At 51.1% G+C, this 55,467-nt stretch carries 71 protein-coding genes and 1 other annotated feature (1 of these 72 only partly in view); of the genes, 3 read left to right on the top strand and 68 right to left on the bottom strand.

What is annotated here, in order from left to right:
• Positions 1-270: 270 nt before the first annotated feature.
• Both PKO01S_RS15710 and PKO01S_RS15715 read right to left on the bottom strand, forming a co-directional pair.
• Positions 271-492 carry a hypothetical protein gene (locus tag PKO01S_RS15710; protein WP_127532394.1) on the bottom strand — a complete coding sequence of 74 codons (222 nt, stop codon included), beginning with the start codon at positions 490-492 and terminating at the stop codon, positions 271-273.
• 118 nt (positions 493-610) lie between these two features.
• Complete coding sequence (locus PKO01S_RS15715) at positions 611-1,228, bottom strand: stage II sporulation protein M (RefSeq protein ID WP_127532395.1); 618 nt, start codon at positions 1,226-1,228, stop codon at positions 611-613.
• 105 nt (positions 1,229-1,333) lie between these two features.
• Here PKO01S_RS15715 and pdaB point away from each other — a divergent pair, with 105 nt between their 5' ends.
• A complete protein-coding gene (pdaB, locus tag PKO01S_RS15720; RefSeq protein ID WP_127532396.1) occupies positions 1,334-2,146 on the top strand; it encodes a polysaccharide deacetylase family sporulation protein PdaB in 813 nt (270 codons plus the stop codon).
• 38 nt (positions 2,147-2,184) lie between these two features.
• Here pdaB and PKO01S_RS15725 read toward each other — a convergent pair whose 3' ends face one another.
• A complete protein-coding gene (locus tag PKO01S_RS15725; RefSeq protein ID WP_127532397.1) occupies positions 2,185-2,817 on the bottom strand; it encodes a KinB-signaling pathway activation protein in 633 nt (210 codons plus the stop codon).
• Positions 2,818-3,042: 225 nt separating this feature from the next.
• Between PKO01S_RS15725 and gerD the strand changes: the two genes are divergently transcribed.
• Entirely contained in the window at positions 3,043-3,747 is a 705-nt protein-coding gene (gene gerD, locus PKO01S_RS15730; RefSeq protein WP_127532398.1) for a spore germination lipoprotein GerD, read from the top strand.
• 73 nt (positions 3,748-3,820) lie between these two features.
• Here the strand turns inward: gerD and PKO01S_RS15735 are convergent, their stop codons facing one another.
• From PKO01S_RS15735 to PKO01S_RS16060, 65 genes are all read right to left on the bottom strand, one after another.
• Positions 3,821-4,900: an Mrp/NBP35 family ATP-binding protein gene (locus tag PKO01S_RS15735; RefSeq protein WP_127532399.1), complete on the bottom strand. Its 1,080-nt coding sequence runs from the start codon at positions 4,898-4,900 to the stop codon at positions 3,821-3,823.
• A 101-nt stretch (positions 4,901-5,001) separates the two neighbouring features.
• Entirely contained in the window at positions 5,002-5,790 is a 789-nt protein-coding gene (gene cwlD / locus PKO01S_RS15740) for an N-acetylmuramoyl-L-alanine amidase CwlD (protein ID WP_127532400.1), read from the bottom strand.
• A 319-nt stretch (positions 5,791-6,109) separates the two neighbouring features.
• Positions 6,110-6,805: a phosphoadenylyl-sulfate reductase gene (locus tag PKO01S_RS15745; protein ID WP_127532401.1), complete on the bottom strand. Its 696-nt coding sequence runs from the start codon at positions 6,803-6,805 to the stop codon at positions 6,110-6,112.
• Between the two features lie 207 nt (positions 6,806-7,012).
• On the bottom strand, positions 7,013-7,405 hold the full coding sequence (gene rpsI, locus PKO01S_RS15750; protein WP_127532402.1) for a 30S ribosomal protein S9: 393 nt from the start codon (positions 7,403-7,405) through the stop codon (positions 7,013-7,015).
• An 18-nt stretch (positions 7,406-7,423) separates the two neighbouring features.
• Positions 7,424-7,861 carry a 50S ribosomal protein L13 gene (gene rplM, locus PKO01S_RS15755; protein ID WP_127532403.1) on the bottom strand — a complete coding sequence of 146 codons (438 nt, stop codon included), beginning with the start codon at positions 7,859-7,861 and terminating at the stop codon, positions 7,424-7,426.
• A 231-nt stretch (positions 7,862-8,092) separates the two neighbouring features.
• Positions 8,093-8,875 carry a tRNA pseudouridine(38-40) synthase TruA gene (gene truA / locus PKO01S_RS15760; RefSeq protein ID WP_246070594.1) on the bottom strand — a complete coding sequence of 261 codons (783 nt, stop codon included), beginning with the start codon at positions 8,873-8,875 and terminating at the stop codon, positions 8,093-8,095.
• Positions 8,876-9,983: 1,108 nt separating this feature from the next.
• A complete protein-coding gene (gene rplQ, locus PKO01S_RS15765; RefSeq protein ID WP_042171395.1) occupies positions 9,984-10,349 on the bottom strand; it encodes a 50S ribosomal protein L17 in 366 nt (121 codons plus the stop codon).
• Between the two features lie 42 nt (positions 10,350-10,391).
• On the bottom strand, positions 10,392-11,336 hold the full coding sequence (locus PKO01S_RS15770; protein WP_127532405.1) for a DNA-directed RNA polymerase subunit alpha: 945 nt from the start codon (positions 11,334-11,336) through the stop codon (positions 10,392-10,394).
• A 128-nt stretch (positions 11,337-11,464) separates the two neighbouring features.
• On the bottom strand, positions 11,465-11,860 hold the full coding sequence (gene rpsK / locus PKO01S_RS15775; RefSeq protein WP_127532406.1) for a 30S ribosomal protein S11: 396 nt from the start codon (positions 11,858-11,860) through the stop codon (positions 11,465-11,467).
• Between the two features lie 19 nt (positions 11,861-11,879).
• On the bottom strand, positions 11,880-12,248 hold the full coding sequence (rpsM, locus tag PKO01S_RS15780; RefSeq protein ID WP_127532407.1) for a 30S ribosomal protein S13: 369 nt from the start codon (positions 12,246-12,248) through the stop codon (positions 11,880-11,882).
• Between the two features lie 22 nt (positions 12,249-12,270).
• The gene (rpmJ, locus tag PKO01S_RS15785) at positions 12,271-12,384 is read right to left on the bottom strand and encodes a 50S ribosomal protein L36 (protein WP_003333770.1); all 114 of its coding nucleotides are present in this window, start codon (positions 12,382-12,384) and stop codon (positions 12,271-12,273) included.
• A gap of 41 nt (positions 12,385-12,425) precedes the next feature.
• Positions 12,426-12,641, bottom strand: a complete 216-nt coding sequence (infA, locus tag PKO01S_RS15790; RefSeq protein ID WP_015847200.1) for a translation initiation factor IF-1 — start codon at positions 12,639-12,641, stop codon at positions 12,426-12,428.
• 2 nt (positions 12,642-12,643) lie between these two features.
• Positions 12,644-12,931, bottom strand: coding sequence for a hypothetical protein (locus PKO01S_RS15795; protein ID WP_407669656.1), 288 nt, complete (start codon positions 12,929-12,931; stop codon positions 12,644-12,646).
• The gene (gene map, locus PKO01S_RS15800; protein WP_127532409.1) at positions 12,931-13,692 is read right to left on the bottom strand and encodes a type I methionyl aminopeptidase; all 762 of its coding nucleotides are present in this window, start codon (positions 13,690-13,692) and stop codon (positions 12,931-12,933) included. Before map ends, PKO01S_RS15795 begins: the two co-directional genes overlap by 1 nt.
• On the bottom strand, positions 13,692-14,342 hold the full coding sequence (locus PKO01S_RS15805; protein ID WP_127532410.1) for an adenylate kinase: 651 nt from the start codon (positions 14,340-14,342) through the stop codon (positions 13,692-13,694). Before PKO01S_RS15805 ends, map begins: the two co-directional genes overlap by 1 nt.
• Positions 14,343-14,423: 81 nt before the next feature.
• Entirely contained in the window at positions 14,424-15,722 is a 1,299-nt protein-coding gene (secY, locus tag PKO01S_RS15810) for a preprotein translocase subunit SecY (protein ID WP_127532411.1), read from the bottom strand.
• A complete protein-coding gene (gene rplO, locus PKO01S_RS15815) occupies positions 15,722-16,162 on the bottom strand; it encodes a 50S ribosomal protein L15 (protein ID WP_127532412.1) in 441 nt (146 codons plus the stop codon). Before rplO ends, secY begins: the two co-directional genes overlap by 1 nt.
• 50 nt (positions 16,163-16,212) lie before the next feature.
• On the bottom strand, positions 16,213-16,392 hold the full coding sequence (gene rpmD / locus PKO01S_RS15820) for a 50S ribosomal protein L30 (protein WP_006037928.1): 180 nt from the start codon (positions 16,390-16,392) through the stop codon (positions 16,213-16,215).
• A gap of 13 nt (positions 16,393-16,405) precedes the next feature.
• Positions 16,406-16,903 (bottom strand): 30S ribosomal protein S5, encoded by a 498-nt coding sequence (gene rpsE, locus PKO01S_RS15825; RefSeq protein WP_127532413.1) that lies wholly within the window; start codon positions 16,901-16,903, stop codon positions 16,406-16,408.
• 30 nt (positions 16,904-16,933) lie between these two features.
• A complete protein-coding gene (gene rplR, locus PKO01S_RS15830) occupies positions 16,934-17,299 on the bottom strand; it encodes a 50S ribosomal protein L18 (protein ID WP_127532414.1) in 366 nt (121 codons plus the stop codon).
• A gap of 63 nt (positions 17,300-17,362) precedes the next feature.
• Positions 17,363-17,905 (bottom strand): 50S ribosomal protein L6, encoded by a 543-nt coding sequence (gene rplF / locus PKO01S_RS15835; RefSeq protein ID WP_127532415.1) that lies wholly within the window; start codon positions 17,903-17,905, stop codon positions 17,363-17,365.
• A 29-nt stretch (positions 17,906-17,934) separates the two neighbouring features.
• Entirely contained in the window at positions 17,935-18,333 is a 399-nt protein-coding gene (gene rpsH / locus PKO01S_RS15840) for a 30S ribosomal protein S8 (protein WP_127532416.1), read from the bottom strand.
• A gap of 32 nt (positions 18,334-18,365) precedes the next feature.
• Positions 18,366-18,551 carry a type Z 30S ribosomal protein S14 gene (locus tag PKO01S_RS15845; protein ID WP_013312154.1) on the bottom strand — a complete coding sequence of 62 codons (186 nt, stop codon included), beginning with the start codon at positions 18,549-18,551 and terminating at the stop codon, positions 18,366-18,368.
• 21 nt (positions 18,552-18,572) lie between these two features.
• Entirely contained in the window at positions 18,573-19,115 is a 543-nt protein-coding gene (gene rplE, locus PKO01S_RS15850; RefSeq protein WP_127532417.1) for a 50S ribosomal protein L5, read from the bottom strand.
• Positions 19,116-19,148: 33 nt separating this feature from the next.
• Positions 19,149-19,502 carry a 50S ribosomal protein L24 gene (gene rplX / locus PKO01S_RS15855; RefSeq protein ID WP_127532418.1) on the bottom strand — a complete coding sequence of 118 codons (354 nt, stop codon included), beginning with the start codon at positions 19,500-19,502 and terminating at the stop codon, positions 19,149-19,151.
• A gap of 67 nt (positions 19,503-19,569) precedes the next feature.
• Entirely contained in the window at positions 19,570-19,938 is a 369-nt protein-coding gene (rplN, locus tag PKO01S_RS15860; protein ID WP_127532419.1) for a 50S ribosomal protein L14, read from the bottom strand.
• A 49-nt stretch (positions 19,939-19,987) separates the two neighbouring features.
• Entirely contained in the window at positions 19,988-20,251 is a 264-nt protein-coding gene (rpsQ, locus tag PKO01S_RS15865) for a 30S ribosomal protein S17 (RefSeq protein ID WP_110046871.1), read from the bottom strand.
• A gap of 49 nt (positions 20,252-20,300) precedes the next feature.
• The gene (gene rpmC, locus PKO01S_RS15870) at positions 20,301-20,501 is read right to left on the bottom strand and encodes a 50S ribosomal protein L29 (RefSeq protein WP_127532420.1); all 201 of its coding nucleotides are present in this window, start codon (positions 20,499-20,501) and stop codon (positions 20,301-20,303) included.
• A complete protein-coding gene (gene rplP, locus PKO01S_RS15875; RefSeq protein ID WP_110046870.1) occupies positions 20,491-20,925 on the bottom strand; it encodes a 50S ribosomal protein L16 in 435 nt (144 codons plus the stop codon). Before rplP ends, rpmC begins: the two co-directional genes overlap by 11 nt.
• Positions 20,926-20,927: 2 nt before the next feature.
• Positions 20,928-21,593, bottom strand: coding sequence for a 30S ribosomal protein S3 (rpsC, locus tag PKO01S_RS15880; RefSeq protein ID WP_127532421.1), 666 nt, complete (start codon positions 21,591-21,593; stop codon positions 20,928-20,930).
• A 13-nt stretch (positions 21,594-21,606) separates the two neighbouring features.
• Positions 21,607-21,942 carry a 50S ribosomal protein L22 gene (gene rplV, locus PKO01S_RS15885; RefSeq protein ID WP_127532422.1) on the bottom strand — a complete coding sequence of 112 codons (336 nt, stop codon included), beginning with the start codon at positions 21,940-21,942 and terminating at the stop codon, positions 21,607-21,609.
• A gap of 39 nt (positions 21,943-21,981) precedes the next feature.
• Complete coding sequence (gene rpsS / locus PKO01S_RS15890; RefSeq protein WP_127532423.1) at positions 21,982-22,263, bottom strand: 30S ribosomal protein S19; 282 nt, start codon at positions 22,261-22,263, stop codon at positions 21,982-21,984.
• Between the two features lie 68 nt (positions 22,264-22,331).
• The gene (rplB, locus tag PKO01S_RS15895; RefSeq protein WP_127532424.1) at positions 22,332-23,162 is read right to left on the bottom strand and encodes a 50S ribosomal protein L2; all 831 of its coding nucleotides are present in this window, start codon (positions 23,160-23,162) and stop codon (positions 22,332-22,334) included.
• 24 nt (positions 23,163-23,186) lie between these two features.
• Positions 23,187-23,480: a 50S ribosomal protein L23 gene (rplW, locus tag PKO01S_RS15900; protein ID WP_127532425.1), complete on the bottom strand. Its 294-nt coding sequence runs from the start codon at positions 23,478-23,480 to the stop codon at positions 23,187-23,189.
• On the bottom strand, positions 23,480-24,103 hold the full coding sequence (gene rplD / locus PKO01S_RS15905; RefSeq protein WP_127532426.1) for a 50S ribosomal protein L4: 624 nt from the start codon (positions 24,101-24,103) through the stop codon (positions 23,480-23,482). Before rplD ends, rplW begins: the two co-directional genes overlap by 1 nt.
• Before the next feature lie 28 nt (positions 24,104-24,131).
• On the bottom strand, positions 24,132-24,755 hold the full coding sequence (gene rplC, locus PKO01S_RS15910) for a 50S ribosomal protein L3 (protein WP_127532427.1): 624 nt from the start codon (positions 24,753-24,755) through the stop codon (positions 24,132-24,134).
• 40 nt (positions 24,756-24,795) lie between these two features.
• Positions 24,796-25,104, bottom strand: coding sequence for a 30S ribosomal protein S10 (gene rpsJ / locus PKO01S_RS15915; RefSeq protein ID WP_006037947.1), 309 nt, complete (start codon positions 25,102-25,104; stop codon positions 24,796-24,798).
• A 260-nt stretch (positions 25,105-25,364) separates the two neighbouring features.
• Positions 25,365-26,159, bottom strand: coding sequence for an ABC transporter ATP-binding protein (locus PKO01S_RS15920; RefSeq protein WP_127532428.1), 795 nt, complete (start codon positions 26,157-26,159; stop codon positions 25,365-25,367).
• Positions 26,156-27,082: an ABC transporter permease gene (locus PKO01S_RS15925; protein ID WP_127532429.1), complete on the bottom strand. Its 927-nt coding sequence runs from the start codon at positions 27,080-27,082 to the stop codon at positions 26,156-26,158. Before PKO01S_RS15925 ends, PKO01S_RS15920 begins: the two co-directional genes overlap by 4 nt.
• A gap of 73 nt (positions 27,083-27,155) precedes the next feature.
• On the bottom strand, positions 27,156-28,196 hold the full coding sequence (locus PKO01S_RS15930) for an ABC transporter substrate-binding protein (protein WP_127532430.1): 1,041 nt from the start codon (positions 28,194-28,196) through the stop codon (positions 27,156-27,158).
• A gap of 268 nt (positions 28,197-28,464) precedes the next feature.
• The gene (gene tuf / locus PKO01S_RS15935; protein WP_127532431.1) at positions 28,465-29,655 is read right to left on the bottom strand and encodes an elongation factor Tu; all 1,191 of its coding nucleotides are present in this window, start codon (positions 29,653-29,655) and stop codon (positions 28,465-28,467) included.
• A gap of 135 nt (positions 29,656-29,790) precedes the next feature.
• Positions 29,791-31,866: an elongation factor G gene (gene fusA / locus PKO01S_RS15940; protein ID WP_127532432.1), complete on the bottom strand. Its 2,076-nt coding sequence runs from the start codon at positions 31,864-31,866 to the stop codon at positions 29,791-29,793.
• 35 nt (positions 31,867-31,901) lie between these two features.
• A complete protein-coding gene (gene rpsG / locus PKO01S_RS15945) occupies positions 31,902-32,372 on the bottom strand; it encodes a 30S ribosomal protein S7 (protein ID WP_006037953.1) in 471 nt (156 codons plus the stop codon).
• Between the two features lie 67 nt (positions 32,373-32,439).
• Positions 32,440-32,859 (bottom strand): 30S ribosomal protein S12, encoded by a 420-nt coding sequence (gene rpsL / locus PKO01S_RS15950; protein WP_006037954.1) that lies wholly within the window; start codon positions 32,857-32,859, stop codon positions 32,440-32,442.
• A 143-nt stretch (positions 32,860-33,002) separates the two neighbouring features.
• Positions 33,003-33,242, bottom strand: coding sequence for a ribosomal L7Ae/L30e/S12e/Gadd45 family protein (locus tag PKO01S_RS15955; protein ID WP_127532433.1), 240 nt, complete (start codon positions 33,240-33,242; stop codon positions 33,003-33,005).
• A gap of 236 nt (positions 33,243-33,478) precedes the next feature.
• On the bottom strand, positions 33,479-37,105 hold the full coding sequence (gene rpoC / locus PKO01S_RS15960; protein WP_127532434.1) for a DNA-directed RNA polymerase subunit beta': 3,627 nt from the start codon (positions 37,103-37,105) through the stop codon (positions 33,479-33,481).
• Positions 37,106-37,133: 28 nt separating this feature from the next.
• Positions 37,134-40,682 carry a DNA-directed RNA polymerase subunit beta gene (gene rpoB, locus PKO01S_RS15965; RefSeq protein WP_127532435.1) on the bottom strand — a complete coding sequence of 1,183 codons (3,549 nt, stop codon included), beginning with the start codon at positions 40,680-40,682 and terminating at the stop codon, positions 37,134-37,136.
• 546 nt (positions 40,683-41,228) lie between these two features.
• A complete protein-coding gene (locus tag PKO01S_RS15970; RefSeq protein WP_127532436.1) occupies positions 41,229-41,843 on the bottom strand; it encodes a class I SAM-dependent methyltransferase in 615 nt (204 codons plus the stop codon).
• 93 nt (positions 41,844-41,936) lie between these two features.
• Positions 41,937-42,299, bottom strand: a complete 363-nt coding sequence (rplL, locus tag PKO01S_RS15975) for a 50S ribosomal protein L7/L12 (RefSeq protein ID WP_127532437.1) — start codon at positions 42,297-42,299, stop codon at positions 41,937-41,939.
• A 75-nt stretch (positions 42,300-42,374) separates the two neighbouring features.
• A complete protein-coding gene (rplJ, locus tag PKO01S_RS15980; protein WP_127532438.1) occupies positions 42,375-42,878 on the bottom strand; it encodes a 50S ribosomal protein L10 in 504 nt (167 codons plus the stop codon).
• A 54-nt stretch (positions 42,879-42,932) separates the two neighbouring features.
• Positions 42,933-43,085 (bottom strand) — a sequence feature (ribosomal protein L10 leader region).
• Between the two features lie 11 nt (positions 43,086-43,096).
• A complete protein-coding gene (gene rplA / locus PKO01S_RS15985) occupies positions 43,097-43,789 on the bottom strand; it encodes a 50S ribosomal protein L1 (protein WP_127532439.1) in 693 nt (230 codons plus the stop codon).
• 131 nt (positions 43,790-43,920) lie between these two features.
• Positions 43,921-44,346, bottom strand: a complete 426-nt coding sequence (gene rplK, locus PKO01S_RS15990; protein ID WP_110046849.1) for a 50S ribosomal protein L11 — start codon at positions 44,344-44,346, stop codon at positions 43,921-43,923.
• Positions 44,347-44,384: 38 nt separating this feature from the next.
• The gene (gene nusG, locus PKO01S_RS15995; RefSeq protein ID WP_127532440.1) at positions 44,385-44,918 is read right to left on the bottom strand and encodes a transcription termination/antitermination protein NusG; all 534 of its coding nucleotides are present in this window, start codon (positions 44,916-44,918) and stop codon (positions 44,385-44,387) included.
• Positions 44,919-44,941: 23 nt separating this feature from the next.
• Complete coding sequence (gene secE / locus PKO01S_RS16000; RefSeq protein ID WP_127532441.1) at positions 44,942-45,151, bottom strand: preprotein translocase subunit SecE; 210 nt, start codon at positions 45,149-45,151, stop codon at positions 44,942-44,944.
• Positions 45,152-45,169: 18 nt separating this feature from the next.
• Positions 45,170-45,319, bottom strand: coding sequence for a 50S ribosomal protein L33 (gene rpmG / locus PKO01S_RS16005; RefSeq protein ID WP_127532442.1), 150 nt, complete (start codon positions 45,317-45,319; stop codon positions 45,170-45,172).
• Between the two features lie 471 nt (positions 45,320-45,790).
• The gene (gene sigH / locus PKO01S_RS16010; protein ID WP_127532443.1) at positions 45,791-46,441 is read right to left on the bottom strand and encodes an RNA polymerase sporulation sigma factor SigH; all 651 of its coding nucleotides are present in this window, start codon (positions 46,439-46,441) and stop codon (positions 45,791-45,793) included.
• 210 nt (positions 46,442-46,651) lie between these two features.
• Positions 46,652-47,182 (bottom strand): NYN domain-containing protein, encoded by a 531-nt coding sequence (locus PKO01S_RS16015; RefSeq protein WP_127532444.1) that lies wholly within the window; start codon positions 47,180-47,182, stop codon positions 46,652-46,654.
• A gap of 2 nt (positions 47,183-47,184) precedes the next feature.
• A complete protein-coding gene (gene rlmB, locus PKO01S_RS16020; RefSeq protein ID WP_407669657.1) occupies positions 47,185-48,033 on the bottom strand; it encodes a 23S rRNA (guanosine(2251)-2'-O)-methyltransferase RlmB in 849 nt (282 codons plus the stop codon).
• A complete protein-coding gene (locus PKO01S_RS16025; RefSeq protein ID WP_174818580.1) occupies positions 48,030-48,491 on the bottom strand; it encodes a Mini-ribonuclease 3 in 462 nt (153 codons plus the stop codon). Before PKO01S_RS16025 ends, rlmB begins: the two co-directional genes overlap by 4 nt.
• Positions 48,488-49,915 carry a cysteine--tRNA ligase gene (cysS, locus tag PKO01S_RS16030; RefSeq protein ID WP_127532445.1) on the bottom strand — a complete coding sequence of 476 codons (1,428 nt, stop codon included), beginning with the start codon at positions 49,913-49,915 and terminating at the stop codon, positions 48,488-48,490. Before cysS ends, PKO01S_RS16025 begins: the two co-directional genes overlap by 4 nt.
• Positions 49,912-50,601, bottom strand: a complete 690-nt coding sequence (gene cysE, locus PKO01S_RS16035; protein WP_127532446.1) for a serine O-acetyltransferase — start codon at positions 50,599-50,601, stop codon at positions 49,912-49,914. Before cysE ends, cysS begins: the two co-directional genes overlap by 4 nt.
• Positions 50,602-51,241: 640 nt before the next feature.
• Positions 51,242-52,705: a glutamate--tRNA ligase gene (gltX, locus tag PKO01S_RS16045; RefSeq protein WP_127532447.1), complete on the bottom strand. Its 1,464-nt coding sequence runs from the start codon at positions 52,703-52,705 to the stop codon at positions 51,242-51,244.
• Between the two features lie 37 nt (positions 52,706-52,742).
• On the bottom strand, positions 52,743-53,231 hold the full coding sequence (ispF, locus tag PKO01S_RS16050) for a 2-C-methyl-D-erythritol 2,4-cyclodiphosphate synthase (protein WP_127532448.1): 489 nt from the start codon (positions 53,229-53,231) through the stop codon (positions 52,743-52,745).
• Positions 53,232-53,245: 14 nt separating this feature from the next.
• The gene (ispD, locus tag PKO01S_RS16055; protein WP_127532449.1) at positions 53,246-53,959 is read right to left on the bottom strand and encodes a 2-C-methyl-D-erythritol 4-phosphate cytidylyltransferase; all 714 of its coding nucleotides are present in this window, start codon (positions 53,957-53,959) and stop codon (positions 53,246-53,248) included.
• Between the two features lie 48 nt (positions 53,960-54,007).
• Complete coding sequence (locus tag PKO01S_RS16060) at positions 54,008-55,102, bottom strand: PIN/TRAM domain-containing protein (RefSeq protein WP_127532450.1); 1,095 nt, start codon at positions 55,100-55,102, stop codon at positions 54,008-54,010.
• Positions 55,103-55,243: 141 nt separating this feature from the next.
• Between PKO01S_RS16060 and PKO01S_RS16065 the strand changes: the two genes are divergently transcribed.
• Positions 55,244-55,467, top strand: partial view of a nucleoside triphosphate pyrophosphohydrolase family protein gene (locus tag PKO01S_RS16065; protein WP_127532451.1) — the 5' portion only. The gene runs 172 nt beyond the window's last position; the window shows 224 of its 396 coding nt (coding positions 1-224); its start codon is at positions 55,244-55,246; its stop codon lies off the right edge, out of view.

Raw genomic sequence — 55,467 nt, forward strand, 5'->3', positions numbered from 1 at the left:
CGACAACGTTTAACATCTTATCACATGATGTTCAGTTGCGCAAGCATTATTTTTGAATCATTTCTTTCCACATTGTGAATACTTTGATTCACTTTTTCGCTTGCCGGCGTCGTTCATCTTGGCCGGAATTAGAATATACCATAGCTTGTCCACAGTGTGCAACCCTTTTTTTTTGAAAAACTTGAACCACACTATCCACAACGTACAGATTACCTTTCTATGCATAGTTATTACGGGCCGCGCAAGCAGACAGCAGCCCGCGGTTATGCGTTAACGGTAATTGCGCATATTCAATGCATAGCGCGATAATTCCTTCGGCGTTGCGATTCTTGCAAACATCCGAAAGATAATTTTATATCGTTTCGCAATCGCCTGCTTGATGTCTTCGTCAAGCCGGGAGTCATGAAGATCAAGCATCATTTCATCCAGTTCTTTACGGAGGACGTAGTCGAATTCTTTGCATTCTTTCTCATTGAACAAAATCCCGAGCATAACCGTAGTCGGCCTCCTTAAAGTGTGCGTTAACGGGTTAAAGAAAAAAGCGTCCCGCTTCATTCGCGTCGGACGCTTTCTTCCGCTTTATTGTTATGCTCAAAAATTGGAAATTTTATTACTTGCCTATCACTATGGGTGTGATGATGCTTTCGATTAACGAGGCTGCAAGCAACAGAACAGCAACGCCAATCACGATCGGCACGGTAGCTCTGACATATTGGCCCGCTTCATGAGACAGCTTCTCGTCTTTTGCAAAAATTTGTCCAATGAACCGGAAAGCATAAGAGCCGGACTTCAAACCGTATGCCGCCGCAATTATCAGCACGGGAATCTCGATGATTCCGTGAGGCAGTATTCCTCTAACAACGATCTCGAATGCTTCGGCTCCGCCATATGTTACCGCATAATTATGTATCAGATAGCCGATAATCAGGCCGTTGAGCACCATAAAAAACACAGGAAACAGACCGAAGATGAAGCCTAAATAGATGACCAAAGCCGCTTTAATCGCATTGTTGAAAAAAATAACCAAAAACATCATCAGCGTCGGATTGGAAGTATCGTTGACTGCTTTTGCAATTTCGCGAATCCCTTCGATCTGACTGTTCATATAAGCGTCTAAGCCTGGAGTCGAAGTTCCCGCAACGATCCCTGCTAAGAACAATACGAGACTTACAGCAATATAAGAGCCCATCGTTCGAAATTGACCGAGCCATACTGTGCGTCGAAACATAGATCGTATCCTTTCTGTTTTCTTGTTTTTTGATGAATATCCGCTGCGTGTACGAGCATAGATTGTACTAGAACAAGCCCTTTAATGAGAGGAGCGCCTGACCCAATGAATAGATTTTATGTGTTGAACGGCAAACGATTGAAGCGTTATCTGCTAACCTCCGTGGCCGTCATTTTCTCCATCGGTGTCATCTATGCAGAGCGAGACAATATTACGGTATTCGCACCTCAGACGCCAGCGGCCATCTACAGCATCCCGACCGAGAAGAAAGTCGTCGCTCTTACTTTCGACATCAGTTGGGGGGACAAGCGTGCCGAGCCGATTCTCGAAATATTGAAAGAGAAGAATGTTAAAAATGTGACGTTCTTCCTCTCCTCGCCATGGAGCCAATCGCATCCTGAAATCGTCAAAAAGATCGTAGATGCCGGATACGAGATCGGCAGTCACGGCCACAAGCACGACAACTACAGCAAGTATAGCGACGAGGAGATTCGGACGCAAATTACGACCGCGCATACGATTCTGTCCGGTCTCACTGGCAAATCGCCGAATTTGATTCGGCTGCCGAACGGAGATTTTGACAAGCGTGTATTGCGTATCGCCGAAGAACTGAATTACAAGGTCATCCAATGGGATACGGATTCACAGGACTGGATGAACATCGGCACCGACAAAATCGTCGACCGGGTCGTGAACCGCGCTCATCCGGGCGACATCATTCTTATGCATGCAAGCGACTCCGTCAAACAAACACATGAGGCACTCCCTGTCATCATCGATCAGCTTCGCGCCAAAGGCTACGAGTTCGTCACCGTTACCCAAATGATCGGCCAGACGGAAGTACAAGGCAACACGGTCAATTCGAAACCGTTCAACGATCCGTCTGCCCGTATGGAAGCAACTGCCTTAGGATTATAGAACGCAAAAACAAGGGCGATCCCATCGCCCTTGTCCGATTACGAAGCCGGTTTCGCGATTGTTGCGGAATCGGCTTCTTCCTTATTGCCGCCCAATATCTTATGCAGCATCATAATGAGATACGTATTACAAATAAATAATGGCGTCACCATAAATATAACGGACACCGAGTTCGTCTCGCCGCTAATGCTCGGCCAACCTTCCAGCACTGTAACAACGAACATAAAAAATACGGTCGGCACGAATGCGCTCTTGTTCGTTTGTCTGGTCTTGACGCTGGCAACGATAAGCGAACCGACCGCCAGTACGAGCGGCAAAACCCAGTACAGCCAATCACCCAGCTTGTCCTTATAACCGTATAGCATGTAGCCAAGTGCAGCGACCGCGAACACGGACGTGTAGCCCTGCAGCGTCGTCCACATAAACTTTTGCCGAGTTATGCCTAGTGCAATGTAATTAAGCGTCAAATAAGCGAAGAAGCCCATCATGGCAAAGACACCGATCATAAGGCCGCTGATGGCCATCATTAGTGCATTGTAACCGGTCTCTTCCGCTTTCAAAAAGCCGTACGACTGGTCCGTGAATTGAAGTGCCAGCCCCAGCACAAGGCATGCTAGCCCTCCAATTGCCATACTGCTCCAGAATAAGAAAAACAGTTTGCGTAGTGTCATGCTTAAGTCTCATCCTCCCACAGCGTCACAGAAAACGTCGATTGCGCTGCAATGACGTCATACTGCCCTTTATTTTACCATGTCCGCAATAAAAAGCTAACCTCCTCTAATGATAATCACGTGAACATTGTGCATACTAACGTCAATAACCTTTATGGGCTCGCGACTGGCAGCATTGACACTTTCGCCGAGCCGTGTGACGTGATGGAAGGAGACTGACGGATCATGGTCATCCGATGGCGATCGATACGATTAGGAGCGGCTATGGCTGCCATTATCGCGCTGACGGCATGCGGCGCCGAGCCAGCGCCTCAGAGCGAGCCAATTAGCTACAAAGACATGAAATCGATGGTAATCGACATTCTCAAAACCGAGGATGCACAGAAGGCGCTGCAGGAATCTGCGAACCAAATAACCGGCAGTTCCGGCTTCAGCTCTAAGCTGTTGACCGTGCAGGATCAGGAGCAGGTTCGAATGGCGGTCAAAGAAGTTCTCGTATCGCCGGATTACGATAAAGTCATCAAGCAGTTGATGACGGATCCGCGGTTCGCAGGGGAATTCGCCAAGACGGTCAATTCGCAGAACAAGCAGATTCATAAAGATTTGCTCAAGGATCCCTCTTATCAGAAAGATTTGATTCAGGTCATGAAGTCGCCTGAGGTCGATAAAATGATCCTGGAAGTTCTGCAGGGTCCGCAATACCGTAAGACAGTCATGTCGCTCATGCAGGATGCGATGCAAAATCCGCTGTTCCGGCTTGAAGTGCTCGATTTGCTTAAGAAAGCGGTGCAAGAGGAACTGAAACCGTCTCCCGATTCGTCTTCTGATAAGAAGAAAGAAGAAGGCGGCGATAGCGGCGGCGATGGCGAATCATCCAAGCAATCCGACAGCGGTGACAGCGGCGGCGACGAGGAAAACTCCCCAATTTAACACTCATCCTCACAAAAAACACCCAGTCACACACCTTCATGAAAGAAGGCGTGACTGGGTGTATTGCTGTACCTTAATACTTCGAGATAACACGGCCCGCAAGATCTGCGTAGAGCTGTCCGGTCTCACTATCCGCTTTGTAAACCGACGGGGAGAAGTCCGGCTCGGACACATGATTGTCCGGTGCGCCAAGCGGAATTTGGGCAAGCAGCTCCGCATTCAGCTGCTCAGCGAGGCGTGCGCCGCCTCCTCTGCCGAATATATACTCTTTCTCGCCGCTATGACGGTTGTAGAAGTACGACATATTCTCCACGACACCAATAATGTTGTGCTCCGTCTTAAGCGCCATCGCTCCTGCGCGCGCTGCTACGAATGCGGCTGTCGCATGCGGCGTCGTTACGATAATTTCTTGGCTTTGCGGCATGATCTGGTGCACGTCCAGCGCAATGTCGCCTGTTCCCGGCGGCAGATCGAGCAGCATGTAATCCAGTTCGCCCCACTCGACTTCGGCGAAGAAGTTGCGAAGCATTTTGCCAAGCATCGGTCCACGCCATACGACTGGGCTGTTATCCTCTACGAAGAAGCCCATCGACATCACTTTCACGCCGAACCGTTCAATCGGAATAATACGCTCATTCACTACTTGCGGTCTTTCTTCGATCCCCATCATATCGGGAACGCTGAAGCCGTAAATGTCGGCATCGATTAACCCGACCCGCTTACCTGCGCGCGCCAGTGCGACCGCCAGATTGACCGTAACGGTCGATTTGCCGACACCGCCCTTGCCGCTCGCAATAGCGATAAACTTCGTGCCGCTTTCCGGAGAGAGCAGCGTCGTCGGTTCGATCAACCCTCCGTGCCCCTTCACCGGAGCGCCTTGCTCGCCTTTCGCGCCTGCTGCAGCCGTCTGAGGCTGTTCAGTTGCGGATTCCGTGCGGAAACGCAAATGGACGGACTGAACATCTTCCGAGGCAAGCGCGCTGCGCAGTGCTTCCTCTAATACCGGTTGGTCGTCGCCTGTCGCAATCAATACCGTCATCGATACGCCGCTCTCCTTCACGACGACATCACGGAACTGCGCAGCCTTCCCGGCTGTCCCTTGCTCATCCGCTGCCTTGCGGACAATATCGATCACCTGTTCTCGGGTTAGCATCGTTCTCACTCCACCTTCTCGGCTATATACGTTATCGGAAATGGTGTCCGACTATTAGTGCTCTCCCTGCTATTATAACATAGTCAGTTGAGATGTTCGATTCACGGGGCTGGGACTGGGGCAGCGGGGGTGACGGTTCCGATCTTCTCGCCGGCGCTGAAGCGAAGAATGCCCTGATAAATCGCAGCGGCTATAGAGCGCTGATAGTTCCCGTCCGACAATCTGCGCGCTTCATCCGGATTGGATAAAAACCCGACTTCCACGAGCGCTAGCGGAACATCTGTAATTTGCTTCATTAAGTACACTTCATTCTTAATTACCGAAGCAATTCGGCTCGTGTTCTCGAGCTTGCTCCGAATCTCGTCTTGTATAAGCGCCGCGATCTGCCCGTTGTTCGTATTGCTCGGATAATAAAAGGTCTGAGCTCCGAACCACTTTGGTGATGGAATGCTATTCATGTGAACACTAATGACGATATCCGGCTTGGCTTGTTTAATGAGCTCTACCCTCTTGACCAAGTCTTCCGTTTTCCGCCTTGCTGTCGCCTTGGTATCTTTGCCTGCCAAGTCATAATCTCCCTCACGGGTCATAATAACGATCGCGCCTGCCTGCTGCAAATAATCGCGCAAATAAAAAGCAATCGCTAAGTTCAAATCCTTCTCGATATCTCCCTGCTTGCTGACGGCTCCCCCGTCAATTCCGCCGTGGCCTGCGTCTATCGCAACTGTCTTGCCTGACAATGGAAGCGACCAGGTTGACATTGTCCGCGTTGACGGCAAATCACCCACGATTAACGCTGCTGCCGCAATTATAATAAACGCACCGATTGCGATTCGCAGCGCTCCCTTGTAGTTGAGCCAGACGACAATCCGGTTCCGATACCGCCGCATAAAAAACCACCTCGTCCCAAACGATTGGTAAGCCGGGCTTTGCATAGAAAGCCTGTACTCTACCATCCTTATGGGACGAGGCGTTCGATTATGACAACCGTTATTCGTGATTAGCCGTTAACTGACTGACGACCGAACGGTAGTCAGCTTCTTTCATGATGCCGGTGAGCGGCGAGAATGCGTCAACGCCAATCATGATCGCCCCGTTCCCCCTCATATCCATTAGGCCTCTTGGAGGCTATATATGCAACTCAGCCGCCCGAAGCATCTTGTTCGACGCTTGGACGGCTGAATGGCATAGCTGGCGTATTGGTCCAACTTATTTGTGCAAGCCGCACTCCGTTTTGTCATTGCCCGACCAGCGTCCTGCACGAGGATCTTCACCAGGCATAACTTGACGCGTGCAATGCTCGCAACCGATCGACGGGTAGTGGTTGTCATGCAACGGGTTGTAAGGAACGTTATTCTCACGGATGTAGTTCCATACGTCTTCGTTCGTCCAGCTTGCAAGCGGGTTGAATTTCATAAGACCGAATTTATAGTCATACTCGACTTTCTTCGAGTTTGCACGCGTAGGCGCTTGGTCGCGGCGAATACCGGTGATCCAGCACTCATACTTGCTGAGGATCTGCGTCAGCGGTTGAACCTTGCGGATATTGCAGCATTGGTTCGGGTCGCTTTTCCACAGTTCTTCTCCGTATTGTTCCGCTTGTTCTTCCGGCGTAATCGCTGGTTTCACTTGTACATAACGGATATTCGGATAACGCGCTGCAAGAACATCACGGGTTTCAAGCGTTTCTTTGAAGTGGAAATCCGTATCCAGATAGAAAATATCGATATTCGGATTAACCTTCTGAATCATATCGACGAGCACTACGTCTTCAGCGCCGAAGCTGCATGCGAACGTAATGTTCGGGAACGTCTCAATCGCATATTGGATAATCGCCTCAGGGGTTGCGTTTTCGAGCTCTTCGGCCTTCTTGGCAGCAAGTGCTTCTTTTTCAAACAGGTTCATATTCAAGACCTCCATACAGTAATAATCCAAGTAAAAGGCTATGCATTAACTTGATTATACTTTCTTAATGCTCATTTGTTCAATGCATTAATTTGTTTTCCTTGCATAGAAGGGCTTGGAATTCCGTGTATTGCCGGCAGCAAATGCCCCATATGCAAAAATGCCCCTTCCGTGCACGGAGTGCAGAGAAGAGGCATTGATGAACGATTAACGTTTCGAGAATTGCGGAGCGCGACGTGCAGCTTTGAGACCGTATTTTTTACGTTCTTTCATGCGTGGGTCACGCGTCAGGAATCCTGCACGTTTCAGCGATGGACGGAACTCAGGGTCTGCTTTCAGCAGAGCGCGGGAGATACCGTGGCGGATAGCGCCGGCTTGACCGGAGATGCCGCCGCCGTTAGCGATGACGATAACGTCGTACTTCGTCGTCGTGTCCGTCAGCGTAAGCGGTTGTTTTACGATCAGTTTCAACGTTTCCAGACCGAAATATTCGTTCAGGTCGCGTTTGTTAATAGTGATTCGTCCTTCACCCGGCACGAGACGAACGCGTGCTACGGAGTGTTTACGACGACCGGTTCCATAGTATTGAACTTGTGCCATGAAACTGTCCTCCTTTTATTAACCGCGAAGCTCGTACACTTCAGGGTTTTGTGCTTGATGCGGATGGTTTGGACCTGCATATACGTTAAGTTTCGTTCTCAGCTTGTCGCCGAGACGGTTCTTAGGAAGCATGCCGTTAATAGCTGCTTCGATAACGCGCTCAGGGTGCTTATTCAGCATTTCTTGAGCGGAGATCACTCTCAGACCGCCTGGATACATCGAGTGACGGTAGTAGTTTTTGTTTTGGAGCTTTTTGCCCGTAAGGTGCACTTTCTCAGCGTTGATGATGACAACGAAGTCACCCGTATCAACGTGAGGCGTAAATTGTGGTTTGTGTTTGCCGCGGATCAGCGCAGCAGCTTCGCTGGCCAGACGGCCCAGCGTTTTGCCTTCCGCGTCGATTACATACCATTTGCGATCGACTTCGTTAGGCTTTGCCATAAAGGTTGTACGCATGGGTGTTCCTCCTTAAATTGATTCAGCAATCCATTTATAATGAAACGTTCGGTTGCGTTTCAAGCATTTAATTTCTTAGTCAAATGTTACGTCAGTTAGAGCAGTTGGCTGTACATTTCTAATCGGGGCTGTGGGATAGCCATTAAAAATGCACAAGTTATATACTACTATAAATAATGGGCTTTAGCAAGAGGTTTAACTTGTTAAATGCAGTTAAATTACATGATGCCATTAACCGTTCAGCCCATTAAACGCACTGCCTTCCGGCGAGAGCTCCAATCGGCATTCCTCGGGCGGATATTCGACGCTCCACAGCATCAAGCCGTGCGCCATAGCTGTAGGCCCCGAGCACGCCCGTTCCTTGGCTGCGAGCATAGCAGGTATATCTTGCGGCGACATTTTGCCTTCTCCAACCCACATCATCGTCCCCGCTATAATACGAACCATATTATATAGGAAGCCACTTCCTGTCACGAACAAGTGCAGCAGTTGATCTTCTTCTTCAATACGCGTCTCAAAAATGGTGCGAACATGACTCGGCTGCGTCGATTGAATCGACGTGAACGTGGTAAAATCGTGTTCACCGACCAAATGCGCAAACGCTTCACGCATCGCCGCCACATCAAGACGAGTCGGGTGATGGAAGGCATAATGGCGCCCGAACACGTCCGGGAACTTGCGACGGTCGATCGTATAGCGGTACGTCTTGCGCTTAGCGGAATGACGTGCGTGGAATGCTTCAGGCGCTTCCCACGCCTCCAAGACGACGATATTATCCGGCAGACGCGTATTGATCGCAAGCGCCCAACGTTCCGCCGGAATACGCGATTCCGTATGAAAGTTGAACACCTGGCCACGGGCATGAACCCCTGCATCCGTACGGCCAGAGCCGATGATGCGCAGTTCTTCGCCTGTCAGCGTCTTAATCGCCGCTTCAACGATGTCTTGGATCGTATTGCCGCTCGGCTGCGACTGAAAGCCGCTGTACGCCGTTCCGTCGTAGCTGACTACCATAACTATGTTTCGACTCACCATGCTACCTCCCTCTCCAGGAAGGCACCAAAGGGCTTACGCCCTCTGGACACCCAACCTTGATAACCATAGGGCTTCGCCCTCTGGACACCCTTCTTCGACGACCATAGGGCACGCCCTCTGGACTCCCTTTTCTCGACGACCATAGGACACGCCCTCTGGACTCCCTTTTCGACACCCTCCTAAATCCTCCCTCTGCCAGAGGGAGGACCCCAGATGAGCTCCCGCCCCTCTGGACTCCCGGAAGTCTCACCTAGCCACTACCAACGTGTACTCGCTTAACGTCCTTTCGGACACGCTCTCTTACGGTTCTCCTAAGATACAGTCGAACGTCCGCTAACGATCCGTCACTTCGATACTCATAGGTGCCTTAAGCCGCTTTCGTCCCTCGGGACACGCTCCACGTTAGTGTTCTCCCCTTAAGCGCGCACGCGCGCTTAAAGAGCGTTAGTGCATATAGGTCGGGTCTGTCGAGCTGGTATAAAACTATCCACAGAACAGATGCGTTTCAAGCCTATCAGCCGCTAACGCTGCTGAAATCCACAGCCCTCATGAAACGCTATCCCCAAATCCACACGGTTCCCCACAGTTTCCACAACGATAATGCTTGCCGAACGACTTGTAACCGTTGTCCACAAGTGGACAACTCGCTTTCGTTCAGCTAATTCACTTGTGGATTGAAGGTTTTACATGGTTTATAGCCTGTGAATAGTCTGAAAACAGGGCCGAAGAATGGCCCGAAAATGCCGGCTCATGTATGGGAGCCGGCTTCTTCGGTTATATCCAATGGAACGCGTGAGGTGCGTGGAGAGCAGCGACAGGTTCGCGAGTTAACGTCCGACTTTTGAAGTGATGTTCCCTACCTATTCGAGATAGTTCAAAGGAATATCACTTCAACGGGAGGCGCGTGCCTGTTGCATGCTCGGAGTGCACGGGCGGAGCCGTCTATACGCTTTTACATCAATGCACGAGCTGCAAGTTAAGCTACTTCGTGCATCTCCGCTCGCAACGCACCCACGCGTTCCAATTCACGCCAAGAAAAAAAGGTGGCCGCGAAGGTCCACCCTTTCTCATCCGATCATCCGGTCGATTACGCGCGATCTACCAGTTCCAGATACACCATTGGTGCTGAATCACCGCGGCGCGGTCCCAGTTTCAGAATCCGCGTGTATCCGCCCGCACGTTCCGAGTAACGGGTGGCCAGTTCGGAGAACAGCTTCTGGATTGCGTCTTGTTCGCCGTCGATCGTTTCGCGACGAACGAAAGCTGCCACTTGGCGACGAGCGTGAAGATCACCTTTTTTCGCTTTCGTGATGAGCTTTTCAGCAATCGAGCGAACTTCTTTCGCTTTTGCTTCCGTCGTTTGGATGCGCTCATACAGGAACAGATCCGTTACGAGGTCGCGGAAAAGCGCCTTACGTGCGCTCGCGTCACGGCCCAACTTTTGGTATGCCATCGATTTCTCCTCCTTCTGCAAGATTGCCTTTTACGATGCTCTCTATTCTTCCATGCGGAGGCCCAAACCGAGTTCTTCAAGCTTCTCTTGTACTTCCTCCAAAGACTTGCGACCAAGGTTACGCACCTTCATCATGTCTTCTTCAGTTTTCGTAATCAGCTCTTGCACGGTATTGATGCCTGCACGTTTCAAGCAGTTGTAAGAACGAACGGAAAGATCCAGTTCCTCGATCGTCATCTCGAGTACTTTTTCTTTCTTATCTTCTTCTTTCTCGACCATGATTTCCGCGTCTTTGGCTTCATCGGTCAATCCGACGAACAGGTCCAAATGCTCGGTCAAAATTTTAGCGCCGAGGCTTACTGCCTCTTCCGGTCGAATACTTCCATCAGTCCAAACTTCTAAGGTGAGCTTGTCATAGTTGGTTACTTGGCCGACACGAGTATTTTCTACGCTGTAATTGACACGGGTAATGGGCGTGTAAATCGAATCAATGGGAATTACGCCAATCGGTTGATCTTCTTTCTTATTCCGATCCGCAGGGACGTACCCGCGTCCCCTGTTGGCGAATACCCGCATATGGAGCCGCGCACCGGAGGCTAAGGTCGCGATATGAAGATCGGGATTCAAAATCTCAACATCGCTGTCCGCGCGAATGTCGCCCGCCGTTACGTTCCCTTCACCTTCTGCGTCGATTTCCAGCACCTTTTCTTCATCGGAGTGGATCTTCAACGACAGGCCTTTCAGGTTCAATATGATCTCGGTTACGTCCTCGATCACTCCGGGTACCGTAGAAAATTCATGTAGCACACCATCGATTTGTACCGAGGTGACAGCTGCACCTGGCAGCGACGAGAGCAGAATTCGGCGAAGCGAATTGCCCAGCGTCGTGCCATATCCGCGTTCCAGCGGCTCGACAACAAAACGTCCGTATGTGCCGTTATCATTGAGCTCTACGGTTTCGATTTTCGGTTTTTCGATCTCAATCACTAGTAGTACCCTCCTTCAAAACGTCGCTCCGTTCACCGTACGTATTCAGTCGAATCTTGTAGTATGCCAAACCTTCACAACCATTATTCACAAGTTGCTGTAATTTGATACCACAGCACGAATCTGAATTATACGCGGCGACGTTTAGGTGGACGGCAACCGTTGTGCGGAACAGGCGTTACGTCTTTAATCAGGTTAACTTCAAGACCAGCTGCTTGCAGGGAACGGATTGCCGCTTCGCGGCCAGCACCTGGACCTTTAACCATAACCTCGACAACTTTCATGCCATGCTCCATTGCAGCTTTAGCAGCCGTCTCAGCAGCCATTTGTGCTGCGAAAGGCGTGCTTTTACGGGAACCTTTGAAGCCCAGGTTACCGGAGCTTGCCCAAGAGATTGCGTTGCCGTGCGGATCCGTGATCGTTACGATCGTGTTGTTGAACGTCGAGCGGATGTGCGCTACGCCGGTATCAACGTTTTTACGGTCGCGGCGTTTCGTACGTACGACTTTTTTTGGTTTAGCCATTGTGTGTTATCCTCCCTTCTTATTTCTTCTTGTTCGCTACAGTCCGACGAGGACCTTTGCGCGTACGAGCATTCGTTTTCGTACGTTGACCGCGAACTGGCAGTCCACGACGATGGCGAACACCACGGTAGCATCCGATTTCGATCAGACGTTTAATGTTAAGCGAAATTTCACGACGGAGGTCGCCTTCCACTTTAACCGATTTGTCGATCGTCTCACGCAGACGGCTTACTTCGTCTTCCGTGAGATCACGAACGCGAGTTTGAGCGTTTACGTCAGTCGCTGCAAGAATCTTCTTAGCCGTTGTTTGGCCGATACCGAAGATATATTGAAGCGCGATCTCAACGCGTTTGTCACGCGGCAAGTCAACACCAGCAATACGTGCCATATGCCTTGTTTCCCTCCTTTAACTAGCCTTGTTTTTGTTTGTGTTTAGGATTTTCACAAATCACCATAACGTTGCCTTTGCGACGAATGACTTTGCATTTCTCGCAGATAGGCTTAACCGAAGGTCTGACCTTCATTGTGATTACCTCCCGAATCCTTCGGCGCAAGCACGAAAGGCTTACTTCCGATAGGTAATGCGTCCTCTAGATAAATCATAAGGCGACAACTGGATGACCACTTTATCTCCAGTAAGAATCCGGATAAAGTGCATACGCAGCTTACCGGAAACATGAGCTAAAATTTGATGTCCATTCTCCAGTTCAACCTTGAACATTGCGTTAGGTAGCGGTTCGATTACCGTACCTTCGACTTCAATGACGTCTTCCTTAGCCACCGTCATTCTCCTTTCGCTTGCACGAACTTCTCAATCGCGTAGCGCAGCTTAGCATTCGTCACCCGGCCGGTCTCTTTCATGCTGTTCTGAACTTCGGTGCTGACGACCGACTGCAGCTCAAGGTGCGCGATGTTCTTCTTCTTCGGCCGATCGAATCTCTTCTTGTCGCCATCGGCGATCAATACGAAGCGATCGTCGACGATACCGATAATGACCGCATAACCGCCCTCATCCTTGCCTCGAAGCACGAATGCGATCTGACCGATCTGCGGCAATGCATCCACGTGCATCAACCCGCCTCAGCGTCCGATTGGGTTAGTATCTCATAACCATCTTCCGTTACGGCGACTGTATGCTCGAAATGCGCACACCACGAGCCGTCGACCGTGACGACCGTCCAGTTGTCTTCTAACGTTCGTACATACCGTTCACCGATGTTGACCATCGGTTCGATGCAGAGTACCATGCCCGGCTTAAGCCGCGGTCCCCGATCCGGTATGCCATAGTTCGGAATTTGCGGTTCTTCATGAAGTTTTGCGCCGATGCCATGACCGACATACTCACGAACAACCGAGAACCCCGCGTTCTCAACAACTTTCTGTACGGCATGCGATATCGTGAAAAGTCGAACATCCGGCTTAATCAGTTCAAGGCCTGCGTATAGAGATTGTTCCGCCACATCGAGCAGCCGTTGCGCTTCTGCAGAGATTGTGCCCACGCCGTACGTCCATGCGGAGTCGCCATGGTAACCCTGATACTGCGCACCGATGTCGATGCTGATGATGTCTCCATCCGCCAGCTTCTGATTGCCCGGAATACCATGCACCAGCTGATCGTTGACAGAAGTGCATATGCTGCCAGGAAATTGATTGTAACCTTTAAAAGATGGAACGGCGCCACGACTTCGAATATACGTCTCGGCAATCTGATCCAGTTCATGGGTCGTAATGCCGGGCCGTATCGATTGCTTTAGCAGCCGATGCGTGTCGGCGACAATCCGCCCTGCTTCCCTCATCAGACGAAGCTCCGCTTCCGACTTGCAAACGATCATTAGCGTGAACCCCGCAGAACAGAAGCAATCTCAGCGGTTACAACATCAATATCCTGTTCCCCGTCGACTTCGCGAAGCAGCGATTTGCCTTCGTAATACGCAAGCAGTGGTGCAGTTTTCGAGCTGTACTCGTCCAGACGTGTTCCGACACTTTCTTCGTTATCGTCCGAGCGCTGATACAGTTCGCCTCCGCACTTATCGCAGACGCCTTCTTGTTTCGGCGGGTTATTCAAGACGTGATACGTGGATCCGCACGATTTGCAGATGCGGCGGCCCGTAAGACGAGCAAGCAGCAATCCGCGGTCGACCTTCAAGTTAATGACATGGTCGATCGAACGGCCCATCTCCGCTAGCATTGCATCAAGCGCTTCGGCTTGTTGCAGAGTGCGGGGGAAACCATCGAGCAGAAAACCTTTAGAGCAGTCATCCAGCATCAGCCGGTCGCGAACGATTCCGTTCGTAATCTCGTCCGGAACGAGCTTGCCTTGGTCAACGTACTCTTTTGCTTTTTGTCCGAGCGGCGTTCCTTGTTTCATTGCGAGACGGAAAGCATCACCTGTCGAAATATGCGGTACCGCGAATTGATCGACAATACGTTCTGCTTGCGTCCCTTTGCCGGCTCCTGGAGGTCCCATGAATAGAATGTTCATTCCGTGTTCCTCGCTTTAAGCACAATAGGTTCGTTCGGGATCCGTATGCGCATGCGCCCGGAACCCGATAAGAACCTATCCTTATTTATTGATAAACCCTTTGTAGTGGCGTTTGATCAACTGGCTCTCGATTTGTTTCATCGTGTCAAGTGCGACGCCGATTACGATCAGGAGCGAAGTACCGCCCAAACGAACACCTTGTGGCAAGTCAGCCGCTTTGCCGAATGCAACCGGAAGCAGCGAGATGAGCGAGAGGAAGATCGCACCCGCCAGTGTGAGGCGAGTCATTACCTTCGTAATGTACGATGCAGTAGGTTTACCTGGGCGAATGCCTGGGATATAACCACCGTTCTTCTTCATCTGATCCGCCATTTGAACCGGATTGATTTGAACAAAGGTATAGAAGAATGTGAAGCCGATAATCAAGATGACATACAGAACCATGCCAAGCGGCATGTCGTAGTTCAAGTTCTTGATAATCCAATCCGCCCAGTTCGATGTCGAGAAGAACTGTGCGAGTGTAACAGGGAACATGAGCAACGAAATCGCGAAGATTACCGGAATAACACCTGCGCCGTTAACCTTCAGCGGAATGTGCGTCGACTGTCCGCCATACATTTTCCGACCAACAACGCGTTTAGCGTATTGAACCGGAATTTTACGGATGCCTTGCTGAACGAAGATGGCGCCCACGATTACCGCGATAACAACCACTACGATCAGTACGACCTTCAGAATGTTCCAGAAGAGCATATCTCCAGGGTTTTCGAATTCCGAAGCGTAAATGTCGCGAATATGTCCAGGGATAGCTGCTACGATACCCGCGAAGATCAGAACCGAGATACCGTTGCCGATACCGCGTTCCGTAATTTGCTCACCGAGCCACATCAAGAAAGCCGTACCGGCAGTCAAGACGATTGCGATCATAGCGTATGTCGTAAACGACGCATCAATGACCATTTCGTAAGCATATTTACGGTTAAAGCCTACAGCCGTACCAAAACCTTGGACCAAACCAAGGATGATCGTGCCGTAACGGGTAATTTGCGCAAGTTTACGTTTGCCGTTCTCGCCTTCCTTTGCCCACTCCGTAAACTTTGGAATGACGTCCATCGACAAGAGCTGTACGATGATCGAGGAAGTGATGTAAGGCATGATCCCGATCGCGAAGATCGAGAAGTGGAACAATGCGCCGCCCGAGAATGTGTTAAGCAAGCCAAACAGGTCTTGACCTGCACCGACTTCCTTGAACACATCCGTGTTAATATTCGGAACCGGGATAAACGAACCGATTCGGTAAACAAGCAAGATGAAAAGGGTAAACAGGATCTTCTTGCGAAGGTCTTCCACTCTCCAAATGTTGGACACCGTCTTGAACATTAGATCACCTCGGTTTTACCGCCGGCAGCCTGGATTTTCTCTACCGCAGATTGAGAGAATTTGTTAGCTTTAACAGTCAGTTGAACCTTGATTTCGCCGTTACCGAGAACTTTAATGCCGCTCTGTGGGTTCTTGACGATTCCCTTCTCCAGAAGGAATTCTGGAGTAACTTCTGTTCCTGCTGCAAAGCTATTCAATTCTTCAATGTTGACAATCGCGTATTCCTTACGGAATGGATTGTTGAAGCCGCGTTTCGGAAGACGACGGTACAATGGGTTTTGACCGCCCTCGAAGCCAGGACGAACGCCGCCACCGGAGCGAGCGTTTTGACCTTTATGACCACGAGCAGCCGTTTTGCCGTTACCGGAACCGATACCGCGACCGACACGCTTGCGCTCTTTACGGGAACCTTCCGCTGGTTGGAGCTCATGCAGTTTCATCGTTCGTAGCACCTCCTTAATTGGTTTGCCTATGTGAAACTTTCGGGAAGTTAAACTTCTTCGACTTTAACGAGGTGGTTAACTGCGTTAACCATACCGCGAATCGCCGGACTGTCGTTCAGGACAACCGATTGGTGAAGCTTGCGCAGACCGAACGATTCAACCGTAGCACGTTGCTTTTCGTTGCGACCAATCAGACTGCGAACAAGCGTAATTTGCAATTTCGCCATCGTGTTTTCCTCCTTAACCCAGAAGCTCTTGTACGGTTTTACCGCGAAGCTTCGCCACGTCCTCAGCGCGTTTCAGGCGGGAAAGGCCTTCAAGCGTCGCATTAACCATGTTCATGGAATTCGAGGAACCGAGCGACTTCGTCAGGATATCGCCAACGCCAGCAAGTTCGAGAACTGCACGAACTGGGCCGCCTGCGATAACACCGGTACCTTGGGAAGCAGGCTTCAGAAGAACTTCGCCAGCACCGAAGTGACCGATGACTTGATGCGGGATCGTCGTTCCCACGAGTGGAACGTGAACCAGATTCTTCTTCGCGTCTTCAATACCTTTGCGAATTGCATCTGGAACTTCGGCAGCTTTACCGATACCAGCGCCTACATAGCCTTTGCCGTCGCCGACAACAACCAGTGCGCTGAAGCTGAACCGACGTCCGCCTTTAACTACTTTGGATACACGGTTGATGTGAACAACCTTCTCTGTCAGTTCTAACGTATTCGGATCTACACGCAAGTCGTTTTACCTCCTTATTGAAAATTTATATTAGAATTCGAGCCCTGCTTCACGAGCTGCGTCAGCCAGTGCTTGAATTCGTCCATGGTACAGGTAGCCGCCGCGATCGAAAACGACTTCAGATACGCCTTTCGCTTTAGCGCGAGCTGCGATCAATTCGCCGACTTTCTTAGCTGCTTCAACGTTGCCGCCGTTGCCGACTTCCGTCAGTTCTTTGTCCATCGTGGATGCTGCAGCGATCGTTACGCCGTTGATGTCATCGATCAGCTGTGCATACATATGTTTAGAAGAACGGAATACGGACAGACGCGGACGCGCCGTCGTACCGCTGATTTTCTTACGTACACGCAGATGACGTTTAACGCGAGCTTTGTTTTTATCGCCCTTCGTAATCATTCGGAATACACTCCTTTCCGTTTGCCTTATGAAGCTATCGGGATAAGCCGGGTATTAAGCGGCTTATTTTTTCTTACCTGCTTTACCCTCTTTGCGGAGGATACGTTCGCCTTCGTACTTGATACCTTTGCCTTTGTATGGCTCTGGCTCGCGTACTGCGCGGATCTTCGCTGCCGTTGCGCCGACAAGTTCTTTGTCGATGCCGCGAACGATGATTTTCGTCTGGGATGGCAGTTCGAACTCGATGCCATTGTCCGGAGCGATCTCAACCGGGTGGGAGTAACCTACGCTAAGAACGACTTTTTCGCCAGTCTTATTCGCACGGTAACCTACGCCGACAAGCTCAAGCGTTTTTGCAAAACCATCCGTTACGCCGCTTACCATGTTCGAAATGACGCTGCGCGTCGTTCCGTGCAGGGAGCGGTGCAATTTGTTATCAGAAGGACGTTCAACCACGATCTCGCTCTCTGCAACATTGATCTTCATGTCTTTGTGCAGTGCGCGGGACAGCGTGCCTTTAGGTCCTTTTACAGTAATGACGCTGTCGTTCAGGCTGATGCTAACACCAGCTGGAACAGCGATTGGTTTGCGACCAATACGGGACATTCGTTACACCTCCAATCGTTGACGAGTTATTACCAAACGTAGCAGACGACTTCGCCGCCGGCTTTCGATTGACGAGCTTCTTTATCGGTCATAATCCCTTTGGACGTGGAAATGATGGCGATACCGAGACCACCAAGTACACGTGGGATTTCATTCGATTTCGTGTAAACACGAAGACCTGGTTTGCTAATGCGTTTCAGACCCGTGATTACGCGCTCGTTGTTCGATCCGTATTTCAGGAAAACACGGATGATCCCTTGCTTGTTATCTTCGATATATTCTGCATCGCGGATGAAGCCCTCGCGTTTCAAAATCTCAGCGATTTGCTTCTTCACTTTCGAAGCAGGCATTTCCACGGTCTCGTGACGAACGACATTCGCGTTGCGAATACGTGTCAGCATATCTGCGATCGGATCAGACATAACCATTTATGTGAACCTCCTTCCCGAACTAAGACTGATTACCAGCTTGCTTTTTTGACGCCAGGAATCTGGCCTTTGTATGCTAACTCACGGAAACAAATCCGGCAAATTTTAAACTTTTGCAATACGGAGTGCGGACGACCGCAGCGCTCGCAGCGCGTGTAAGCACGCACTTTGAACTTCGGGGTGCGCTGCTGTTTCACTTTCATCGAAGTTTTTGCCACTTGGTAAACACCTCCCGTGGATTACTTCGTGAACGGCATGCCCAGTTGGGTGAGCAGCTCACGAGATTCTTCGTCCGTTTTGGCCGTCGTAACGATAACGATGTCCATACCGCGAACTTTATCAACTTTATCGTACTCGATCTCCGGGAAGATCACTTGTTCTTTCAGGCCCAGCGTGTAGTTACCGCGTCCGTCGAATGCTTTCGACGAAACACCGCGGAAGTCACGAACACGCGGAAGCGTGATGTTGAACAGCTTGTCGAGGAAGTAATACATACGCTCGCCGCGCAGCGTTACTTTCGCACCGATTGGCATGTTCTCACGAAGCTTGAAGCCTGCGATAGACTTCTTAGCGCGCGTGATTACTGGCTTTTGACCAGCGATCAGTTGAAGCTCTGCAACTGCAGTGTCCAGAACTTTCGAGTTAGCAACCGCTTCGCCGACACCCATGTTGATGACGACTTTCTCGATTTTCGGCACTTGCATTACCGTCGTATAGTTAAACTTCTGCATCAGAGCAGGCGTAATTTCGTTCAGGTAACGATCTTTCATTCTTGCAGCCATGATTCAGTGGACCTCCTTTCCGTCTTGGATCAATTAGTCGATCTCAACGCCGGACCGTTTTGCAATCCGGACTTTTTTGCCGTTGTCGAGCACTTTGTAACCGATACGCGTCACTTTACCGCTCTTCGGATCAACGTGCATAACGTTCGATACGTGAATCGGAGCTTCTTGCTCGATGATGCCGCCTTGCGGATTCGCTTGGGACGGACGAGCGTGCTTCTTCACGATGTTTACGCCTTCGATCAGTACGCGGTTTTCACGAGGATAAGCTGCGATTACGCGGCCTTTTTTACCTTTGTCTTTACCGCTGATGACGATGACGTTATCGTCTTTTTTCACATGAAGCTTGTTGTTATGCGATTCAAGAACTTTTTTGAGACGTGGCATGAGTACACCTCCTGCATGCTTGATCACTTACTTATATTTCACCCTGGCGCATCGCGCTGTGAGGGTATTAGATAACTTCTGGTGCGAGCGAGACGATTTTCATGAAGTCTTTGTCGCGAAGTTCGCGAGCAACAGGTCCGAAGATACGCGTGCCACGTGGGCTCTTGTCTTCCTTCACGATTACCGCTGCGTTCTCGTCGAATGCGATGTAAGAACCGTCTTTACGACGAACCGAACGTTTCGTACGAACGATAACGGCTTTAACTACGTCGCCTTTTTTGACAACGCCGCCTGGTGTTGCTTGTTTGACGGAGCAGATGATCAGATCGCCAATGTGTCCAACGCGACGTCCCGTGCCGCCAAGCACGCGAATGCACATCAGTTCTTTAGCGCCGGAGTTGTCAGCGACAGCCAAACGCGTAAATGGTTGAATCATTTGTACGTCCTCCTTTCGGAAAAATGCTCTTTACACTATAGACCGTATCTTAGAGGACAATCGCTTCTTCAACGATTTCTACGAGTCTGAAGCGTTTGTCTTTGGAAAGCGGACGAGTCTCCATGATTTTCACGACGTCGCCGATTTTCGCCTGGTTGTTCTCGTCATGCGCTTTGAATTTCTTCGTGTACTTAATGCGTTTATGGTACAGATCGTGTTTTTTGTACGTTTCGACAGCAACTACGATCGTTTTGTCCATTTTGTCGCTAACTACTTTGCCGATTTGAACTTTGCGGGCATTGCGTTCGCTCATGTTCTGCCTCCTTCCTTAAGCCATTGTCGGCTTATCCGCAGTGTGAATATTAACCGCTGATTCCGAGTTCTCTTTCACGCAAAACGGTTTTGGCACGAGCTATTTCCTTCCGCACATCACGAATGCGAGTCGGATTATCCAGTTGACCCGTTGCCAGTTGGAAACGAAGGTTGAACAGTTCTTCTTTGAAGCCTGCAACTTTTTGTTCAAGCTCAGCAGAGGTTAGGTTGCGAAATTCACTAGCTTTCATTTGCTTCACCACCCACTTCTTCGCGTTTCACGAACTTCGTTTTAACTGGGAGTTTGTGAGCAGCGAGGCGCATTGCTTCACGTGCGATTTCTTCCGGAACGCCGGCAAGTTCGAACATGATTTTACCTGGTTTGACAACCGCTACCCATTTCTCTACGTTACCTTTACCGCTACCCATCCGTACTTCGAGCGGCTTTTGCGTGATTGGCTTATGTGGGAAGATCTTGATCCACACTTTACCACCCCGTTTGATGTAACGGGTCATCGCAATACGAGCAGCCTCGATTTGACGGTTAGTAATCCATGAAGGTTCAAGAGCTTGAAGGCCGTATTCGCCGAAAGCGACTTCCGTTCCGCCTTTTGCTTTGCCTCTCATGTTACCGCGTTGTTGCTTACGGTGTTTGACGCGTTTTGGTACCAACATGTTTAGTTGCCTCCTTCCGTAGCAGCTTTCTTCTTAGCAGTTGGAAGGACTTCACCGCGATAGATCCACACTTTTACGCCGATGCGGCCGTAAGTCGTGTGTGCTTCAGCTGTGCCGTAGTCGATGTCTGCGCGCAGCGTATGAAGCGGAACCGTACCTTCGCTGTAACCTTCCGTACGTGCGATCTCAGCGCCGCCAAGGCGACCGCTAACCGACGTTTTGATACCTTTAGCGCCCGAACGCATCGTGCGTTGGATCGCTTGTTTCAGTGCACGGCGGAACGAAGTCCGGCGCTCAAGCTGTTGTGCGATGCTTTCCGCTACGAGGATAGCGTCGAGATCAGCTTGTTTGATTTCCGTGATGTTAATATGCACTTTTTTGCCGTTCGTGATTTTAGCGAGTTGGTTGCGGAGGTTTTCAACTTCCGAACCGCCTTTGCCGATAACCATGCCTGGTTTCGCCGTGTTGATCGTTACGTTGACGCGGTTAGCGGCACGCTCGATCTCAATGCGGGAAACGGCTGCGTCTTTCAGCTTGTTCTTCAGGTATTCACGAATTTTAACGTCTTCGATAAGAAGATCGCCGAAATCTTTACCTGCAAACCACTTGGATTCCCAGTCACGAATGATCCCGATACGGAGACCGACTGGATTTACCTTTTGACCCACACGTTTTCCCTCCTTATTTCTCAGATACGATCAAAGTGATATGGCTCGTACGTTTGTTGATACGGCTTGCGCGACCCATTGCGCGCGGACGGAACCGCTTCAACGTAGGACCTTGGTTCACGTATACTTGCTCGATTACCAGCTTGTTAACGTCCAACTGGTAGTTATGCTCCGCATTTGCGATAGCGGAGTTCAGAAGCTTCTCCACGATTGGGGAAGCGGACTTTGGCGTGTGACGCAAAATCGCGATCGCCTCACCAACCTTCTTGCCGCGAATCAAATCAACGACCAGTTGGGCTTTACGAGGTGCGATACGAACGAAATTAGCTTGCGCTTTCGCTTGTGCCATGGATGAACCTCCTCTCGTAACATAGAGTCACACCGTTAATTAACGGCGACCCGTTTTCTTATCGTCACCGTCGTGGCCTTTGTACGTACGCGTTGGAGCGAACTCGCCGAACTTGTGTCCGACCATGTCCTCCGTTACGTATACTGGCACGTGTTTGCGACCGTCATATACAGCCAGCGTGTGGCCGATGAATTGCGGGAAAATAGTCGAGCGACGGGACCACGTCTTGATCACGACTTTCTTGTTCGCTGCGTTCAGCTCTTCAACTTTCTTGAGCAGGTAACCGTCGATGAACGGACCTTTCTTCAAACTGCGACCCATGGATGATCCTCCCTTCACTTAACGTGCGCGTGACGGTTACCCGTCACGCAGATCTTATCAAGCACTCATTACTTCGTACGACGACGAATAATGTATTGGCTCGATGCTTTCTTTTTCTTGCGGGTTTTGAAGCCCAGCGTTGGTTTGCCCCAAGGGGACATTGGCGATTTGCGACCGATTGGAGCGCGACCTTCGCCACCACCGTGCGGGTGATCGTTCGGGTTCATGACGACGCCGCGAACTTCTGGACGCTTGCCGAGCCAACGGGAACGGCCAGCTTTACCAATTTTCACGAGCTCATGATCTTCGTTGCCTACGGTACCAACCGTAGCACGGCACTTCTTGAGAATACGGCGCGTTTCGCCGGACGTCAGACGAATAACAGCGTACTCGTCTTCTTTACCGAGCAATTGAGCTTCCGTACCTGCTGCACGCACGAGCTGACCGCCTTTACCAGGCTTCATCTCGATGTTGTGGATAATGGTACCGACCGGAATGTTCTCAAGCGGCAACGAGTTACCGATTTTGATATCCGCTTCTGGACCGGACATGATTTGGTCGCCAACTTTCAGACCTTTAGGCGCGATGATGTAGCGTTTCTCGCCGTCTGCATAGTTGATCAGTGCGATGTTCGACGTACGGTTTGGATCGTACTCGATCGTCGCTACGCGGCCAACGATACCATCCTTAGTACGTTTGAAGTCGATGATACGGTATTTACGTTTGTGTCCGCCGCCGTGGTGACGAACCGTAATTTTACCTTGGTTGTTGCGGCCTGCTTTCTTCGAAAGCGGAGCAAGCAACGATTTCTCCGGCACGTTAGTCGTGATCTCTTCGAACGTCGAGACAGACATAGCGCGACGAGCCGGGGATGTCGGTTTATACTTCTTAACTGGCACTTGGTTTCCCTCCTATCTTCAAGTTTATACAGAAGCCTCGAAGAACTCGAGTTCTTTGCTTTCGGCGCTCAGTTGAACGATCGCCTTTTTCCACTCAGACGTATATCCGTTATGACGGCCATAACGCTTCGGTTTAGCCGGTACGCGCATCGTGTTCACGCTGTCGACCTTCACTTTGAAGATTTGCTCGACTGCGCTTTTGATTTCCGTTTTATTAGCACGGATGTCAACTTCAAAGACATAACGCTTGTTAGCCATGAAGTCGCTGGTGCGTTCCGTAATAACCGGGCGCTTGATAATATCGCGTGGGTTCTTCATTACGCAAGCACCTCCTGAACTTTCTCTACGGCTTCTTTCGTGATGATCAGTTTGTCGTATTGCAGTACGTCAAGCACGTTAATGCCTTCAGCTGCAACGAACTTCACACCTGGAATGTTACGCGCCGACAACGCTACGTTGTCTTCGTAGTTAGCCGTAACTACGAGCGCTTTGCGAGCCACCTTCAAGTTGTTCAGGATAGCTGCGAATTCCTTCGTTTTCGGCGTTGCCAACGTCAGTTGATCCAGAACAACGATCTCGTTGCCGATCACTTTCGTGGACAGAGCCGATCTGATCGCCAGACGGCGAACTTTTCTTGGAAGCTTGAATGCGTAGCTGCGTGGAGTCGGTCCGAATACCGTACCACCGCCAACCCATTGTGGAGCGCGGATCGAACCTTGACGAGCGCGACCAGTGCCTTTTTGTTTCCAAGGTTTGCGGCCGCCGCCGCGAACTTCCGAACGTCCTTTAGTCTTATGCGTACCACGGCGCTCTGCAGCTTGTTGCAGAAGCACTGCGCTGTGCAGTACGTGCGAGTTCGGCTGGATGCCGAATACGCTGTCCGCGAGCTCAACTTCGCCTACTTGCGAGCCGCTCACGTTGTAAAGAGCTACTTTAGGCATAGCTAGTTCCTCCTTTCTTTAGAAACGATTATTTCTTCACCGTCAATTTGACTTTAACGAGTGCATTCTTAGGACCTGGGATCGAACCTTTAACCAAGATTACGTTGCGCTCTGCATCAACGCGTACAACTTCGAGGTTTTGGATCGTAACCGTCTCAGAACCCATATGGCCTGGAAGGTGTTTACCTTTTGGTACGCGGTTCGCTTGGATGGAACCCATCGAACCTGGACCACGGTGGTAACGCGAGCCGTGAGACATAGGACCCGTGCTTTGTCCCCAACGTTTAATCGTACCTTGGAAACCTTTACCCTTCGAAATACCCGTTACGTCAACAAATTCGCCTTCCGTGAACAGGTCAGCCTTAACGACTTGGCCAACTTCATATTCGCCGAGGTTGATACCGCGAATTTCACGAATGTAGCGCTTAGGAGCCGTATTGGCTTTTTTCGCGTGGCCGATTGCCGGCTTCGTTGCGTTCTTTTCTTTCTTATCCGAGAAACCAAGTTGAACAGCTTCGTAGCCGTCGTTTTCTTGGTCTTTCTTTTGCAGGACGACGTTCGGGCCAGCTTCGATTACCGTTACAGGAATTACGTTGCCTTCAGCCGTAAACACTTGCGTCATGCCGAGTTTTTTACCTAAGATACCCTTCATGTTGACACCTCTTTTCCTTTGTTACTCTATCGTTTGGGTCTTACAGTTTGATTTCGATATCTACACCGGATGGCAGGTCGAGTCGCATCAGTGCATCAACCGTTTGCGGCGTTGGGTTTACAATGTCGATCAGACGCTTGTGCGTGCGCATTTCGAATTGTTCCCGGGAATCCTTGTACTTGTGTACCGCGCGGAGAACGGTGATGATTTGCTTTTCCGTAGGAAGCGGAATCGGACCGGATACACCTGCACCGGATCGCTTTGCTGTTTCCACGATTTTCTCAGCGGATTGGTCAAGAATTCTATGATCGTATGCTTTCAAGCGAATACGAATCTTTTGCTTTGCCATATAAGTCCCTCCTTCTATCGCCCAATTTTTATCGGACATACTCCGTGAGAAAACCCGCTCACTTGCCCCATGGCAAAGGGGCCGGGTGTGTCGGCAACCTCTCACATCATCGCAACGTCACAGAACAACAATCAATATTATATCGAAACATTCGGGCGAATGCAACAGAAAGTTATTCATTACGTCATTTCCATTTAATTAAAAATGTCGTCGTTTAACCAGCGTACAATTAAACAACGACATTCATAAATTAATTCGGATTATCCAAGCACGACACGGTCGTCTGCCAGCTTGCGGCCGCTGATCCGTTCGAACTCGCCAAGCAGCTTCTCAACCGTCAGCTCTTTCTTTTGCTTTGCATCTACATCTAATATAATGCGTCCTTTGTCCATCATAATAAGACGATTGCCAAGCTTGATCGCTTGCTCCATGTTGTGCGTCACCATGAGCGTCGTCAGATTCATCTCGCGGACAAGTGTTTCGGTCAATTGCGTAATCAGTTCAGCCCTTGCCGGGTCGAGTGCAGCGGTATGTTCGTCGAGCAGCAAAATTTGCGGCTTTGTGAATGTCGCCATAAGCAGGCTGAGCGCCTGGCGTTCGCCGCCGGACAACATTCCGACCTTAGCGCGCAGCCGGTTCTCTAAGCCAATGCCGAGCTTGCGCAGCTGCTGCTTGAACAACTCTTTTCTTGCCCGGGTAACGCCGAATTGAAACATCCGGGATTGACCGCGCTTATAGGCCATCGCCATATTTTCCTCAATGGACATATTCGGCGCTGTGCCTGCCATCGGATCTTGGAACACGCGGCCGATCCACTTGGCACGGCGATGCTCGGAGAGCTGTGTAATTGTGCCTCCGTCGATGCTGACTTCTCCCGTATCGGGCTTCATAACGCCGGATATAATATTCATTAGCGTAGACTTACCGGCACCGTTGCTGCCGATTACCGTGACGAAATCGCCCGGATTCAGCTTCAGATCAATGCCGATCAACGCGATTTTCTCATCTACCGTACCAGGGTTAAACAGCTTGGATACTTTCGAAATTTCAATCATTGCGGTGCCCCTCCTTTCGTCAGCGCAGGGCCGGACGATTGGGACAGCAATTGCGCCGAGCGTTTGCGCGCATTTGCCTTCTGCTTCATATGTTTCCTTACAGACGGGAACACGAGCGCAATAATAACGATGAGCGCTGTAATCAGCTTCAAATCGGATGTATCTAACCATTCAATGCGAAGCGCAATAGCTACAATAACACGATATAGAATCGAACCAAGCACAACGGCAAGTGTAGCGCGGATAACACTCTTTGCACCGAACACTGCCTCGCCGATTATGACGGATGCGAGTCCGATGACGATCATTCCGATACCCATCGAAATGTCGGCAAAGCCGCTTTGCTGAGCAATCAATGCACCCGATAGTGCGACAAGGCCATTCGATAGGCTAATGCCGATAATTTTCGTTATATCGGTATTGGCACCGAAGCTGCGGATCATTCTTGCATTATCGCCCGTTGCACGTAAACTTAATCCCTGATCCGTATGCAAATATACATCAAGCAGAACTTTAATTGCAATAACGATTACTGGCATAATAGCCAATACCGCAACACCTGTAAAAATCGTTTCTTCCTTAATAAGAGAAATGTTCGGTCTTCCCATAATGCGCAAGTTGATCGAATACAACGCAATCATCATCAGAATACCAGATAACAGGCCATTGATCTTCCCCTTCGTATGCAGCAGCCCCGTACAAGCACCGGCAGCCATACCGCCTGCGAATGCTGCAATGCTCGCCACCCATGGCGAAGAGCCATGCGTGATCATATAAGCTGCGATACCAGCCCCCGTCGTAAAGCTTCCGTCAACCGTCAGATCCGGAAAGTCTAATATACGAAACGTAATATATACGCCGAGTGCCATTAATGCATACATAAGACCAAGCTCAGTAGGACCCCATAACAACGAATCCAACATTACGATCCCTCCATCTTCATAAATAAAGCGGGGCAACACGAAGACCGCATCACCCCGCTTAATCCATCTATACTTACTTAATAATGTTGTTCTCTTGATCTTTCACTTGTGCCTTCATCGCATCCGTAATCGTAATGCCTTGCGCTGCAGCTGCTTTTTCATTCAAGATCAGATCAAGCTTGTCCGGTACCGTAATTTTCATATCGCCCGGTTTTTTTCCGTTTTTCAAAATCTCCGCTGCCATCTGGCCGACTTGATAGCCATGGTCATAATATTTGAAGCCAACCGTAGCAAACGAGCCATTCTCCACTGTATCACGGTCGCTCGAGAAGAGCGGTAGATGTTTATCATTTGCCGTCTGTACGACAGCGTCAAAACCGTTAACCACCATGTTGTCGAGCGTTACATACAAAGCATCTACACGGCCCACGAGCGAGTCGGCAGCTTGTTTAACCTCGGACGTATTCGTAACTGGTGCTTTCACCAGCTCGATTCCGTATTTCGCAAGTTCTTTCTTCGCGATATCCGCCATAACGACTGCGTTCGTCTCGCCTTCATTAATAATGAGGCCGAGCTTCTTCACGTTCGGGAAGTCCGTCGAGATAAATTTCATCAATTGCGCAATAGCCTCAGGGTTCGTATCCGATGCCCCGCTGACATTGCCCCCTGGCTGGTCCATGCTGCTAACGATATCAGCCGCTACCGGATCCGTTACAGCAGCGAACAATACTGGCGTATCTTTCACTTGTTGAACGACCGCTTGTGCCGATGGCGTTGCAATTGCCAGGACGAGATCGTCTTTATCGCCGGCAATCTTCTGTGCAATGGACAGATTGTTCGTCTGATCGCCTTGCGCATTGTTATAATCGATTTTCAGGTTTGTGCCTTCTACAAGCCCCGCATCTTTCAACGCCGCAATAAAACCTTCGCGTGTTGCGTCAAGTGCCGGATGCTCGACGATCTGCGAGATACCGATCTTGTAAGTCTTCTCAGCGCTTCCCGCATTCGTACTTTCATTACTGCCATTCGAATCGGTTGGTTTGCTTCCGCAACCTGCGGAAACGAGCAGCGTTGCTGCCAATACGAGTGAACCCCATGCTCTCTTGCTGAACAAAATGAACCCCTCCTGATGTATGTGTCTCTTCGAGCATAGACAATACGTACATTCCTGTTTTTTACACAAGAATGACACGGTTTTTGCTTATATTAATACTACTTGTTGAATGTTTATATCGTCAATATTAAGAATTTACATTTTATTAATGGTAAAATACACCATAAAAATATTTACCATCCATGTATATATAAAACAAAAAAGCCTCAAGTCATATAAATGACTTGAGGCTTTCGTCAATGCATTACGGCGTTACCGCTGCAAGGCATTATTTTTGGATCGATGCAACTGCACCAGCGCCTACCGTACGGCCGCCTTCGCGGATAGCGAAACGCGTGCCTTCTTCGATAGCGATTGGAGCGATCAGTTCAACCGTAACTTCGATGTTATCGCCTGGCATTACCATCTCCGTACCTTCTGGCAGGTTGATGATGCCCGTAACGTCAGTCGTACGGAAGTAGAATTGTGGACGGTAGCCCGTGAAGAAAGGCTTGTGACGGCCACCTTCTTCTTTAGTCAGAACGTAGATTTGAGCCGTGAAGTTCGTGTGTGGTTTAACGGAACCTGGCTTTGCCAGAACTTGACCACGCTCGATGTCTTTACGGTCAACACCGCGAAGCAGTGCGCCTACGTTGTCGCCAGCTTGAGCGGAGTCAAGCAGTTTGCGGAACATCTCAACACCCGTACAAACGGATTTGCGAGTTTCTTCTTGCAGACCGATGATTTCTACTTCGTCGCCGACTTTGATTACACCGCGCTCTACGCGACCTGTAGCAACCGTACCACGACCCGTGATCGTGAACACGTCCTCGACTGGCATCAGGAACGGTTTTTCCGTGTCGCGCTCAGGCGTAGGGATGTAGCTGTCAATTGCTTCGAACAGCTCGATGATTTTGTCAGCCCAAGGGCCATCTGGGTTTGCCAGAGCTTCACGAGCAGCGCCACGGATGATTGGCGTGTCGTCGCCTGGGAACTCATACTCGCTCAGAAGGTCGCGAACTTCCATCTCAACGAGCTCGAGGAGCTCTTCGTCTTCAACCATGTCGCATTTGTTCAGGAATACGACGATGTAAGGAACGCCTACTTGGCGGGAGAGCAGGATGTGCTCGCGCGTTTGTGGCATTGGGCCGTCAGCTGCGGATACGACGAGGATAGCGCCGTCCATTTGTGCTGCACCCGTGATCATGTTTTTAACGTAGTCGGCGTGACCTGGGCAGTCAACGTGTGCGTAGTGACGGTTAGGCGTCTCGTACTCAACGTGAGCTGTCGAGATCGTGATACCGCGCTCGCGCTCTTCTGGAGCTTTGTCGATTTGGTCGAATGCTACAGCAGCACCGCCGTATTTTTTCGACAGTACCGTCGTGATTGCAGCCGTAGTCGTCGTTTTACCGTGGTCGACGTGACCGATCGTACCGATGTTAACGTGCGGTTTATTACGTTCAAATTTAGCCTTACCCATTGAACATGTGCCTCCTTAAATAAATATAATTTGTAGTGTGTATGTGATGGTATCCGCGGCTTACGACTTGTCGCGCAAGCCGCAAGACAACCAAGTAAACCTTATCCCTAAGCCATTACCCTTAGAACGTTAGACTTAAGCGCCTTTGTTCTTCGCGATGATTGCTTCGGAGATCGAACGTGGAACTTCCTCATAGTGAGACAGTTCCATCGAGAATACCCCGCGTCCTTGCGTACCCGAACGGAGAACCGTCGAGTAACCGAACATTTCTGCAAGAGGTACCTTCGCACGAACGATCAAAGAGCCGTGTTTCGTGTCCGAACCTTCGATGCGGCCGCGACGGGAGCTAAGCATACCCATTACGTCACCCATGTACTCTTCCGGAACACTAACTTCGACTTTCATGATTGGCTCAAGCAGTACAGGGGAACATTTCTCCTTAGCTGCTTTAAGCGCCATCGATCCAGCAATTTTGAACGCCATCTCCGAGGAGTCAACGTCATGGTACGAACCATCGACAACAGTTGCTTTGATGTCAACAAGCGGGAAGCCTGCGAGGACACCATTTTTCATCGATTCTTCGATACCAGCTTGGATAGGTCCGATGAACTCACGAGGAATGGAACCACCCACCGTTTTGTTCTCGAACGTGAAGCCTGCGCCTGGCTCTTGTGGTTCGAACTCAACCCAGCAATGACCGAACTGGCCACGACCGCCGGATTGGCGAACGAACTTACCTTCTACCTTAGCAGCAACTTTGAAAGTCTCACGGTAAGCTACCTGTGGTGCGCCTACGTTCGTTTCGACTTTAAATTCACGAAGCATACGGTCAACGAGGATCTCCAAGTGGAGCTCGCCCATACCCGCGATGATCGTTTGACCAGTTTCTTCGTCCGTGTGAGCGCGGAACGTCGGATCTTCTTCAGCGAGCTTCTGAAGCGCGATACCCATTTTGTCTTGGTCAGCCTTAGTCTTAGGCTCAACCGCGAGTTGGATAACTGGCTCTGGGAAGTTCATCGACTCAAGAATTACCGGGTTCTTCTCGTCGCACAGCGTGTCGCCGGTCGTCGTATCTTTCAGACCTACTGCAGCCGCGATATCACCGGAGTAAACTTCGCTGATCTCTTGACGGCTGTTAGCGTGCATCTGAAGGATACGGCCAACCCGTTCACGTTTACCTTTCGTTGCATTCACAACATACGAACCGGAGCTCAATACACCGGAATATACGCGGAAGAACGTCAGTTTACCGACATACGGGTCAGTCATGATTTTGAACGCCAGTGCTGCGAACGGTTGATCGTCAGCCGATTTGCGAGTCGTCTCCGTGCCGTCTTCAAGGGTACCCTTGATGTCAGGAACGTCGATTGGAGCTGGCAAAAAGTCAACGACAGCGTCAAGCATCAACTGAACGCCTTTGTTACGGTAGGAAGAACCGCATACAACTGGGAAGATTTTAACTTCGCAAACGCCCTTACGGAGCGTTGCTTTCAGTTCCGCGATTGTGACTTCTTCACCCTCGAGGTACTTCATCGTCAATTCTTCATCCAGTTCTGCAACTTTCTCTACCAGATCCGCACGGAGCTCTTCGACTTTATCTGCGAGGTCCGCTGGGATTTCGATTTCCTCAGGATCTTTACCGAGGTCATCTTTGTACTTATATGCTTTACGCTCAATCAGATCAATCATGCCGATGAAATCATTCTCAGCACCGATTGGCAATTGGATTGCGACAGCATTGGCTTGAAGACGCTCGCGCATGTCTTTTACGACATTCAGGAAGTCTGCGCCGATAATATCCATTTTGTTGACGTATGCGATCCGTGGAACGCCGTAGCGGTCCGCTTGACGCCATACAGTCTCGGACTGAGGTTCAACGCCCTCTTTCGCACTGAAAACACCTACAGCCCCGTCCAATACACGCAGGGAACGTTCAACTTCAACAGTGAAGTCAACGTGCCCCGGGGTGTCGATAATATTGATGCGGTGACCATTCCATTGAGCAGTCGTCGCAGCAGACGTAATCGTGATGCCGCGCTCCTGCTCTTGCTCCATCCAGTCCATCGTTGCTGCACCTTCGTGCACCTCGCCGATTTTGTGGGTACGGCCCGTGTAGAACAGGATCCGTTCGGTAGTCGTGGTTTTACCAGCGTCAATATGCGCCATAATCCCGATGTTACGCGTATTTTTCAAGGAGAACTCTCTTGCCATGATTATGTCTCCTTCCGATTATACGAATGTGAATCCTACCAACGGTAGTGTGCGAACGCTTTGTTGGCTTCCGCCATTTTGTGCGTGTCTTCGCGTTTTTTAACAGCTGCGCCCGTGTTGTTCGATGCGTCCAGAATTTCAGCAGCCAGACGTTCTACCATCGTTTTCTCACCGCGGTTGCGGGAGTAGTTCACGAGCCAACGAAGACCAAGCGACGTACGGCGCTCTGGTTTCACTTCGATCGGAACTTGATAGTTGGAACCGCCTACGCGGCGAGCTTTAACTTCAAGGACAGGCATGATGTTCTTAATTGCTGCTTCAAAAACTTCCATAGGCTCTTTGCCCGAACGCTCTTGAATCAGTTTGAAAGCATCATACAGCAGCGTTTGTGCAACGCCGCGCTTGCCGTCGATCATAATACGGTTGATGAGGCGAGTTACCAGCTTGCTATTGTACACCGGATCCGGCAGTACATCACGTTTCGTTACAGGACCTTTGCGTGGCATGAGGATGTCCCCCTTTCTTCAATAATGACTATTTGTAGCTTTGTAATAAGCATCTCTGCTTATACGATTATTTCTTCACTTTCGCACGTTTCGTACCGTATTTGGAACGAGCTTGTTTACGGTTGTTAACACCCGCAGTATCAAGCGCGCCGCGCACGATATGGTAACGTACACCCGGAAGGTCTTTTACACGACCGCCACGGATCAATACGACGCTGTGCTCTTGCAAGTTGTGACCGATACCTGGGATGTATGCCGTTACCTCGACTTTGTTCGTCAGACGTACACGGGCATATTTCCGGAGTGCGGAGTTCGGTTTTTTCGGAGTCATTGTACCTACACGAGTGCAGACACCGCGCTTTTGAGGAGCGCTGATGTTCGTAGCCTCACGTTTCAGTGCGTTGAAACCTTTTTGCAGAGCTGGCGATTTCGATTTAACGACTTTCGCTTGACGTCCTTTACGGACCAGCTGGTTAATAGTTGGCATGTTGCCACCCCCTTCCCATATTTGTACCGCTTATGATCTTACTAAAATTAAGCCCACAGATCCAGGCGATTCATAAAGAAACAAAGAAAAATTTCTGTCAGCCCGTTCACTTGAAATAAACTGCCGACAAAAATAACGATTCTCTATTCGTCATCCGAAGAGTCTGGAATGACTGCTGCCATAGCGGCTCCGACATCAATCCCGCAGGTTTCCCCGAGGTCCTTCATCGTCTTCACCCATGTAACTTCAATCCCTGTCTCCCCGCATAACCGGACGATACGGTCCGTCATCCGCGGATCTGCATCTTGAGCGACATAGACGAGTACGGCTTTGCGAAGCTCTACCATCTTCGTCGTTTGCTTCGTGCCGATCTTGTACTGCATGCAATCACCTTTCTTCGTCCTGGCGGACAGGGATCACACGAACAGGCACACTTCGATATATTAGCACCTGACGCCCATTCATGTCAAGGCGTATCACTTGAATTATTACATATATTATTACTGTAAAAATACGGTCTTTCATAAGAAACGGAACCTGCAGACGCCGGCGGACGCCTAAGCGCCTCCCAACGTCCACAGCTTCCGTAAACTTCTAATCGTTCACGTGTCAACGCAGATTAAGATTCAACCGCTACCGATTGATTCTCTGCCGCATTGTCGTTTTCGACAATTTCGTCTTCCAAGCCTGCGAAGCGGATGCTCCGGTAACGAGTCATACCCGTACCAGCCGGAATGAGCTTGCCGATAATGACATTCTCTTTCAAGCCGAGCAATTGGTCGACTTTGCCTTTGATCGCAGCGTCAGTCAATACGCGCGTCGTTTCTTGGAACGATGCAGCCGACAAGAACGAATCCGTCTCGAGAGACGCTTTCGTAATACCGAGGAGAACCGGCTTCGCGACTGCTGGCTCGAGGCCTGCAAGAATCGCATTGCGGTTCGCTGCTTCGTATTCATGAATGTCGACGAACGAACCAGGCAGAAGCGGCGTATCGCCCGCATCGACGATGCGGATTTTGCGAAGCATCTGCTTGATCATAACTTCGACGTGCTTATCGTTAATTTCTACGCCTTGGTTCCGGTAAACGCGCTGAACTTCCTGAAGGATGTAGTTCTGCACGCCGCGGATACCTTTAATACGCAGCATTTCTTTTGGATCGATCGAACCGTCCGTCAATTCGTCACCGGCATCGAGTTTCACGCCTTCGCTTACGCGCAGACGGGAACCATAAGGGACGCTGTACACTTTCGTCTCAGCTTCGCCTTGTACTTCGATTTCGCGGCGGTCTTTGCCGTCGCGAACTTCTTTGACTACGCCGTCGATTTCACTGATCGTCGCTTGACCTTTCGGGTTACGCGCCTCGAAGAGCTCTTGGATACGCGGCAAACCTTGCGTAATATCGTCTCCGGCAACGCCGCCGGTATGGAACGTACGCATGGTGAGCTGCGTGCCCGGCTCGCCGATCGATTGAGCAGCGATGATGCCGACTGCTTCGCCGATTTCAACGAATTTGCCGGTCGCCAAGTTGCGGCCGTAGCACATTTTGCAGACGCCATGACGCGCGCGGCAGCTGAGTACCGAACGGATCTGCAGCGTCTGTACGCCAGCATCGACGATCTCTTCTGCTTTATTCGAATCGATCAGCTCATTGCGGCGGGCAATGACTTCTTTGGTAACCGGATGACGAACGGTTGCGAAGCAATAACGTCCTTCGATACGGTCATACAGATCCTCGATAACTTCTTTGCCGTCGCGGATCTGACTTACGGTGAAGCCTTTATCGGTTCCGCAATCGTCTTCACGGACGATAACGTCCTGAGCTACGTCGACGAGACGACGGGTCAAGTAACCCGAGTCCGCTGTACGGAGGGCTGTATCGGCAAGACCTTTACGCGCACCGTGTGTCGAGATGAAGTACTCGAGGACGGACAGGCCGTCACGGAAGTTCGATTTGATCGGAATTTCAAAGATACGGCCGGATGGCGTTGCCATCAGACCGCGCATACCGCCAAGCTGCGTGATCTGCGATTTGTTACCCCGTGCTTTGGAATCAACCATGAGCATGATGGAGTTCGTGCGTTCCATCGATTTCATGAGCGCTTCCGTCACTTTATCTTTCGCTTTGCCCCAAATCTCGATAACACGGTCATAACGTTCCTCGTCCGTAATTAAACCGCGACGATATTGGTTCGTCACGAGTTTAACCTTCTCATCCGATTCGGTCATGATCTGGTCTTTCTCAACTGGCACCGTTACATCGGATACAGCAACCGTAATACCGGCGCGAGTCGAGTACGTGAAGCCGAGTTTCTTAATTTGGTCGAGGATCATCGACGTTTTGGTCGTTTCATAGATACGGAAGCATTCTGCGATAATGTTACCGAGGTACTCTTTGCCAACGGCTGGTGCCGTCGCGAGTTCCTCTGTGAATTTCGCCAGATCTGCGCCCTTCTCGTAAATGAAGTATTTGTCCGGTGTTCCATGCAGCAAGTTCGCTTTGGAAGCTTCATTGATGAACGGGAACGTATCCGGGAATATTTCATTGAATATAATTTTGCCGACCGTCGTCGACAGAAGAGCATCCTGTTGCTTCTCTGTGAACGACTTCTTGCCAAGTACACGTGCCGGAATGAATACGCGAGCATGCAGTCCAGCCGCACCGCGTTGATAAGCGGATACTGCCTCGTTAACGGAGGCGAATACTAGACCAGTGCCTTTGGTTTCCTTGTTGTCGAACGTCAAGTAGTAGCTGCCGAGAACCATATCCTGGGATGGCGTTACGACCGGCTTGCCGTCTTTCGGGTTCAAGATGTTGCCCGAAGCCAGCATGAGCAGACGAGCTTCCGCTTGTGCTTCAGCAGACAATGGAACGTGAACGGCCATTTGGTCACCGTCGAAGTCGGCGTTGTATGCCGTACAAACGAGCGGATGAAGACGGATTGCCTTGCCTTCTACCAGAATTGGCTCGAACGCTTGAATGCCGAGACGGTGAAGCGTAGGGGCACGGTTCAAGAGAACCGGGTGCTCCTTAATAACTTCTTCGAGAACATCCCATACTTCCGCGCTTACGCGTTCGACTTTGCGTTTCGCACTCTTGATGTTATGAGCGAGGCCCTTGTTGACAAGCTCTTTCATTACGAAAGGCTTGAACAGCTCAAGCGCCATATCTTTCGGCAGACCGCATTGATACATTTTCAAATACGGACCTACAACGATAACCGAACGACCGGAGTAGTCAACCCGTTTACCGAGCAAGTTCTGACGGAAACGTCCTTGTTTACCTTTCAGCATATGGCTGAGCGATTTAAGAGGACGGTTACCCGGACCCGTGACCGGACGGCCGCGACGGCCGTTGTCGATTAGCGCGTCGACTGCTTCTTGCAGCATCCGCTTCTCGTTCTGCACGATAATGTCTGGAGCGCCGAGGTCAAGCAGACGCTTCAAACGGTTGTTCCGGTTAATTACACGACGATACAGATCGTTAAGGTCAGACGTTGCGAAACGTCCGCCGTCGAGCTGAACCATCGGACGAAGCTCCGGCGGAATAACCGGGAGCACGTCGAGAATCATCCAATCCGGACGATTGCCCGAACTTTTGAAAGCCTCGATTACTTCCAGACGCTTAATCGCGCGGTTGCGGCGTTGGCCTTGAGCCGTGCGCAGGTCTTCTTTCAAAGTATCGAGTTCTTTCTCCAGATCGATGTCCTGCAGCAACTTCTTAACAGCTTCTGCACCCATCCCTGCTTGGAAACCATAGCCGTACTTCTCACGATAGCTGCGGTATTCTTTCTCAGACAGCAGCTGTTTCTTCTCAAGCGGCGTTTCGCCTGGATCCGTTACAACATAAGATGCGAAGTAAATGATCTCTTCCAGCGAGCGCGGCGACATATCAAGTGCCAGGCCCATCCGGCTTGGAATGCCTTTGAAATACCAAATGTGGGATACCGGAGCGGCGAGCTCGATATGGCCCATCCGCTCACGGCGCACTTTCGAGCGCGTTACTTCGACGCCGCAACGATCGCAGACGACGCCTTTGTAACGTACCCGTTTATATTTGCCGCAATGGCATTCCCAGTCTTTCGTTGGTCCGAAAATCTTCTCGCAGAAGAGGCCTTCCTTCTCCGGCTTCAACGTCCTGTAGTTGATGGTTTCCGGTTTTTTCACTTCTCCGCGGGACCACGATCGAATTTTATCGGGAGATGCCAACCCGATCTTCATATACTCGAAGTTGTTCACGTCCAACAAGGAGCAACCCTCCTTCGTCAAGTATCGCTTATTCGATTCCGGCTTCTGAGCCTTCCAAGTTCAAATTGAGCTTGTCGCCAGCGCCTTCCTCTTCGTCGTCGATTTCCATCATTTCGATTTCTTGCTCGTCCTCGGACAAAATCTTCACATCCATGCCAAGGCTTTGAAGTTCCTTAATCAATACTTTGAACGATTCAGGAACGCCTGGCTCAGGCACGTTCTCGCCTTTCACGATCGACTCGTACGTCTTCACGCGACCTACGACGTCATCGGATTTGACGGTCAAGATTTCTTGCAGCGTATAAGCTGCACCGTATGCTTCGAGCGCCCATACTTCCATCTCACCGAAGCGCTGACCGCCGAACTGTGCTTTACCACCGAGCGGCTGCTGCGTAACGAGTGAGTAAGGACCCGTCGAGCGGGCATGGATTTTATCGTCAACCATGTGCGCCAGTTTGATCATGTACATGACGCCGACCGTTACTTCACGTTCGAATTCTTCGCCCGTGCGGCCGTCGTATAGCACTGTCTTACCGTTGCGCTGCATTCCTGCTTCTTCCATGGCATTAAACACGTCGTACTCGCGAGCACCGTCGAATACCGGCGTCGCAGCGTGAATACCGAGACGTTTGCAGGCCATACCAAGGTGAACCTCGAGTACCTGACCGATGTTCATCCGCGAAGGTACGCCGAGCGGATTCAGCACGACTTCAACAGGTGTGCCGTCCGGCAGGAACGGCATATCTTCTTCTGGCATGATGCGCGCGATGACACCTTTGTTACCATGGCGTCCTGCCATTTTGTCACCTTCAGAGATCTTACGTTTCTGAGCGATGTAGGCACGTACGAGTTGGTTAACGCCAGGAGGCAGCTCATCGCCGTTCTCACGGGTGAATACTTTAACGTCGACCACGATACCGTCCGTACCGTGCGGTACGCGCAAGCTCGTGTCACGGACTTCGCGAGCCTTCTCACCGAAGATTGCATGCAAGAGACGCTCTTCAGCCGTCAGCTCCGTAACGCCTTTAGGCGTTACTTTACCAACGAGAATGTCGCCTGCGCTGATCTCAGCACCGACACGGATAATACCGCGCTCGTCAAGGTTCTTCAGCGCTTCTTCACCGACGTTCGGGATATCGCGCGTAATTTCTTCCGGTCCAAGCTTCGTATCACGAGCTTCGGACTCATATTCTTCAATGTGGATCGATGTATAGACGTCTTCCTTCACAAGCTTCTCGCTAAGAAGAATCGCATCCTCGTAGTTGTAACCTTCCCAAGTCATGAAGGCAACGACCACGTTGCGGCCCAGCGCCAATTCGCCTTGCTCCGTCGACGGACCATCGGCAAGGATATCACCTTTACGGATAACATCGCCTTTGTTGACTAGCGGACGCTGGTTAATGCACGTTCCTTGGTTAGAACGCATAAATTTGTGCAATTTATGTTTAATGAGATCGCCTTGCACTGGTTTGCCATCGATCAATTCGATGCGGCGCAGCCAGATCTCATTAGCCGATACCCGTTCAATGACGCCGTCGTATTTGGATACGATACATACGCCAGAGTCTTTGGCCGACTTATGTTCCATTCCCGTACCGACAAGCGGCGCTTTAGGAATAAGAAGCGGAACGGCTTGCCGTTGCATGTTGGATCCCATGAGCGCACGGTTGGAGTCATCGTTCTCGAGGAACGGAATGAGCGCCGTAGCGACGGATACAACCTGCTTAGGCGATACGTCCATGTAATCAACACGTTCGTTAGGCATTGTTAGGATATTGTCGTTTTTCTGTTTGTTATAACGAACCAGAACGACATCCTCTGCGAACTTGCCTTCTTCTGAAAGCTTCGCATTAGCCTGCGCGACAACATAGTTGTCTTCTTCGTCCGCCGTCATATAGTCGATCTGTTCGGAGACAATACCCGTCTTCGGATCAACCCAACGATACGGCGCTTCGATGAAGCCATACTCGTTAATACGTGCAAACGTCGACAAGGAGTTGATCAGACCAATGTTCGGTCCCTCCGGCGTCTCGATTGGACACATCCGGCCGTAGTGGGACGGATGTACGTCACGGACTTCGAAGCCTGCGCGCTCACGCGTCAGACCGCCCGGTCCGAGTGCGGACAGACGGCGTTTATGCGTCAGCTCAGCAAGCGGGTTCGTCTGGTCCATGAACTGGGACAACTGGGACGAACCGAAAAACTCCTTAATCGATGCAATAACCGGACGAATGTTAATCAGCGCCTGCGGCGTGATCGCATTCGCGTCCTGAATGGACATACGCTCGCGAACGACGCGCTCCATACGGGACAGACCGATACGGAATTGGTTCTGAAGCAGCTCGCCTACGGAACGGAGACGACGGTTGCCCAAGTGGTCGATGTCGTCCGTGTTGCCGATGCCGTGCAGCAGGTTAATGAAGTAGTTGATCGACGAGATAATATCAGCCGGCGTAATATGCTTCACCGTTTTATCGATAATACCGTTCGATACAAGTTTCACAACCTTGCCGTCTTCAAACGGCGAGAATACGTTAATCGTCTGCAGCGGAATGTCGTCGGCGTTCAGAACGCCATTGGCAACGTGGTAAGTCTTAAAGCCGACGTTGCTCTCCAGGCGAGGCAAAATTTCATCAAGCAAACGGCGGTCAACAAGTTGGCCAGCCTCTGCTATGATTTCGCCCGTAGCCGGATCGACCAGTGTCTCTGCAAGACGTTGATTGAACAGACGGTTCTTAATGTGAAGCTTTTTGTTAATTTTGTAACGGCCTACGTTCGCAAGATCGTAGCGCTTCGGATCGAAGAAGCGTGCGACGAGCAAGCTCTTTGCGTTCTCCAGCGTAGGCGGTTCGCCCGGACGAAGACGCTCGTAAATTTCGATGAGCGCTTTCTCTGTCGAATCCGTGTTGTCCTTGTCCAGCGTATTGCGTATATATTCATCTTGCCCGAGCAGGTCCAAAATTTCGGCATCCGTACCGAAACCAAGGGCGCGGAGCAGCACCGTGACCGGAATTTTACGAGTACGGTCGATACGGACATAAATAATGTCCTTCGCATCCGTCTCGAGTTCCAGCCAAGCACCGCGGTTCGGAATAACCGTCGCCGTGTAGGTACGCTTAGCGTTCTTATCGACCTTCGTGCTGAAGTAGACGCTAGGGGAGCGGACCAACTGGCTGACGATAACCCGTTCTGCACCGTTGATAATAAACGTGCCCGTCTCGGTCATAAGCGGGAAATCGCCCATGAACACTTCTTGTTCTTTAACTTCGCCCGTTTCCTTGTTAAGGAGACGCACTTTCACACGAAGCGGAGCCGCAAACGTAACGTCGCGTTCTTTAGACTCATCGACTGAATACTTAGGCTCACCTAAGCTATAATCGATAAATTCGAGTGACAGATTGCCCGTAAAGTCCTGAATCGGCGAAATGTCCTGGAACAACTCGAGTAAATCGGCATCCAGAAACTTTTCGTACGACTTTTGTTGGATTTCAATCAGGTTCGGGACTTCGAGCACTTCGTTAATGCGCGCATAACTTCTCCGCGTGCGTCGACCATACTGAACAAGTTGTCCTGCCAACTTAACCTCACCCCTCATGTCTGCTTCACAGCTTACGTATCGTAAAACAATAAAAACTTCCGCGACGGTCACCGCATCTGCTTGATGCATTCCGTCTATTAGAGGAAGTTTTCAGCCCGTCAAGCGAAGCTGATGTCCGCTCCTTGCAGACCCAGCTTCGCTTGACGGCTTTGAATCTTTGTGAAAAACAACTCCTAACGGCACCTTCTGTAAAGGAAGGCCCGGGCGGTGCTTTTCCTTGCGAGATAAGGAGGCGGTCGTTTGATGCTAGATCGCTTTCTTATCTCGTAAAGAAAAGGCTCCATCTCGAATGATGTTCGATGAAAGAGCAACCAGCCGGAGCGTGATGAATCGATTCGCAGCATAGAGGCTCATACTAAAGTAATTTTGCCCAAAACGTAAACATTATACGTCATTTCATTATTTTCTATGCATGATGCGGTCGAATTTTGTTCTTGACATTTTAGCCAGCTAAAGAGAAATAGCCCAGTCTAATACTGACATTTTATAATAATATCACAATTGAAATGTCAAGTCAACAAATAGTTACGCTTCTTCCGTTCTTTCACGGGTTGCTTTAAAGATGCGGTACCCCTTGTCTTTCGTCACTTCTTCTACGCTGCCGAACAGCTCCATTAGCTTCGCTTCTGCAGACGGTGCGCCTTGCTTCTTCTGAATGACAACCCACATCGATCCGCCGGGCTCAATCAGATCGAAGCCCTCTTCGAATATCCGATGAACGACCGCTTTGCCTGCCCGTATTGGAGGATTGGTTACGATCACATTGTAACTGCCGCCTCGCACAGCTTCATATATATCGCTCTGCAGCAGCGTTACATTACTAATGCCATTCAGCTTCGCATTCTCTGCCGCAAGCTGAACCGCGCGCTCGTTAATATCGATCATCGTCACATGTCCGCGGTTGGCAAGCTTTGCACAAGTTAGCCCAATCGGGCCATAACCGCACCCAACGTCGAGCACTTTGGCATCAGGAGCAATGTCGAGCGCATCGATTAATACTCGGCTTCCATAATCGATCCCCGATTTAGAGAATACGCCGGCATCAGTTGTGAACTTGAAACGAATACCGCGCAATTCCGTCTCATGAACTTGGCGGTTATGCGCCACATCAGGCGTCTTCGAGTAATAATGATTAGACACTGCATTCACTCCTACCCGCTATTGGTCTGCAAAATAGGAACGAACCCCTCGAAGCCGCTAAGCTCCAAGGGGTTCGCCATCTCGTAAACGAGATTATTTTACTTCTACCGATGCGCCTGCTTCTTCGAGCTTAGCTTTGATAGCTTCAGCTTCTTCTTTAGCAATTTTTTCTTTCAGCGCTTTAGGAGCGTTGTCTACAACTTCTTTCGCTTCTTTCAGGCCAAGACCCGTCAGTTCGCGAACAACTTTGATTACGTTGATTTTCGATGCGCCTGCGCTCGTCAGGATTACGTCGAATTCAGTTTGCTCAGCAACTTCTGCTGCGCCGCCGCCTGCAACTACTGCTACTGGAGCTGCAGCTGTTACGCCGAATTCTTCTTCAATTGCTTTTACCAGATCGTTCAGTTCGAGAACCGTCATAGCCTTGATGGCTTCCAAGATTTGCTCTTTAGACATGGTTAAACCTCCATAAATTTAAGTTATTGGTATGGTTGATGCTAAGCCGTCCAAATTAGGCGGCAGGACAATTCATTAAGCTTGTGCTTCTTGTTTCTCCGAAACGGCTTTGACTGCCAGCGCGAAGTTGCGAACTGGAGCTTGGAGCACGCTGAGGAGCATGGACAACAAACCTTCGCGGGACGGAAGATCCGCCAGCGCTTTGATTTGTTCTACGTCAACGACACGGCCTTCAACTACGCCGCCTTTAATCTTCAGAGCGTCGTTCTTCTTAGCGAAGCCGCTCAGGATTTTGGCAGGAGCAACGATGTCGTCGCCGCCAAACGCGATTGCCGTTGGACCCGTAAGAACAGCGTCCAGATCCGAAAGTTCAGCGGAAGCCGTAGCGCGGCGAACGAGCGAGTTCTTCAATACTTGGAACTCGATGCCCGCTTCACGCAGTTGCTTACGCAGTTCCGTAACTTGCGCTACGTTCAAACCACGGTAGTCCGCTACGACAGTCGACGAGCTGTTGCGAAGTTTCGCAGCAATCTCTTCTACAGCCAATTGTTTCTCTTGGATGATATTTGCGTTTGCCATTCTGTACACCTCCCGTAATTTATTGCACATTCCGTTACTTGCGTTTCCCCGCCCGTGATGCATGAGAAAGGCCTTCGCAGACGATGCGAAGGCCATGATGGTCTGTTCAATCCCCCAAAGGGAAAGTCAAACACTGTATCATAACACCTCGGTAGGAAATTAAGCCTTATGGGCACCTACTGTCTACGGTATGCGTATTCGAAATTAGCGCGAATCTCTTAGCGGAACGAAGCCGCGTTCAGACGAGCACCAGGGCCCATCGTCGAAGAGATTGCAATGTTTTTGAGGTACACGCCTTTAGCCGATGCTGGTTTAGCACGGTTCAGCGCATCGATCAACGCTTTGAGGTTCTCAGAGAGCTTCTCAGTGTCGAACGATACTTTGCCGATCGGCGCGAGGATTTGGCCTGCGCGATCGAGACGGTACTCGATTTTACCAGCTTTGATCTCGGATACGGCTTTAGCAACGTCAAACGTTACCGTGCCGGCTTTCGGGTTAGGCATGAGGCCTTTACCGCCGAGAATACGGCCGAGTTTACCGACTTCAGCCATCATGTCAGGCGTAGCTACGCAGACGTCGAAGTCGAACCAACCTTGTTGGATTTTGTTGATCATGTCGGAATCACCAACATAATCTGCGCCGGCAGCTTCTGCTTCCTTCGCTTTTTCGCCTTTAGCGAATACGAGAACGCGTTTCGTTTTACCCGTGCCGTTAGGCAGGACAACGACGCCACGAACCGCTTGGTCTTGTTTACGCGGGTCAACGCCCAGACGTACCGCAACCTCAACCGTCTCGTCGAATTTCGCCGTAGCGGCTTTCTTCACGAGCTCGATTGCTTCGAGTGCTTCGTAAGTTGCTTCGCTGTCAATCAGCTTAGCAGCTTCCACGTATTTCTTACCGTGTTTAGCCATTGTGAGTAACCTCCTTGTGTGGTAGTAGCGGAATATCCTCCTTACGGATGATCCTCCCACTGTCGCGCAAGACGGTCATACCGTCTAACGCCGCCTTCTAGGCGCGATCCGTTACGATGAACGAAATCGGATTAGTCTTCGATAACAACGCCCATGGAGCGCGCCGTACCTTCAACCATGCGCATTGCCGCTTCCACGGATGCTGCATTCAAGTCTTGCATTTTTTGCTCAGCGATTTCACGCACTTTCGCGCGTTTCACCGTTGCAACTTTCTTCTTGTTCGGTTCGCCGGATCCTTTAGGGATACCTGCTGCAACGCGAAGCAATACTGCTGCTGGTGGCGTCTTCGTTTCGAACGTGAACGAACGGTCTTCGAATACGCTGATAACGACAGGAATGATCAGGCCCGCTTGGTCAGCCGTACGAGCGTTGAATTCCTTACAGAACGCCATGATGTTTACGCCTGCTTGACCGAGGGCTGGACCGATCGGCGGTGCCGGGTTCGCTTTGCCTGCTGGTACTTGCAGTTTAACCATCTTGATGACTTTCTTTGCCATGCTAAACACCTCCTTAACCAGTTACGGAAACCAGATTATTATATCTTCTCCACTTGCGTGTAATCAAGCTCAAGTGGGGTTTCCCTGCCAAACATGTTGACGTGCACCTTCAGCTTGCTCTTATCGAGCAAAATCTCTTCGATCGTGCCGACAAAGCCTGCGAAAGGCCCCACCTTCACGCTGACGGTCTCTTTCAGTTCAAACTCGATCTTCGGTTTCGGCTCCTCGATACCCATGTGTTTCAAAATTTGATCCACTTCTTCAGGCATCAGGGGAGTCGGCTTAGATCCGGACCCTGTCGAACCGACGAAGCCCGTTACACCGGGAGTATTGCGAACGACATACCAGGAATCATCCGTTTGAATCATTTCCACTAGGACGTAGCCGGGGTAAACTTTACGCATGACGGTCTTTTTCTTACCGTCCTTGTTCACCACTTCTTCTTCCATCGGAACGAGCACGCGGAAGATTTTGTCTTCCATGCCCATTGATTCGACGCGGCGCTCCAGATTCGCCTTCACTTTGTTCTCATACCCAGAGTAAGTATGGACTACATACCACCGTTTTTCCATAGCCATCCACCTTCGGACTCTTCTTAAACAATCAGTTCAACCAATTCAGAGATCCCGATGTCAAGAACCCAAAAGTAGACTGTCACGAGCACAATGGTAACGAGTACGACAATCGTATAGCTTGTCAACTCTTTACGGCTCGGCCATTTTACTTTCTTCAGTTCTGCCCAACTGTCCGCGAAGAAACTGAACGTTGTTCCGAAGCCTTGCTTCATCTTAGCCAAAAAAGCCACGTTCACACCTCCATTAGACTATCTCGTCTCGCGATGAGGAGTATGCTCGTTACAGAACTTGCAAAACTTCTTCATCTCGATGCGGTCGGGGTGGTTGCGCTTGTTCTTGTTCGTTGCATAGTTTCTTTGTTTGCAATTCGTACAAGCCAACGTAATGATTACCCGCATTGAAGTACACCTCCTGAGCTGTACTTAGTGTTGCTCTTTTATGTTGAATCATGGTTGATTCCTGAGCCAATAGGTTGAAAATTGCAGTTTTGGACCTACCCAAACAGAGTATCATATCGCAATTTTCGTGTCAATGCCGATATATTCAACAACATATTCGGCGTTTAGGAGGAGCAAACACGCATCATTCCTGGATTCTTCGACAATTGGGACTGCATCGGGCGCCCTCGCAGCAGTATGGCCAATTTTCGGCAATATAGACATAATTGTAATATCCTATCGTTTAAACGCGTAAAAACACGCTTCGCCCCTACCATATGCGCAAGAGTCTATCTTGGCTTTTCTCGTCTTCAACCATCATCAATTCCACAACCAACCTGCAGCGAGCCAACAAAAAAGAGACGCTTCCGCGCCTCTTAAGGTTCCATGTTCTATTGAATAATAGCTTGGCACGTCTCTAACCGAACGGCTTCAACTACCGACATCGCGCAATTCCAGATAACGTTCCAACTTCCGCTTCACACGTTGAAGCGCATTATCGATCGACTTCACATGCCGATCCAGATCAACCGCGATCTCCTGATAAGACCTGCCGTCTAGGTACAGCATGAGTACCTTGCGTTCAAGATCGCTAAGGATCTCGGACATCTTGTCTTCTAAGCCAACAAACTCTTCTTGGTTAATAATCAATTCTTCCGGATCGGACACTCGAGTGCCGCAAATGACATCCAGAAGAGTGCGGTCGGAATCTTCATCGTATATCGGCTTGTCCAGCGATACGTACGAATTAAGGGGAATATGCTTCTGACGGGTAGCCGTCTTAATCGCCGTTATAATCTGCCGTGTAATACACAGTTCGGCAAACGCCTTGAACGACGACAACTTGTCACCCTTGAAATCCCGAATCGACTTGTATAAGCCAATCATGCCTTCCTGGACGATATCTTCCCGGTCGGCGCCGATCAGAAAATAAGAACGAGCTTTCGCGCGAACGAAATTACGGTACTTGTTAATCAAATACTCCAAAGCTTCGCTGTCGCCTTCGCGGACCGCCTCCACGATATCCTCGTCCGTTCTGCAGTCATATCCGTCCGTACTCGTTTCTTTGAGGTCGATGCTCACGAACTATCCCTCCGGCCTGCAAGGCGTACACTGCTCGACTCCGTCTCTATCAAGCATAGAAACAGTATACATTATGTAACTTCCAGCCGTCAACCGAAACGAGCGGGCGCGGACGCTTACAAAATACTAGATTTGTAAGCATATGGACTGCGTATGTTAAAGACCTGTTAGCTGGATGTAAAGATGCACAACATGATGCTAACATTTACCTCACATATCACCTCGCCGCATCCGTTCGAACCTCGCTCGCACGTCTAGAGAAAGCGTGCCATCGACCGTATTGCGTTTGGCCGGTTTCGCTTCCACATCCCGCAGTGTCGCCTGGATCAGCTTTCGTTTCTGCTCAACATCGATCAGAAGTTCCCGCGCCGACACCCGCAGTGCTCCTTTGCCGAACGCGACATGCTGCTCGGTCATATCCGAAGTCGCAACGTATATCTCACGGCCTCTCACCGTCAATTCCGCTACAAGACGTTCGATGCACTCGTCCGCCGTTTCTTTCTCTCTCGTATAGACAACCATTAGCTTATGCTGTTTGAACTTCGCCCCGAGACCGGGAACTTGATGCGCATCGAATACGACATAGACAAGCATTCCGGTAAACCCTTGATAATCCGCCAGCATATCAAGAAGCGCATCCCGCGCGTCTTCCAGATCCAGATCGCGGAGACGATGCAGCACCGGCCAGGCGCCTATGATGTTGTAGCCGTCGACCAGAAGCACGTCTCCCCTCCGGTTCATTGCTATACGCCCCGCCGCTGCCGCAGTACTTCATACATCAGCACGCCGGCGGCCACTGACGCATTAAGCGAGTTCAGCTTGCCGGCCATCGGCAGCTTGACGAGGAAATCGCATTTCTCCCGTATAAGGCGGCCCATGCCCTTGCCTTCGTTGCCGATGACGAGAGCGAGCGGCATATCGAACTTCGTGCGGTATACATCCTGCTCTGCTGAAACGTCTGTTCCGGCTACCCAGACGCCCTGCTCCTTGAGAGACTCTATTGTCTGCGCCAGATTCGTGACGCGCGCGACCGGAACGTACTCCGCGGCCCCCGCGGACGTCTTGGCTACCGTCGCGGTCAAGCCGACGGAACGACGCTTCGGAATAATAACCCCATGCACACCTGTACATTCCGCAGTACGCAGAATTGAGCCGAGATTATGCGGATCTTCGATCTCGTCCAACAGCAGCAGAAAAGGCGTCTCCCCCTTCGCCTTCGCGGCTTCGAGCAGCTCGTCCACTTCGTAGTAGCGGTAAGGCGCTACCTGTGCAATGACGCCCTGATGCGCCACCTCGCCAGCCATCGAATCGAGCTTCCGCTTGTCCGCGAACTGCACAATAATGCCCAGTTGCTTCGCCTCTGCCACAATCGGGGCGGTCAGATGTTTCTGGGCGCCTTCCGCGATCCATATCTTATTAATCTCCCTGCCGGAGCGCAGCGCCTCCATTACGGGATGTTTGCCTGCAACAATCTCTTCGCTGCCTGCCTGCTCGTCTTCTCTTGCACGCTCGGCCGTACGGACCGGCGGCTGGTCTTCCGTCCGGTCACGGCGGCGGTCTTGTTTATAAGGGTGACGCTGTTGTTTCATCATGATTCCTCCTGGGGCGACTTCGGCCCTTCTTCGTCAAGTGCGGCCGCCAGCAGCTCCCGGATTCTTGTGCTGCGCCGTTCATAGAACAGATAGCCGAACAACGCTTCGAGAGCGGTTGCGTGCCGGTAATCGGCATGATCCGCATTCTTCGGCGGCGAGCCGGACTTTGCATTGCGCCCTCTGCGCACGACGTCCGCCTCTTCCTCCGTCAACAGAGGCATCAGCCGGTCCAGCGTCTGCCGCTGCGCCTTGGCGGATACCCGCTTCGTTGCTTCCCGGTGAAGCTCATGCGATTTATGATTCGGCTTCGATATCAAATATTGCCGGACAAGCAGCTCGTATACTGCATCGCCCGCATAGGCCAACACGACCGGATTCATGAGCCTCGCCGATTTGGCGGGCTCATGAATGAGCAGATCGAGCATCTCCAACTCTGCACCTAGTTCGCGGTTACTCATTTGCGCCGCCACTTAATGCCCTGCGGCGTATCTTCCAGCACAATATTCTCCGCTGCGAGTATATCGCGGATTTCGTCGGCGCGCGCCCAGTTCTTAGCCTTGCGCGCTTCCGTGCGCTCGATGATCAGCTTCTCGATCTGCTCGTCGAGCAAATCAGCGGCGGCGTCTTGAACCGGCAGCAAGCCGAGAATCCGGTCGAACTTCTCGATCAGTGCGAGCAGCGCGTTCAGTTCGCCAGCTGTCACGTCCTGCTGAAGCATGACGCCGTTCGCTTCCGATACGAGCTCGAACAACGCGGTTACCGCGTCAGGCGTATTTAAATCATCGTTCATCTTCGCCATGAACTGAGCTTCGATCGCGGCCAGCCGCCCATCGAGTGCATGGTTCCCGGAAGCCGCTCCTTGGGAGGACACAGCATCCGCGTTAAGCGAAGAGAGACGGTGGCGCAAATTCGATACGCAGTTCGCGATGCGCTCCACACTGTTCTCCGCTTGCTTGACTGAGTCGTCGCTGAAGTTCAGCGGACTGCGGTAATGCGTCGTCAGCATGAAGTAGCGAATGACATTCGGCTTGATCTGTTTCAGCAGCTCACGGACCGTAATGCCGTTGCCGAGCGACTTCGACATTTTCTCATTGTTGATATGAATGTAGCCGTTATGCATCCAGTAACGGGCAAGCGGCTTGCCCGTCAACGATTCCGACTGCGCTACCTCGCACTCATGGTGCGGGAACTGCAGATCGTGGCCGCCGCCGTGAATATCGAGCGTATCGCCAAGATATTCGCGAGCCATCGCCGAGCATTCGATATGCCAACCTGGACGGCCGTCTCCCCATGGACTCGGCCAGAAGATTTCGCCCGGCTTCGCCCCTTTCCACAAGACGAAATCCTGCGCATTCTCCTTGCGTTCGCCCACTTCGATCCGGATGCCGTGCTGCAGCTCTTCCGTATTCTGGTGCGACAGCTTGCCATATTCGGCGAACTTGTTCGTACGGAAATACACGTCTCCGCCGCTCTCATAGGCGATATCCTTGTCGACAAGCCCCTGGATAAAATCAACGATCAACGGAATATGGTCCGTAACTCGCGGATTGCGGGTCGCCTTATTCACGCCGAGCGCTTCAATGTCTTCATTGAACGCCGCGATGAAAGTGTCCGCCACTTCGGGCACGGTAGTGCCCAGTTGCTCCGCCTTACGGATCAGCTTATCGTCGACGTCCGTAAAGTTGACGATATACGTTACTTCGTTGCCTAGCGCTTCTAGATAGCGTCTCACAACATCGAAGAAGATAACCGGGCGCGCATTGCCGATATGAATATAGTCATACACGGTCGGCCCGCATACGTACATCTTGACATGGCCCTGCTGCTGCGGCACGAATGCCTCCTGCGCACGGGTCATCGTATTATAGATGGAAAGCGTCATTTGACTGATTCTCCTTCGAGTACGGGCTCTTTCTCCAAGGACTTTCCCTTGAGGGCCCTCAATTCGCGTACCTCATGCCTGAGGTCGGTTATTTCCTTCTGCATCATACGAAGCATCTCCACGACCGGATCCGGCAAATTCGTATGATCGAGCCGATCGTTCACCCGTTCGCCGTTGCGTCTGACGATCCGTCCCGGAATGCCGACGACCGTACTGTTCTCCGGCACAGCGCGCAGCACGACCGAATTGGCTCCAATATTGGAATTAGCACCGACCGTGAACGAGCCAAGCACCTTGGCGCCCGATGCGATAACAACATTATTGCCGATCGTCGGGTGGCGCTTCCCTTTTTCCTTACCGGTACCGCCTAATGTTACACCTTGATAAATAATGACGTCGTCGCCGATCTCGCACGTCTCCCCAATGACGACGCCCATACCGTGATCGATGAACAACCGGTCGCCGATCCGTGCTCCAGGATGAATCTCAATACCGGTCATGAAACGGCTGAATTGCGAAATGCCGCGCGCGACAGCGAACCATCCCCGTTTGTAGAATCCGTGCGCAATTCGATGGGCCCAGATCGCATGCAGACCCGAATAAGTAAACACGACCTCAAGCCGGCTCCGGGCCGCAGGATCGTTATCGAATACCGCTTGAATATCCGATCGTATATGTCTGAACATTCCAACTCCCCCTCTCATCCAATGCCCGGCCGCAGCCGATGCATGCAATACCGATTCACTAGCAGTGTGGATATATGCAAAAAATTCATGTAGTCCGTCGCCATCCCGCCTTAGCGATCCCAACAGTATTAACCGCTTTTTCTTCTCGCATTCGTTAGGTCGTTATATGCAAAAAAGCCTCCGCAGTCCAATAGGACTGCAGAGGCGTATCGATCGCGGTTCCACTCTGCCTGAACGACCTTGCTGCTGCTTCCATCAGCATCAAGCAAGAGCCATTCATCTCGTGTGCCTTATAACGGTAGCATCCCGTTGCCGCCTACCCCGCCAGCACAACCTTTCGTTACCTGACAATCAAGTCAGGGCTGCAAGGCATGCAGTCGGATCGGAGCAAGGCTCCCAGGTGCATCAGCATCGCTGCGGAATTGGACAACTTGCAGCCCATATGCATAACTCTCCCAATGGCGAGCTTCCGCATGACGGTTGTCCTCTCTGCGAATCCCGTTATCGCGCGCTTCTCCTGTTCCAAGCCTTTACTAGTATCAGACGATAATCTTACGCTTAGTATACCGAATCGACGCCGAAGTGACAAGGGAACAACCGGGCATAAAATGCCCATTCCCGCTTCCTTGTCCGATTAGCGTTAGCGTCCGAGCCGCTGCTTGAGACGTTCAGCTACCTTCTGCTTGCCGAGCAGCGCAATCGTCTGGTTCAAGTCCGGACCGTGTGTCTGACCGGTCAGAGCGGCACGGATCGGCATGAACAACTGTTTGCCTTTGCAGCCCGTTTCCTGCTGAACCGCCTTGATCAGCGCTTTCTGATCGTCCGCGCCGAACGACGCTGCCGCTTCCACTTGTGCGAGATACGCGCCAAGCACGGCAGGAACCTGCTCTTCTGCAAGCACGTCAGCCGCATCGCCCTCATCGACGACGGACTCTTGGAAGAACAGTTCCGTCAGCGGCACAATGTCGGAGCCGCTGCGCAGCTTGTCTTGGTACAGCGTCACCAGATCCGTTACCCACGCATGCTCTTCTGCATTCATCGTATCCGATACGCGTCCGGCCTTGCGCAGATGCGGCAAGCACAGATCGACGACCCGCTCCGCATCCGTTTTCTTAATATATTCGTTGTTCATCCATGCGAGCTTGTTCGTATCGAATACAGCCGGGCTCTTGCTGAGCCGCGCGGCATTGAATACTTGGACAAGCTCCTCGCGCGTGAACATTTCCTGTTCGCCCTCCGGCGACCAGCCGAGCAGCGCAATAAAGTTGAACAGCGCTTCCGGCAAATAGCCGAGTTGATCATATTGCTCGATGAATTGGATGATCGATTCGTCGCGTTTGCTGAGCTTTTTGCGCGTTTCATTAACGATCAGCGTCATATGGCCGAACTGAGGCGGCTCCCAGCCGAACGCTTCGTAAATCATCAATTGCCGAGGCGTATTCGAAATATGGTCCTCGCCGCGAAGCACGTGCGAGATGCGCATCAGGTAGTCATCGAGCACAACTGCGAAGTTATACGTCGGAATACCGTCTTTCTTCACAATGACAAAGTCGCCCATGCCTTCGGATTCAAAGCTGATTTCGCCCTTGACCATATCGTTGAACGTATACGTCTTGCTGTCGGGAACCCGGAACCGGACGCTCGGAATGCGTCCTTCCGCTTCGAATGCAGCACGCTCTTCTTCAGTCAGATTGCGGTGACGTCCGGAGTAGCGCGGCGTCTCGCCGCGGGCCGTCTGCTCCTCGCGCTCCTGTTCCAGCTCTTCTTCCGTACAATAACAGCGGTAAGCAAGACCGCGGTCGATCAGATCCTGCCAATATTCGCGGTAAATATCAAGACGCTCGGTCTGACGGTAAGGGCCGTAGCCTCCGCCGATATCGACGCTCTCGTCCCAATCGATTCCGAGCCATTTCAAATATTTCAACTGGCTCTCCTCGCCGCCTGCTACGTTCCGTTTCACATCGGTGTCTTCGATCCGAATAATGAATTTGCCGCCCAGACTGCGTGCGTATAAATAATTGAACAAGGCCGTTCTCGCATTGCCGATATGTAGATGTCCGGTTGGCGACGGTGCGTACCGGACGCGGATTTCTTGTTGTGTCATACCGCATTCTCCCCTCAACTCGTACTATATATAATGCCTAAGATGATAGCATATCCTTCACAAGGCAGACAACCGATTGCGCTGCGATTCCTTCGCCGCGTCCCGTGAAGCCGAGCTGCTCGGTCGTCGTTGCCTTCACATTCACTTGGGATACATCGGCTTCAAGCACACGCGCAATGACTTCCACCATCTGCGGAATGTACGGCAGCATCTTCGGACGCTGCGCAATAATCGTATTGTCGATATTGCCGAGCTTATACCCTCGTTCCTTCGCAAGCGACCATACATGCTCCAGCAGCTTGACGCTGTCCGCGTCCTTGAATGCCGGGTCCGTGTCCGGAAAATGTTTGCCGATATCGCCAAGACCAAGCGCGCCAAGTACAGCATCCGCTACGGTATGAAGCAGCACGTCGGCATCCGAATGGCCAAGCAGCCCTTTCTCGTACGGAATCGTTACGCCGCCGATAATGCACGGACGCCCTTCTACCAACTGATGCACGTCAAAACCTTGTCCTACTCGAATCATGTGACTGCTCCCCCTTATCGTTGTTCCCGTTCTCTCATCTCCAGCAGAAAATGCGCATACGGCAAATCTTCCGGCGTCGTAATTTTAATATTCGTATATTCGCCTTCCGACACGACAACCGGGACGCCCATCCGTTCCACAACCATCGCATCGTCCGTTCCTAAGAACGACTCCGCTTCAGCCGCCTCATGCGCTCTTGTCAGCACGGCACGCCGAAAAGCTTGCGGCGTCTGGATCGCCCACAAGCTTCGGCGGTCGGGCGTCGCGACGATAACGCCCGAATCGTTCACCTGCTTAATCGTATCTTTCACCGGTACGGCGATGACCGCCGCCCCCGCTTCTCCTCCAGCCATAGCCGCTTCACAGCAAGCGCGGACAGCCGCCGGCGTTACGAGCGGCCTTACGCCGTCATGCACCATCACCCATTCAATCGGCTGAGGCAGTGTCTTCAGTCCCAGATGAACGGAATGCTGGCGCTCCGCGCCGCCGGCTACGATCGCCGTCACTTTCGTTAATCGATACTGCTTCACCCATTCGGTGCATCTTGCGATATCGCCTGCGCCAACGACGAGCGTAATCGCCGCCGTCTCGTCCATCGACTGGAACAGTTCCAGCGTATGGACGAGAATCGGCTTGTCCTTCAAGGTCAAATACTGCTTGCTCTCCGCCGTCCCCATCCGCGTGCCTTTGCCGGCCGCTACGATGACGACGCCCCACTCTGCTTTCATTATCCGCTACCCGCCTCGCCGTATGATCAATGTTACCATCATACCGCTTTATTGGGCTTTTTCCAACAGCTTCGGTTTCGCAAATATCATTCGGCCCGCCGACGTCTGCAATACGCTCGTCACGAGCACCTCCATCGTCGTCCCGATATAGTCGCGTCCGCCTTCTACAACGATCATCGTGCCGTCATCGAGATAAGCAACGCCTTGACCATGCTCCTTGCCGTCCTTAATAACCTGCACGACGATTTCTTCGCCCGGCAATACGACCGGTTTCACCGCATTAGCGAGATCATTAATGTTCAGAACGGATACGCCTTGCAGCTCGCACACTTTGTTCAAATTGAAGTCGTTCGTCACCACTTTGCCGCCAAGCGCCTTCGCGAGCTTCACCAGCTTGCTGTCCACTTCGCCGATTTCTTCGAAATCGCCCTCATAGATCAGTACACGCACATCGAGCTCTTTCTGGATTTTGTTCAAAATGTCGAGCCCGCGGCGGCCACGGTTGCGTTTGAGCAAATCCGACGAATCGGCGATATGCTGAAGCTCTTCCAACACGAACTCCGGAATGACGAGTGTGCCTTCGATAAATCCGGTCTTGCAAATATCGGCGATGCGGCCGTCGATAATGACGCTCGTATCCAATATTTTATGTTCCTCGTAACGGCGTTTGCCGTCATCCTCGGCTGCTGGCGTCCGCTTCTGCAGCAACCCGCCGAGGCCGGCTGCAAGCTCTTCCTTTTTCCCTAGGCCGAGTTGAAGCCCAATATAACCGAGCAGCAACGTCAATATGACCGGAATAAGAATGCCGATGCCATCGATACGTGCGACAGCCGGATACAGAAGCGCCGAGAACACGAGACCCGCCAGCATGCCCGCAGCGCCGGCGAGCAAATCAGCCGCTGGCATCTCCGCAAGCCGGTCTACGCCTAGACGTACCCGTTTGACAAGCGGCCCGGACATCGTCGTCGCCGCGGCAAAGCCTAGAAACGCACCAATTGCGATATACGTGTAATGCAAGCCGGAGCTGCTGCTTTGCACCGCTCCCAGCATTGATGAAGACAGACCGTTACCCATCCAAGCGTACCATTCGCTTCCGAGCGCTCCGCCTAACCAAATGCCGATAATTTGAATAATTCGTTTCATGACCAAATCCACCTCCATTACCCATTATGGTCATCGCATTCGCCCATTAATCGCCGCTGGCTCCAATTTCTTTTGAAATGCCACAGCATGAAGTTTATAATGGGATTATACGAAAGCCGAAGACGAGAGAGGTGGATGTAAGTGAGCGCTCCGACACTAGATCAATTCCAACGGCAAGTATCCGAATTGCTGCTGCGGCACCGCAGTCTGCTCGACGTCATGTCCAAGTACGACCAGACCGGTTCAGCCGTCAATCGCGCCGTCGCCAAGGCGGTAACCGAATGTGGATGTATCGAATTGAATGCGAAGAAACAAGCTTACTCCGACGACACCGATCTGACGGAAGCCCAATCCGTCCTTCAGCA

Origin of the sequence: Paenibacillus kobensis NBRC 15729, from assembly GCF_004000825.1 — a bacterium.
Taxonomy (GTDB): domain Bacteria; phylum Bacillota; class Bacilli; order Paenibacillales; family Paenibacillaceae; genus Paenibacillus_T; species Paenibacillus_T kobensis.

Excerpts from the sequence above, each read along its gene's own strand:
- PKO01S_RS15710 (WP_127532394.1), bottom strand. The coding sequence starts at position 492 with ATGCTCGGGATTTTGTTCAATGAGAAAGAATGCAAAGAATTCGACTAC.
- PKO01S_RS15715 (WP_127532395.1), bottom strand. The coding sequence starts at position 1,228 with ATGTTTCGACGCACAGTATGGCTCGGTCAATTTCGAACGATGGGCTCT.
- pdaB (WP_127532396.1), top strand. The coding sequence starts at position 1,334 with ATGAATAGATTTTATGTGTTGAACGGCAAACGATTGAAGCGTTATCTG.
- PKO01S_RS15725 (WP_127532397.1), bottom strand. The coding sequence starts at position 2,817 with ATGACACTACGCAAACTGTTTTTCTTATTCTGGAGCAGTATGGCAATT.
- gerD (WP_127532398.1), top strand. The coding sequence starts at position 3,043 with ATGGTCATCCGATGGCGATCGATACGATTAGGAGCGGCTATGGCTGCC.
- PKO01S_RS15735 (WP_127532399.1), bottom strand. The coding sequence starts at position 4,900 with ATGCTAACCCGAGAACAGGTGATCGATATTGTCCGCAAGGCAGCGGAT.
- cwlD (WP_127532400.1), bottom strand. The coding sequence starts at position 5,790 with ATGCGGCGGTATCGGAACCGGATTGTCGTCTGGCTCAACTACAAGGGA.
- PKO01S_RS15745 (WP_127532401.1), bottom strand. The coding sequence starts at position 6,805 with ATGAACCTGTTTGAAAAAGAAGCACTTGCTGCCAAGAAGGCCGAAGAG.
- rpsI (WP_127532402.1), bottom strand. The coding sequence starts at position 7,405 with ATGGCACAAGTTCAATACTATGGAACCGGTCGTCGTAAACACTCCGTA.
- rplM (WP_127532403.1), bottom strand. The coding sequence starts at position 7,861 with ATGCGTACAACCTTTATGGCAAAGCCTAACGAAGTCGATCGCAAATGG.
- truA (WP_246070594.1), bottom strand. The coding sequence starts at position 8,875 with ATGGTAGTCAGCTACGACGGAACGGCGTACAGCGGCTTTCAGTCGCAG.
- rplQ (WP_042171395.1), bottom strand. The coding sequence starts at position 10,349 with ATGGCATACCAAAAGTTGGGCCGTGACGCGAGCGCACGTAAGGCGCTT.
- rpsK (WP_127532406.1), bottom strand. The coding sequence starts at position 11,860 with ATGGCTAAACCAAAAAAAGTCGTACGTACGAAACGCCGCGACCGTAAA.
- rpsM (WP_127532407.1), bottom strand. The coding sequence starts at position 12,248 with ATGGCACGTATTGCTGGTGTTGACTTGCCGCGTGACAAACGCGTTGAG.
- rpmJ (WP_003333770.1), bottom strand. The coding sequence starts at position 12,384 with ATGAAGGTCAGACCTTCGGTTAAGCCTATCTGCGAGAAATGCAAAGTC.
- PKO01S_RS15795 (WP_407669656.1), bottom strand. The coding sequence starts at position 12,931 with ATGCACGTGGATGCATTGCCGCAGATCGGTCAGATCGCATTCGTGCTT.
- map (WP_127532409.1), bottom strand. The coding sequence starts at position 13,692 with ATGATCGTTTGCAAGTCGGAAGCGGAGCTTCGTCTGATGAGGGAAGCA.
- PKO01S_RS15805 (WP_127532410.1), bottom strand. The coding sequence starts at position 14,342 with ATGAACATTCTATTCATGGGACCTCCAGGAGCCGGCAAAGGGACGCAA.
- secY (WP_127532411.1), bottom strand. The coding sequence starts at position 15,722 with ATGTTCAAGACGGTGTCCAACATTTGGAGAGTGGAAGACCTTCGCAAG.
- rplO (WP_127532412.1), bottom strand. The coding sequence starts at position 16,162 with ATGAAACTGCATGAGCTCCAACCAGCGGAAGGTTCCCGTAAAGAGCGC.
- rpmD (WP_006037928.1), bottom strand. The coding sequence starts at position 16,392 with ATGGCGAAATTGCAAATTACGCTTGTTCGCAGTCTGATTGGTCGCAAC.
- rplR (WP_127532414.1), bottom strand. The coding sequence starts at position 17,299 with ATGATTACGAAGGGCGATAAAAACAAAGCTCGCGTTAAACGTCATCTG.
- rplF (WP_127532415.1), bottom strand. The coding sequence starts at position 17,905 with ATGTCCCGTATTGGTCGCAAACCAATCGCTGTTCCAGCTGGTGTTAGC.
- rpsH (WP_127532416.1), bottom strand. The coding sequence starts at position 18,333 with ATGGTTATGTCTGATCCGATCGCAGATATGCTGACACGTATTCGCAAC.
- rplE (WP_127532417.1), bottom strand. The coding sequence starts at position 19,115 with ATGGCTGCAAGAATGAAAGATCGTTACCTGAACGAAATTACGCCTGCT.
- rplX (WP_127532418.1), bottom strand. The coding sequence starts at position 19,502 with ATGCCACGTCTCAAAAAAGTTCTTGAATCGCATAACAACAAGCTTCAT.
- rplN (WP_127532419.1), bottom strand. The coding sequence starts at position 19,938 with ATGATTCAACCATTTACGCGTTTGGCTGTCGCTGACAACTCCGGCGCT.
- rpsQ (WP_110046871.1), bottom strand. The coding sequence starts at position 20,251 with ATGAGCGAACGCAATGCCCGCAAAGTTCAAATCGGCAAAGTAGTTAGC.
- rpmC (WP_127532420.1), bottom strand. The coding sequence starts at position 20,501 with ATGAAAGCTAGTGAATTTCGCAACCTAACCTCTGCTGAGCTTGAACAA.
- rplP (WP_110046870.1), bottom strand. The coding sequence starts at position 20,925 with ATGTTGGTACCAAAACGCGTCAAACACCGTAAGCAACAACGCGGTAAC.
- rplV (WP_127532422.1), bottom strand. The coding sequence starts at position 21,942 with ATGGCACAAGCGAAAGCGCAAGCTAATTTCGTTCGTATCGCACCTCGT.
- rpsS (WP_127532423.1), bottom strand. The coding sequence starts at position 22,263 with ATGGGTCGCAGTTTGAAGAAAGGTCCGTTCATCGACGGTTACCTGCTC.
- rplW (WP_127532425.1), bottom strand. The coding sequence starts at position 23,480 with ATGAAGAACCCACGCGATATTATCAAGCGCCCGGTTATTACGGAACGC.
- rplD (WP_127532426.1), bottom strand. The coding sequence starts at position 24,103 with ATGCCTAAAGTAGCTCTTTACAACGTGAGCGGCTCGCAAGTAGGCGAA.
- rplC (WP_127532427.1), bottom strand. The coding sequence starts at position 24,755 with ATGAAGGGTATCTTAGGTAAAAAACTCGGCATGACGCAAGTGTTTACG.
- rpsJ (WP_006037947.1), bottom strand. The coding sequence starts at position 25,104 with ATGGCAAAGCAAAAGATTCGTATTCGCTTGAAAGCATACGATCATAGA.
- PKO01S_RS15920 (WP_127532428.1), bottom strand. The coding sequence starts at position 26,159 with ATGATTGAAATTTCGAAAGTATCCAAGCTGTTTAACCCTGGTACGGTA.
- PKO01S_RS15925 (WP_127532429.1), bottom strand. The coding sequence starts at position 27,082 with ATGTTGGATTCGTTGTTATGGGGTCCTACTGAGCTTGGTCTTATGTAT.
- tuf (WP_127532431.1), bottom strand. The coding sequence starts at position 29,655 with ATGGGTAAGGCTAAATTTGAACGTAATAAACCGCACGTTAACATCGGT.
- fusA (WP_127532432.1), bottom strand. The coding sequence starts at position 31,866 with ATGGCAAGAGAGTTCTCCTTGAAAAATACGCGTAACATCGGGATTATG.
- rpsG (WP_006037953.1), bottom strand. The coding sequence starts at position 32,372 with ATGCCACGCAAAGGTCCTGTAACGAAACGTGATGTACTGCCGGATCCG.
- rpsL (WP_006037954.1), bottom strand. The coding sequence starts at position 32,859 with ATGCCAACTATTAACCAGCTGGTCCGTAAAGGACGTCAAGCGAAAGTC.
- PKO01S_RS15955 (WP_127532433.1), bottom strand. The coding sequence starts at position 33,242 with ATGCAGTACAAGATCGGCACGAAGCAAACGACGAAGATGGTAGAGCTT.
- rplL (WP_127532437.1), bottom strand. The coding sequence starts at position 42,299 with ATGTCTAAAGAGCAAATCTTGGAAGCCATCAAGGCTATGACGGTTCTC.
- rplJ (WP_127532438.1), bottom strand. The coding sequence starts at position 42,878 with ATGGCAAACGCAAATATCATCCAAGAGAAACAATTGGCTGTAGAAGAG.
- rplA (WP_127532439.1), bottom strand. The coding sequence starts at position 43,789 with ATGGCTAAACACGGTAAGAAATACGTGGAAGCTGCTAAGCTGATTGAC.
- rplK (WP_110046849.1), bottom strand. The coding sequence starts at position 44,346 with ATGGCAAAGAAAGTCATCAAGATGGTTAAACTGCAAGTACCAGCAGGC.
- nusG (WP_127532440.1), bottom strand. The coding sequence starts at position 44,918 with ATGGAAAAACGGTGGTATGTAGTCCATACTTACTCTGGGTATGAGAAC.
- rpmG (WP_127532442.1), bottom strand. The coding sequence starts at position 45,319 with ATGCGGGTAATCATTACGTTGGCTTGTACGAATTGCAAACAAAGAAAC.
- PKO01S_RS16015 (WP_127532444.1), bottom strand. The coding sequence starts at position 47,182 with ATGAACCGGAGGGGAGACGTGCTTCTGGTCGACGGCTACAACATCATA.
- rlmB (WP_407669657.1), bottom strand. The coding sequence starts at position 48,033 with ATGATGAAACAACAGCGTCACCCTTATAAACAAGACCGCCGCCGTGAC.
- PKO01S_RS16025 (WP_174818580.1), bottom strand. The coding sequence starts at position 48,491 with ATGAGTAACCGCGAACTAGGTGCAGAGTTGGAGATGCTCGATCTGCTC.
- cysS (WP_127532445.1), bottom strand. The coding sequence starts at position 49,915 with ATGACGCTTTCCATCTATAATACGATGACCCGTGCGCAGGAGGCATTC.
- cysE (WP_127532446.1), bottom strand. The coding sequence starts at position 50,601 with ATGTTCAGACATATACGATCGGATATTCAAGCGGTATTCGATAACGAT.
- gltX (WP_127532447.1), bottom strand. The coding sequence starts at position 52,705 with ATGACACAACAAGAAATCCGCGTCCGGTACGCACCGTCGCCAACCGGA.
- ispF (WP_127532448.1), bottom strand. The coding sequence starts at position 53,231 with ATGATTCGAGTAGGACAAGGTTTTGACGTGCATCAGTTGGTAGAAGGG.
- ispD (WP_127532449.1), bottom strand. The coding sequence starts at position 53,959 with ATGAAAGCAGAGTGGGGCGTCGTCATCGTAGCGGCCGGCAAAGGCACG.
- PKO01S_RS16060 (WP_127532450.1), bottom strand. The coding sequence starts at position 55,102 with ATGAAACGAATTATTCAAATTATCGGCATTTGGTTAGGCGGAGCGCTC.